Genomic DNA, 57,671 nt, shown 5'->3' with positions numbered 1-57,671 from the left:
GAAGCCAGGGCGCCAGATCGCGCCCCTGCATGGCCTCGGGCGCGGGGAGCCCCGCGAGCGAGAGCAGCGTCGGCGCGATGTCGATGTTCAGCGCGACCGCGTCGAGCTTCCGGTTCCGCCGTTCGTCGGGCAGCCGCGGATCGTGGATGAGGAGCGGCACGCGGATCGACTCCTCGTGCATGAACCACTTCCCGGCGAAGCCCATCTCCCCCAGGAACATGCCGTTGTCGCCGGTGAGCACGATCACGGTGTTGCCGGCCACGCCCCTGGCCTCCAGCGCCTCGCGAATCCGCCCCACAACGCGGTCGATGCCGGTCACGAGCCGGTAATAGTTCTTCACGGACTCCTGGTACATCGCTTCAGTCGCAAAGCGCTTTTCCCAGCGTTCGCGCAGGATGGTGGTGTGCATGAATTCCGGGAGCGCCTCGAAGTAGGCCTGATCGCCCTTGCGCGGCGCCGGGATCGTGTCGGATGCGTACAAGTGGGCCAGGTTGTGATCGGGGATGAACTGGCGCGGGTCCTGATCCTGCACGTGTGGCGCCTTGAAGCTTACCGACAGCAGGAAGGGCTTGTCCGCGGGCGCGGCCTCGAGAAAGGCCAGCGCGTGATCGCCCATGCGCGCGGTGAGGTGCGGCCCCTTTTCGTCCTTGTCCTCGGGGTCGTAATAGTGCCCCTGGCCCGGGAAGCCCTCGAAGAAGTCGAAATCCTTCTCCGGCAGTTCGCCGCCTATGCCCCACTTGCCGATGAAGCCCGTGTGGTACCCCGCCGCGCGCAGCAACATCGGATACGTCCGCGCGAAGGCCTCGGGCGCGAACGGCGTCGCGAAATCGTGGATCTTGTGCGCCGACTCGTACTGTCCGGTGAAGAACGTCGCCCGGCTCACCATGCAGATGGAGGTCGTCACGTAGCTGTTCGTGAACGACACCCCGTCCGCCGCGAGGCGGTCCAGGGCCGGGGTCTCGATGATCGGGTTGCCCGCGTGCCGCATCGCGTCCCAGCGCAGGTCATCGCCCAGCAGAAAGATGATATTCGGGCGTTCTTCGGCCGCGGCGGAGGAAACATGCGCGGCAGCCAGAAATGCGAGCGCAAATAACACACGCGACACAATACGAAACAAATACATGGCGGAAATTCTCCTTGCGAAACGTCGATACACGGCCTGCCCGCAGTATGCCGAAGCCTTCACGGAGCGCGCAAGGCAACAGGGCCAGGGGCGCTGACATTTCCGCCACCGCGCACCTCCCGCCTGTATGCGCTTCTTCGTGACTCGAAGGATCATTTGCTGGTATTCCTGCGCCTTGCTTCCTGAAACGGCTGAATTGCCGCATCGTAGCAATTCACGTTCATTCGCGCTTCAAACTCGGGTTCGGCCAGCGGCGGAGTTGGCTCCATGGGTGGTTCCATCCCATTCGGCTTCGGCCGCGGGCGCCCGGATACGGGAATAGCGGCATATAGCACTATCGGCGACAATATGCGAAAAAGACGGAAATATAGTAAGCCCTTGACAGAATCCAGAAATTAGAGTATACCAATAATTACTCGGCTCAATTCGGGCGTTGATCGTCGAAATGACCGGGGACGTTGCGCAATGGCGGCGGATGCCTTCGCGGTTGCCGAATTGGGCCAAAGAGCCTGTGGTGCTCTCGGGCCGGGGACGGCGTCGCGCGGGCGAAGTATAACGGGCAGCGCACGGGCAGAGTTTTCTTCATTGGTGTCGTTCTCGGGTTGTGCTTTTCCATCTTTTTGCGATGGGGACGCCATCCCAATGCGGGCTTTCGTGGGCCCGGTATCCACGGGAGCGGGAGAGGAGGTGAACGCGGCGCGGGCGGTACAGGTGTTCAGGAGTTCGTGGAGTCTATCATCACCATCATTAGTAGGGGATTTGAACCATGCAACGAAGTGATAAGAAAAGCGGATTTACGTTGATTGAATTGCTGGTCGTCATTGCGATTATCGGCATACTTGCGGCCATCCTGCTGCCGGCTCTCGCGCGGGCGCGCGAAGCGGCGCGGCGGGCCTCCTGCCAGAACAATCTGAAACAGTTTGGCGTGATCTTCAAGATGTACACCAACGAGAGCAAGGGCGAGCGTTTTCCCCCGCGCCAGGCGAATGCGAACCGCAATCTCGTGCCGCCGGGTGTGGCGTTCACCGATGCCAGCAGCCCGGCCGACCTCGCGCGGTGGGTCAGCGCGGGTCACTTGTATCCCGAGTACTGGACGGACTGGAAGCTGGCGTTTTGCCCTTCCGACTCCCAGGGCTACGATTCGTGGGTGCCGGATGACTACACGGGCGGGGCCGAGGATCGCGGTTTCTGGCGCGTGATCGGGAGCGGCCACAGCTATGCCGACAACGCGAGCGTCCAGATTATTCCCGACGAGTATCTGCGGATATACGGTAACCTGGTGCACGTGCCGGGCGTTCCGCAGAACAAGTGCAAGGGCCCGGGTGTCGTGCCCGAACTCAATTGCTTTGCGCTGGCCTCGAATTACAGCTACAGCTATTGGGGCCATGTTATCCAGGGGGACTGGTTCCAGACCGAGGCCGACGTAACGCTGATCTCGAATACGTTTACGAATAACGGCCAGCCGCTGCGGCGCATATCGGGCTGGAATTCGGACTTCTCGTGGACCATTTCCACGGGCCGGACGGTCACGACACGGCCGATCCGCGAAGGGATCGAGCGCTTCTTCATTACGGACATCAACAACCCCGGCGCGTCCGCGCAGGCGCAGTCGGAGATCGCGGTGATGTGGGACACGATCCTGACGACGAACGACGCGGGCGGCCTGATTACCGCGTCGAACTACAACCATGTGCCGGGCGGGGTCAATTGCCTCTTCATGGATGGCCACGTGGAATACGCCAAGTATCCGCAGGCCACCGGCAGCAAGTTCTGGATGGTGACGCAGGTTGTGCAGAACGCGCCGACCGGCCAACCCTTCCCGTGATATAGAATCCGTCCGGGCGGGGGGGCGCGAATGCCCTTCCGCCCGGACAAGCCCGTATGGCATGTAACGCAGGTCCGACGTATCCTGGAGGCTGAACATGAGGGATTGGTTGCGCGGCGGAACTCGGCGGGCGGCCTGGAGCGCCGCCATCCTGTTGCTGGCGGCATGGGGCCCGGGCTGTTCGGGCGCGGGGCCCGCCGCCGCAGTGAGTTATTCGAACGATCCAGTCGAGGACTTTGTCCGCGCCGTCGAATTCGGGGACGCGGCGAAGGTTGCCGCCCTGCTGTCACAGCAGCCGGCCCTGATTGAGCTACAGGATGCGGCGGGGCAGACGGCGATTCACTACGCGGTCCTGCATAATAACCCGCGCGTCATCGAGGTGCTCGTTGAGCACGGCATGGATCCGAATATCCGCGATTTCAACGGCCATACGCCCCTTTCCGTCCTGGAAGACTCGGGAATTCGCGCCGAGGACGCGCGAAAGACCCTGATGCGGCTCGGCGGAACGAACTGAGCGCCCCGGGGACGGAGCCCGCAGCGCAATCTCGCCATTCAGGAGTTCCAGCTTCCCGAAGGGGTCTCGAGACGCTCCAGCAGCGGACCGCCAGCGACTCGGAACTCCACGGGAAGGCGCAGGACTTCGTGAAGCGCGCGTGCCAGTGGTTGGGCCGCTTCCACCGCCTCCGCGCGGTTCAGATCGGTTGCGTGCTCTTGGAAGTATCGAGTCATGCACGGAATCAGCGGGCGCCATCGTTGCCGAAGTATCGGGATGCGGGGATTCATGGCGTTTCCGACGAGGTACAACTCGATCATGATTTCGTCGCGGAACTTCTCCTCGCGGGGCGCCGACTGGTCTTCCGACACTTTACGCCACGAGCGGGTGGCGTCCAGATCCTGCCGGAATAATACGATGATGCGCGCGGGCTCGGTCAGGCAGTAGACCTGCGGCGCGCCATTGCGCCACCGATACCACAACTCGAGCGCGCCATCCGCCCGTCGGGATATCTCGCTCTCCAGGAGGTAATCACGCAGGCGTAGGTCGCGGACCACGGTGCCCGAGATCAGGACCGCAAACGTGGCTACGAGCGCGTGAAACCACCAGCCAGGCCCGCGGCCCTGCAGGGCGAGCGAAATGGCAATCGCCAGGTAGAACACCAGCAGACCGGCCGCGATGAGAATCAGGATGCCGTATCGCAGCCGCGACTCCGCCGGGGGCGGCTCACCGATGGCCTCGAACCGCACCGAATCCACGTCACGCACCGCGCGAAATGGATACGGCTCAAATGGCGATGCGGGCAGCGGAATTTCGTCGTGCTCGGCCATCGCAACACCCTCCGGCTTTCCCAGGCAACCCATCCGTGCGCAGTATAGGCCGGGCGTCCGGTGCGGTCAACGCGACCTGGCGCCCGAGGAGGCGTGGGCCGTGCCGCGCTACTCCGCCGGCGGGGCGATCACGCCGTGGTAGCGGCCGAGCCAGTACGCGAGCATGTAGTGCACGCCGGCGCCGTCGAGCCGCCCGTCGCCGCCGTCAAACGCGCGGTAGGGGTCCTGGTTCCACCGCTCGAAGAGGCGCTCGTCCGCCGGCAGCAGTTGCAGCAGGATATCGTGGCCGCGGACGCTCGGGCGCGGGTCAAACGTGACGTCGGCGCGGTGGCTGTTGTCGTGGGCCCAATTGCGGCGATCGAGGGGCATCTCGCGGAGCGTCTGGATCGCGCCTTCCACCTCGGCATCCTCCGGGTCGACGCTTGCGTAGACCATGGCCATGAGGCTGTTGCGCTCGTCGCGCTCAATCAGGGCGTGGCGGCGGAGGGAACGGTGGACGGCGTCGCGGATGAAGGGATCGTGTTCTATCTGGAGGTAGGGGTAGAAGCAGATGGCGGAAAGCTGGTCGTCGGAGTGGTTCATCTCGTCGGGCCAGAGCTTCTTCTGAAGCAGGAGGTTACTGAGGTAGCCGTGGTTCTGGATGAGATCCACGTAGTGCGCCTCGTACTTCTCGTCGCCGGTGATGTGGTGGGCCGTTTTCAGGAACGACAGCATCATCAGCGAGTAGATCCCGCTTTCGAGGTAGTGGATGTGCTTGTCGTTCAGGGAAACCGGGTCGAACCAGCCCCACATGGTTACTTCCCCGTCCCAGTCTGGAATCTGATAGCCGTTGTCGAGCATATAGTCCGTGACCTGCCGGATCTGTTTGACGAGGCGCTCCTTTTCCGCCGGGTCATGCTTCGCGATGTGCTCGTAGTACGTGTAAAACGCGAAATAATGCCCGTCGATCTGATCGCTGGAGACATCATCGCGCCACCAGTGGTTTCCATCCGGCGATTCGTGCCAGTTGTCCTGCGTGCGCGCCTTTTCCACGTAGGGATCATCGGCGGCCACGACGGTCCGCGCGACAAGGCCTTTGATGCCGGTGACGTTCTGCAGGAGGTACATGGCCTCCATGCTCTCCTTCGCGGCCTGCTTGTAGCGTTCCTCGCCGGTGAGCGCATACGCCAGGCTCATCGACGTGATGTGGTAGGAGTTCCAGAGGCCATCGCTCGGCTGCGGCTCCCACACCGGGTTCTGGCGGTTCCACGGATCATCGTAGCGCGGGGGCGAGGGCATGCCCAGGCGCATCTTCCGCGCGAGTAGTTCCTGGAGCAGGTGTTCGGCTTTGCCGTGGAGCGTGCGGGGCTCTTCGGCGATGGTCGTCATGCCGGTCTTACCCTGCAGGTACGCCACAACGGTCCCGTCTTCGGCGATTTTGAGGCCCGTCACATGGTCGTGCGGCAGGTAGCGCTCGCCGGCGCGGTAATACCATTGGCGGCCTTCTTCGTAGGGGCGGTACTGGATCAGGCCCCGCGTGCTGCCCAGCCAGATTCGGTCGCTGGCGTCGATGGCGATACAGGTGAGTTCCTCCCAGGGCAGTCCTTCGCGGCCGCGAAAACTGGACCAGTTCCCCTCCGCGTCGCGCGAACTCAGCCCGGCGGGCGTGGCGACCCAGAGCGCGCCACGGGAGTCCGCGGCGAGGCCCGCGATGCGGTTGGAGAGCGGCCCGTCCACGCCGTAGCTCGCGTGGCGCGTGTAGGATTCGCCGTCCTGGCTATGAAAGAGGCCATCTTCCGCGCCAACCCACGTCAGGGCGCCCTGCTTAATCGCCGGCGTGGTGATCGGCGGGGTGATGGCCTCTATCTGCGCGGGCGGATGGGGGGCGGGAAAGGCCCGGCTGGTGTCGGGCGCGATATCCTTCCGCACGTGCTCCATGAACGGCGTATCGGCGATGGGCAATTCCACGTCGCTATCCGGCGTGCTCTTGTGCACGTCCGACCAAAGCGGCGGCACGAGGCTCATCAGTTTCGGGACGGGGTTGAGGAAGCTCGCCTTGCGGATGAGTAGCGCGCGGTCCTCTTCGCGGCCAAAGCCCGTGATCTTGAGTTCCTCCGGGGTGACCGTCACCGTCGCGTAGGAATTCTCGGCGGTGTCCACCATGCCCTTAAAGGTCACGTAGTGGACCCCATTGCGCTCGGCATAGGCGCCCTTGTGGTTGTGGCCGTTAATGTACGCCTTGACGCATGGGTACTCGTCAACAAGCGCCAGGATCTCTTCGGCATTCCACAGGTTGTGCGGATCTTCGGGATACACCGGGAAATGCGCCATGAGCACGGCCGACTCGCCGCGCGCCGTGACGTCATCAAGCACGCCGCGCAGCCACGTCAGCTGGTCGGGGCCGATCGCGCCGTTCCAGGTGGGCGACTCGATCTGGTTGTCCGCGTAGTACTTTTCCGCCGCGGCGTATTCCGCGCTGCCCCTGGGGTAGGCGTGGAGGCTGATGTCGTTGCCGTCCAGCGCGATGAAGCGCCAGCCGTGGATTATGAAGTCGTAGTAACGGGCGGGCATGCCCAGGCGCTGGTGCACGCCCGCTTTCTTGTCATCCGCCACGGAGTAATCGTGGTTGCCAAGCACGTGGTAGGCCGGCATCTTCAGGGACTTATAGATCGGGCCGACCACGTCGAAGCTCTCCCAGTCCTTGTCGATGAAGTCGCCCAGGTGGACCGTAAACTCCAGGTCGAGCGTGTTGAGGTGATCCACCGCGGCGCGGAGCTTCGCCGGCGAGTCGCGGTATTGCCGGACACCGGCGGTGTCGGCGTCGCAATACTGGCAGTCGGCGATCGCGCCGAAGGTGAAGGTTTCGGCGGCGTACGCCGGGGCAAGCAGGAGGGACAGGATCAGCGCGGTGGCGCGACGAAACGTCATGGCGGGCGTTCCTCGTGGTAATTCGGGGGTTAATACACGAATGAAAAAGGCAGTGTAGCACAGGAAAACCCGGGAATCGCACAGCGGCGCCGGTTTTCCGTTGTGCCTGAAGGCGGTGCGCGAGCTTATTGCATCAATTCCTCGAGTTTCAGATTCTCCCGCTCCCAGTAGGACGTGACCCAGAGGAGATCGGAGAAAAAGAGGTGCTCGTGGGCCTTTCGGAAGGCGACGAGTTCCTCCACCGCGTCGCGCGCGGCGTCGCGGTTGGCTTCGGGTGGCAGTTCCTGTCCGTCGAAGAGCGTGGTGACCTTCGTCGCGAGGCGCGCGTGGTCGAGGCCGGTCTGGATGAACTGCACGCGATCGGCGAAATCGGCACGCGCCCCGCCGGCCGCCGCCTCCTGGCGCGCCTGCGCCAGCAGCGCGTGCGCGGGCGCAAACGCGGCTTCCGGGAAAGCGTGGTGCGCCGCGAGCGGGTAGACCCGGTAGCGGTGGCCGATGTCCCAGAAGAGCTTCAGGAAACGCATCTGGTTGTCGAAGGCATAGTCTTCCCAGTACTCGAAATAGCGTTGCATCGTCTTCGCCGCCGGCCCGAAGGCCGCATAGTACTCCGCGCGGATGGCGTCCAGGTCCCGTTCGGGATCCTGCATGAGCCGCAGGTGCATGTAGAGTCGGGGGCCGTGCACCGCCCACTGGCCCGTAAGGGAATCGAAGCTGGCCCCCTCCATGCCGTTCTTCCAGGCGAATTGAAAAAACTCGCCGGACTGGCGCGTTTCGAAGTGCGGCATGACATACCCGTCGTGGAGGTAGTTCGGGCGGTAGCCCATCCGCATGCCGGTCTTCCGCCACCCCAGCCACTGATCCTGGATCCACGCGTAGGGCTCCTCGTGCATCGGGAACCAGCGGAGGTGCGGATCCTGCCACTGGACGAACTCGCCGTAGATCTGGCGGCCGAGGTGGATATCAAATTGGGGCGCGGGAAACTCGTTTTCGTAGATGAATGACATCGACACCAGCGCGTTCGGGTTGCGCGCTTTCGCCTTTTCGAGGATGGCCTGCCAGAAGCGCGCATAGCGATCCGACGTGACGCCCGAGAACACCTCCTGCGCGCGCCGGTCGGTCTTGTACACGCGCTCGGCGAACCACGGCGGGGTTTCCGGCTGGGGCGCGTCCCACGCCTGGCACTGTTCGCAGGCGCAGCGACCGGGCCGGTCCACCGGGCCCAGCAACAACACGCTCTCGCCGTCCCACTGGCTCACGATGAAGTCATGCAGGCTCGGATTGCTCACGCACATGTCCACGTGGACGGCATCCGGATCGAGGCTGCCGCGCACGCCGTCCTTCCGCATGGCGAACCACTCGGGGTGCTCCTTGCCATACTTCTGCCACCACCCGCTGAACGCGTGGCCCGTCGGCGGTTTGGCGTCGAGCCCGCCCTGGCGGTGGCGGCGCAGCAGCACCTGGAGCGCTTCGCCATAGGCCCGCGCGCCTTCGGGAGAGAAACCGAATCGCTCGTCCAGGGGATCGAGCTTTCCGGAGCCGATCGAAACGTTCCGGATCATGTACCAGTAGAAGCGGCGGAACTGCAGGGAGGGCGTTCCCACGACGTTGATGGCCGGGATTTCCACGGTGTCCGCGGGGGGGATATAGGTTCCCAGTTCGCCCGGCCACAGCCACCGCACGCCCAGGGCGCGTTCCACAAACTCATACACGGCGAAGAGCGGGCCCACATTGGGGTTGTCCTCCGCGAAAGGGTCGCCACCGTCTTCGCGGCCGGCGAGAAAGAGATCGTTGCCGACGGACCGGACGATATACGTCTCGCGCGCGAGTTGGACGGGATCGAGGCCCAGGTGGCGTCCGGCGGCGGTGTCGCCGATGTAAATGCGCGTGTGCAGCCCATCTGGCGCGCCGCTTTCCGCATGCACCGGCAGGGCGACGCCGGTCGCCTTCTTGACGTGCCAGACCAGTTCTTCGGCGGCGTACTGCGCGGTGGGCGTGGGGGTGTCCGCCGTGATGATGGCGGCGGTTGCCTGCCCGTCACGCACGAGGGTGACCTGCGCGGACGCGGCTAGCGGCAGGAAGCCCGCGCTGATGAGGAGCAGCGCCACGATGGCGAGGCGGTAGTATGGAACGGGCAAGAGAATTGAGGTATTGGTCACGGGGAGTCTCCGGGCGGTGACGCGAGGTTTTATTGAATTGCTTCTGATAATACGCGGCCCGTATCCGGGGTTCAAACAGGCGATCCAGCCCGGTTTTCAGCCGTAACCCATCCTGTGCGACAATACCGCGAAAATGGCCTGGCCGCATCGTGGAGCTATATGGTGAGCGAATCTGCCGAGAATACGAATTACCTGATCGACATGGACGGGGTGCTGGTGCGCGGACACGCGCCGATACCGGGCGCGGCGGCGTTCATTGCGCGGCTGCGCGAACGCGGCTGCAAGTTCATGGTGCTGACGAATAACCCGCTCTACACCACCCGCGACCTTTCCTACCGGCTGCGCGCGACGGGGCTGGAGATCGAGCCGGAGCGCATCTACACCTCCGCGATGGCGACCGCGCAATTTCTGCAGAACCAGAAACCGGAAGGCACCGCCTATGTGGTGGGCGAGAGCGGCCTGACCCACGCCATCCACGAAGTGGGCTACGTCATCACGGAGCGAAGCCCGGACTATGTGGTGCTGGGGGAGACGCACGCCTACAGCATCGACCAGATCACCGTGGCGATCCGGCTGGTGGCGGGCGGCGCGCACTTTATCGCGACGAATCCGGACAAGTCCGGCCCCTCGGAGCATGGCATTGTGCCGGCCTGCGGGGCGATGGCGGCGCTGGTCGAGCAGGCCTCCGGGCGCAAGCCCCTTTTCATCGGCAAACCGAATCCGCTGATGATGCGCCTGGCGATGAACCACCTGGGCGTGCACTCGGAAAACACCGTGATGATCGGCGACAACATGGAAACCGATATCATCGCGGGGGTGCAGTCGGGCCTCGGGACGATTCTCGTGCTCAGCGGCATCACGGATCGGGAGCACCTGAAGCAGTATCCCTTCCAGCCCACGCAGATTGTGGATTCGGTCGCCGAAATCGGGCTGTAAGCCGGGGGTAAACCGGGCAATCGCATTTAGACTTCGTGTACGAGCCAATCGCCATACGAACCACTGGAAACTCAGAAAAGAGCCCGTGTTGGAGCGCTGGCATTTCGCCTGCGGCGAATCCCTGATCTTGCCAGAGATGCCGGCGCTCCAGCTAGCTCACTTTCGTTGATTCAAGGTTCCAAATCGACTCAAGATTGCGCCCATTTGCCATGATCGGGATTAAATGTGATCGCCCTGGGGGGACAACCGGGAGAGCCCAATGAAACAATGTTCGCGCCTTATCGTGTTCGTCTTGGCGCTCGCGGGGGCCATTCCCGCGTTCGCGATCGGAGATTACGGCTTTCTCTGGTGGCCCCACGGCTGGCGGGGCGCGTCCGCCGATGGAACGCGGATGCTTTGCGTGCAAACAAGCCGCTACGGCCTCGCGATCGATGTCAATTCGCTGGCCATACCGCACTTTGGTCCGATTCCGGATCCCGCGCCCTACGCCGAGGCCGTGGCCGGCAGCAACGACGTGGTGTTCTCGCTTCCACCGGCGGCCTTGTCGCTCTTGGTCGAGGCGGATGGCGCGCGGTACCGGTTTATCCGGGCCGCGGAGGACACCAGCGACCACGCCGCCTACCCGGTCCGCCTCATCGAGAGCGGACAGGTCGCACAGCGCTTCGACATTCAACAACTCGTGTTCGAGCGCGAGGACGGCGGCGCGCTGCCCGCGACGGCGCGCCTGGAGGTCATCGCGTGGCCCGATGAACTGCGCGTCTTCCTGGAAATCACGCCGGAGGCCGACCTGGCCGATTCCCGCATCGGGATCGGCTTCACTCAGGGGGCGCATCGCGTCGAGGAAACGGCGCCGCGGGCGCACTGGAAGGCGGGAGAGCCCATCCGCGTCAGTCTGGCCCTGGGCGCCGATGGCGCCGCACTTGCCGCGCCACAGCCCGAGCCGCGAATCACAGTAGCCGACCGGCGGACGGGCGAGGCCGTGCCGGTCACGTTTGATGCCTTGCGCGGCTGGCGCTATGTCGATCTACCCGAGGCCGGCTGGAGCCTGTCGGAGGAGCCGGATCGCCTCGATCGCTTCACGGTCCGCATCGAAAACCCCGGCGACCAGCCGCTGCGCGCGCCGCTGAACTTCGCCTTCGATGGCGCCTTCACCGGCGTCGTGGGCATGATCCCCATGCTGCGCGACGCGGCGGACCATCCGACCGGCATCCCCGTGCAGGTCTCGAAGAACTGGCACTCGCTCCCCGACCGGCGGTTGCTGTATGAGGGACCTTGGTTTCATGGCCTCACGATGATTGAGGTCGCCCCGGGCGAAACGTGGAAAGGGGAAATGGCCATCGCCTATGCGCGGTGGGGCGGCGCGCCCGCCGTGTCGCACGCGCAGCTTTCGCTCGTGGGCTGGGGGACCAACCAGCGCTGGGACCAGGTCGCCATCGGCAGTTGGGGCGAGACAATCTGTTACGACCCAGACGTCAATCTGAACCGATCCATCATCGACGATGTGCGCCCCCTGATGGTGACGGGCATGCGGGGCGGGCCGTGGCAGTGGACCGTGAATGTGGGCGGGGGCGACTTCCTGGTGTATTTTGACGCCGCGGGGAAGAAGCAGTACCTCAGCCGGATGCGCGCGGCCTACCTGGAGCCGGGCCCGAACCTGACGCGCACGGTCTACGCGGGCCAGACGCCGGGCGGCGAAATCGAGGCGCGCTTCGAAGTCTCCTCGCCGCGCTGCGACGATGTAGGCCGCGCCTGGCACACCTTCCGCTACGACGTGAAGAAGCCGGTGGCCTGGTCGCGGCTCGCCTTCTATCAGCTGGGCGCGGACCACTACAACGACCACCAGTTCACCATGATCGCGCGCGGGAACGCGTCGGAGCTCGCCGAGGAATGGGAAACGCCCCGGGGCGGCGAAGAGTACCACCGCGCCGCCATCCCCTGCGAAGGCGCCGCGCCTTGGTTCTCGCTTCACGGCGGCGAGCGCAACGCCAACCACCCGCAGGGCGCGTGGGCGAACCGCGGACTCATCATTCGCGCCTGGAAGGCCCGCCTGGGGGGCCAGGACGTCCCGCAACCCTTCGCGGCCGTCTATGGCACGGAGAACGGTCTGCCGAGCGCGAATGTCGAACTCGTGCCGCCGCCCGGCAGCACGGAATTGCTCCCGGGGGACTTCGTTGAGGCCGAGGTTGAGCTGGTGGTGATTCCGGCGGAGCCCGGGAGCTATTACGGGCCGAACGAAGCCTTCAAGGAGCACCTGGAGGCGAATATCGACACCTGGAAGCCCGTGCACCGGCTCGCGGCCATGAACAACCTGCGCATCGATGCCGCGAAGGGCGCCGTGGCGCGGAACTATCCCGCGGAAATCGCGACGGATAGCAACGGCGAGGCGGAAATCACGATCCACGGCGGCGCGGGTTATGTCCCGGTCACGTTCACCGGTCTGCCCGAGCGCGCGGGGTACGTGATCGAAGGCGCTGGCGAGGACGCGGACCTGTTTGTGCAGGTGGCGTACGAAGGCGCGAGCAAGACCTGGTCGCGGACCTACAATGTGAACATGGACGGCGTGGAGAAGCGTGGGTTGACGCTGCGGCGCGTTGGGGGCGAGTGAATGGACAGGATTGACAGGATGAGGTTCGGCTGTGGCCGCCCGGGGATCGACATCCTGCTTAACGTCCCGTGTTAGTGCGTCAGCGTCAGGTGGGGCAGGCGGAATCTCGCGACCCGCAGCAGGTGCACCGGGTCGCTTTCCAGGCTGTAGTAACGGATCTTCCTGCCTTGAATGGTCAGCTTGAGGTACGGGACGGCGAGGAGCCGATCCCATTGGAGGGCCGCCGCTTCAACATCCTCGAAGCGGCAGGGCGCGTCCTGTTCGAGCGGTCCGGAGCATCCCGGCCCCAGCAGGCGCACGCCGTGGCGCATACGCCGACTTACGAGCGACACCAGCGAGAGTGGCCCACCCACCCAGATTGCGGCGGCGCCGATCATCGGCAGGTCGTCGCGGCCGATGGGGTGCAAGAGAAACAGCATGAAGCAGAAGGCAAGAATCGCCATGCCGGCCAATAGATAGTACAGCGGCGCCGCGCCCGCAAAACCCGGAATAGCGCCGCCAACTCGGCTCTTGCGCGCGGTATCCGGATGGGGCGGATTCAAGCGCGACATCAAGGAATCCGACGTCGCGATTTCCCGCAGGAGGGTGAACCACTTTTGGGGGGGATCGTTGCCCGTCATATGCTCGCCCGCGTCGCCAAGTAGCCGAAAACGGCAAAAGAAGCCTCCTGCCGCGGGAGAGACCAAAAGCACCAGCGCAAGAAGGAGATAGTCCAGCAGGACGGAATGGGCGGTGTAATTCGCCAAACGGGAACCGAGGTAATACACGTACGCTACCGTCACGGGGATCGATACGACCAGGCCGATCGCCATCCAAAGCCCACTCACCACCGGTTCAAGCCGGAGTCCGGGACGCCACGGTGTCCCGGAGTCAAAGGTGCGGTGAATCTCCCGGAAGGTATCGGGTTTGCAGGCCATGGGTGTCTCCCGCATTGTATTGATGTATTCGTGCCTCAGAATCAGGATATATGTACTTGGGACTCCAATGCAATGAAGATTTATCGTGCGGTTGCGCTTAGAGTCTGAATCCCGGCCTCCACTTCCGAGATCCCATTACACCTTTGTATGCCCCGCCGAATCCAGCATCGTGCGCCAACGTGGGCCGAAAGTCCGCCGCAGGCGGAATAAGTGTCCGCGCTTGTCACAGCGCGCGCCCGCGATCCTACGAGGGCGTTTCACCCATTAACCCAAATCCGCGCGAGTTATCCAGGAGGTTGGGCATTCTCCCCGACGGATTGCGAGCGCCAGACCTGGGGCGCCCCACGGGTTTCTCCAAATAACGTTACGCCCGCGTGCCGGCCAATGTCGCGGTCGTGGCGTCGGGCGCCCCTGCTGAGTCGGGCAGGATGCCCAATCCGCCTGCGGCGGACTTGTAGCCTCTTTTGCGCCGCTCGTGTGGGGTAGCGTTGGTGGGATTGGGGATGCGTTGCTCCAGGCACACGAAGGCGCCTGGGGCGCCATCGCGTGGCACAGGTGGGGTGGGATGGCGGCGGGGGGCGGCGTAGTCGTGTCGGGGCGGTTGTTGGGTCAGGCAAGGATGCCCAACCTCCCGGGGAGCCGCTTCTTTCGCCGGGTGGACTGACAGGCGCGCGTGGAGCACTTGGCGGGGCGTGATGCGCATGCTACTTCCCGTTGCATCGATATGCTACGATGCCGTGGCCGGTTGGCTGTGCTTGGATTCAAACGAGGTCTGTTCCGATGCGATATGCGATTCTGTGTGTTTCGATTTCTCTCGCGATGGGCGCGGGCGCGGGCGCCCCGGCGGATATTACGCACCACATCGCCGCCATAGAGCAGGACAAGTTCCACGGCTGGCCGGCGAACAACGGGGCGTGGCATTGGGGGGAGGAGATCCTGGTGGGACTGACGCGGGGGGACTACGTTTCGCGTGAGGGGCACAACCTGACGGGGATCCAGCACAGCGTGTTCGCGCGGAGCCTGGATGGCGGCGCGTCGTGGTCGGTGTTCGATCCGGAGAATTTTCTGGATGATGAGAATGAGAAATGGCTGCCAGCGGGAAAGAAACGCCTGGAGACGCCGCTGGTCTTTTCGGACCCGGGCTTTGCGATGCGGGTGTTCGCGACGGGCTACCATGGGAACGAGGATCCCGAGGCGGGCTTCTACTACTCATACGATCGCGGCGCGACGTGGGAGGGGCCTTGGTTTCTCGGGGATATCCACCGCCATCCGGAGCTGAAGGGCATGGAATTGAATCCCCGCACGGACTACATCGTCCTGGGGCCACGCGAGTGCCTGCTGTTCATCACGGCGAACGCGTGGGGGGACCTACGGGGATGCCGGATCGCGTGTATCCGAACCACGGACGGCGGCCTGAACTTCGAGTTTGTGTCGTGGATGACGCCGGAGACCGAAGAGTACCGCGCCGTGATGCCGAGCACGGTGCGCCTCGCCGGGGATCGGCTGTTGTCCACGTTCCGGAAGATCTACGTGGACAAGTCGATCCTGGAGAGCACGATTGACGCGTACTTGTCGGAGGACGGGGGGAAAACGTGGCAATACCGTAGCACGGTGAAAAAGATCGCGGAGAACTCGAATCCACCCGCGACGGTGCGCCTGGCGGACGGGCGGCTTTGCTGCATCTACGGCGATCGGGACGCGGAGGTGATGGCGGGGAAATACAGCGGCGACGATGGCAAGACGTGGGGCGAAGAGTTCGAGATCCGGTCGGGCTACCAGAGCACGGATGGGTGGGCGGACATGGGCTATCCACGCCTGGTGCAGCGTCCGGACGGGAAGCTGGTGGCCATGTACTACTGGGCGGATGCGGAAAACCCGCAGCAGTATATCGCCGCGTCAATCTGGACGCCGTAGGGTTCGCGGAAATATCGGGGTGAATTATTCCGGGTACAGCCGTTCATGACACGTTGCGCCACCCACCAGGAAAGGAATCCCCCGCACCGGCCCTTCGTTGCCCGAGGATCGCGCCGAAATTCGTGTGGGCACGCATCCCGCCGGCCTGGTCAGCCGGGAAGGCTACCCTGCCTCACACCAGCATATTGTCCTGCACGATCCCGTGCACGTCGGTCAGGCGAAAGTCGCGGCCCTGGAAGCGGTAGGTGAGCTTCTCGTGGTCGATGCCCAGCAAATGCAGGATGGTCGCGTGGAGGTCGTGCACGTGCACGCGATCGGCCACGGGGGAGAAGCCGAGTTCGTCGGTTTCGCCGAGGGTGTAGCCCGCCTTCACGCCGCCGCCGGCGAGCCACATCGTGCTGCATTCGATGTGGTGATTCCGGCCGACCGTGTCGCGCACTTCGCCCATGGGCGTGCGCCCGAACTCCCCGCCCCAGATCACCAGGGTATCCTCCAGCAGCCCGCGCTGTTTCAGGTCCATCACCAGCGCGGCGGAGGCCTGGTCCACATCCATGCAGACCTCATCCAGATGGGTGCTGAGATTCTCGGTGTTCCCGCCGTGGTGGTCCCAGTTGGTGTGGTACAGCTGGACAAAACGCACGCCGCGCTCAATCAGTCGCCGCGCCAGAATGCAGTTCATCGCATACGAAGGCTCGCCCGGCTTCGCGCCGTACAGGTCCAGCGTGGCCTGGCTTTCTCCGGAGAGATCCATAAGTTCCGGCGCGCTGCTTTGCATGCGGTAGGCCATCTCGTAGGCGCTGATGCGCGCCGCAATCTCGCCATCGCCGGTAACGTCCAGCCGCGCGCGGTTCAGGGCGTTGACGGCATCGATCACCTGCCGCTGTTCCGCCGCGCTGATGTCCGCCGGATTGCTCAGGTTCAGGATAGGATCGCCCGCAGACCGGAACGGGACACCCTGGTGCGCCGCCGGCAGGAAACCGCTGCCCCAGAGCGGCTGGCCGCCACGGGGCCCGCGCGGGCCGGACTGCAGCACGACAAAACCCGGCAGGTTGCTGGATTCGCTGCCGATGCCGTAATTGATCCACGCGCCCATGCTGGGCCGCCCGAATTGCCCCGATCCGGTGTTCATGAACACCTTTGCGGGCGCGTGATTCGGCACATCCGTGGCCACCGTCTTGATGAAGCTGATTTCGTCGACGATTCTGGCGGTGTGCGGCAGGCACTCCGACACCCACGCGCCCGATTGCCCGTGTTGTTTGAAATCGCGGACGGTCCCGAGGAGTTTGGGCGGGCCATCGTTGCCGAAGGAGTCCATAAAGGCGAAGCGCTTGCCTTCGATGTAGGATTGCGGGATGGGCTGGTCGTTGTACTTCTGCAATGCCGGTTTGTAATCGAACAATTCCAGCTGGCTGGGTCCGCCCGCCATGAACATGAAGATCACGCGCTTGGCGCGGGCCGGGTAATGCGCCTTGCCGCCCATCACGCCCATCGCGTGCGCCGGCGCGGCCGCGGCCGGTGCGCCGCCCAGCAGCGAGCCTAACGCGATCGCGCCCAGCCCCACGCCGCACTGCTGGAAAAAGTGCCGCCGGGTGATCTGGTGAAGCAGGCGTTCGGCGGGGTCGTTGTACATCATACGGCTCACATTCCTTACTCGCGGGTAATGAATTCGTCGAGGTTCAACAGCGCGCGGGCGACCAGCAGCCAGTCCCTGTCCGGGGCGCGCGGGCTTTGCTGGCGCGCAGCGGCCAGCAGGTCTTGCAACACAGCCTTCTCGCGGGGTTCGGGCCAGCGGCCAAGACATACGCGGAAGGCGTGCTCCAGGCGTTCGCTGTCGGATGCGGCGCGTGCCGACACAATGCGCGCGGCCAGCGCTTCCGCCTGTTCGTAGAAGGCTTGGTCGTTCAGCAGGGTCAGCGCCTGCAACGGGGTGTTCGACCGCGATCGCCGCGTGCACGACACCGTCGCGTCCGGGGCGTCAAACACCACCAATGACGGATGCGGCGTTGCGCGCCAGAAATAGGTATACATGCCGCGCCGGAACCGGTCGGGGCCGATGCTGGTGGCCCATTCGCGGCTTACCTGGCCCAACTTCATGACGCCGTCGGGCAGTGGCGGGTAAACACCCGGGCCGCCGATCGCGGGATTGAGCATGCCGGAGGCCGCCAGGGTCGCGTCGCGAATGATCTCCGCGTCGAGGCGAATGCGGTTCTGCCGCGCCAAGAGGTAATTCTTCGGGTCGATGGTTTCGAGGTCCAGGCGCGCGTGCGATGCCTGGCGGTAGGCCGAAGAAAGCACGATCTCCCGGATGATCGCCTTCATCGACCATCCCCGCGCGATGAAGCGGTTCGCGAGGTAATCCAACAGCGCCGGGTGCGTCGGCAGGGCGCCCTGGTAGCCGAAATCATTCTCCGTCTCCACCAGCCCGCGCCCGAAGAGCTCCTGCCAGTAACGGTTCACGGTCACGCGCGCGGTCAGGGGATTGCCCCGGCCCACGATCCAGCGCGCCAGATCCAAACGCGTCGGATTCTCCGGCAGATCGGCGTCGTGCAACACACCGGGAACACCGGGTTGAACCTGCTCGCCGAGCCGCGTGAAGTCCCCCTGCACAAACACATGGGATTTGCGGGGTTCGGCGCGACGCCGGAGCACCATGGTGCGCGCCACGCCGGGCATCGTGCTCTCAATCTCGCGAATCCGCTTCTCGAAGGCCTGATACTCCGCGTCCATGCCCAGGAAGCGCTTTTCCATCATGGCGCGGTGCTCGTCGGTCCACTCCGCAATCGGGCGCGCCACCGCTTCCTGCTCCTTCAGATGCCAGGTCTTCACGTCCTCCGGATCCAGCCCCGCAATCCACTGTGGCAACTTTTCCGCGATCGCGTGTTCCCGGTACGCGTCCCGCTCCGGGGTTATCTCCGATATTTTCGCGCGGGCTTCGCGGAGCGTGGCTTCCTCGCCGGGCGTCGGCAGTTCGAGGTCAATTTCGTCATCGTCGTTGAAAAACGCGAACAGTTGGAAGTATTCGTCCTGGTAGATCGGGTCGTACTTGTGGTCGTGGCACTTCGCGCAGCTCAACGTAAGCCCGAGGAAGACCGCGCCCGCCGTGTTCACCCGATCCGTTACGGCCTCGATCCGGAATTCTTCCTTGTCGATGCCTCCCTCCTGGTTGATCATGGTGTTCCGGTTGAAGCCCGTCGCCACCCGCTGATCCCGCGTGGCGTCCGGCAACAGATCCCCCGCCAGCTGCTCCACCACAAACGCGTCATAGGGTTTGTCCGCGTTTATCGCGTTGATCACCCAGTCGCGGTAGGGCCAGATCGAGCGCGGCCCATCGATGCTGTAACCGTGCGAATCCGCGTAGCGCGCCCGGTCCAGCCAGCGCCGGCCCCAGCGCTCGCCGAAGTGGGGCGAAGCGAGCAGGCGATCGGCGGCGGCTTCGTACGCGGCGTCGCTCGGGTTCTCGACAAAGGCGTCCACCTCTTCGATAGAAGGCGGCAGGCCGGTCAAGTCAAGGTGCAGGCGCCTGATCTGCGTCACCGGATCCGCCAGTGGCGACGGGGCGATGCCGTCCCGCTCCAGCCGCGCGAGAACAAACCGATCAATGCTCCCCCGCTCCCAGCCGCTGTCCTGTACCGCCGGGATTTCCGGCCACTCGGGGGGCGAAAAGGCCCAATGTTTCTCGTACTCGGCGCCCGAATCGAGCCACGCGCCAATAACCTCGATCTCCTCCGGGGTCAGCGTGGATTTCTTGACCGGCGGCATGCGATCCGCGGGATCCGGCGCTGTAATGCGCTCGTAAATCAGGCTCCCGTCGCGCCCTTCGGAGAAAAGTTCCGCGAGGCGCCCCGCCGATAGGCCGGACTCGGCCTGGGGGACATCCAGCCGCAGCCCCGCTTTCCGCGCGGCCGCATCCGGGCCGTGGCAGGCGAAACAATGCTGCGAGAGAATGGGTTTGACCCGGTCGTTGTAGAATCCGGCGTGGGCCGAGGACGCGCAAAGCGCGGCGGCTGCGGCCCAGACGGCTGCCCGGGGTACTGCTGATGCAATCGACATGTTAATTCCTGCTTGCCCGAAATAGCTTCGGCCCGGAGGTCATTGTACCCGAGTTACGCCGAACTTTCATCCACGACATGCTCCAATATGGCGCAGATTGGGAACGGCCAGCGCCCCCTTCCGCCCAAAAATCGCCGCGCGGTCTTTTGATCCCGCACCCCCCGCTGTGATAATTTACGATCCCGTCAGGGACACGGGACCCCCCTCCTCCCTTTCCACATTCACTTGAGCAATTCCGGCTATTGGCGGCGCCTCGCTCGGGAACACGCGCGGCGCCCCATTCCAGCGATCCTGGCCTCCGCGCCGCCCCTCTCGGCGCGCGGCTCGTTCAGGTTTTTGCGCCTCCGGCGCCCTTTGGTCCGGCGGGGGCGCCCGGCCCGGGATTGCGGCGGTGGAGCAGTATTCAGCGGCGCCCTTGCGGTGGCGTCCGGGAGCGTGGCGCGCGGGCGCCCGGTGCGGCGAACAGCCGCGAAGGAATTCGAATGACCCGATACGTTTTTGTGACTGGCGGCGTGGTTTCATCGATCGGCAAGGGCATCCTCGCGGCGGGGCTCGGCCTGCTCCTGGAGGCCCGCGGCCTGAAGATCGCGATGATGAAGCTGGACCCCTACATCAACGTGGATCCGGGCACAATGAATCCCTTCGAGCATGGCGAAGTCTTTGTCACCGACGATGGGGCCGAGACCGACCTCGACCTGGGCCACTACGAGCGATTCACCTCCTGCAAACTCTCCCAGCGCAGCAACGTGACCACGGGCGGCATCTACAACGCCGTCATCCAGAAAGAGCGGCGCGGCGAATACCTGGGCAAGACCGTGCAGGTCATCCCCCACATCACCGACGAGATCAAATCCCGCATCCGCCAGATGGCCTCCAACCCCGAAGAGCCGGTGGACGTGGTGATCGTGGAAATCGGCGGCACCGTCGGCGACATCGAGAGCCTGCCGTTCCTGGAGGCCCTGCGCCAGTACCGCCTGGAAGTCGGCCCGCCCAACTGCTGTTTCGTCCACGTTACGCTCGTGCCCTACATTGAGGCGGCGGGCGAGCTGAAGACCAAGCCGACCCAGCACAGCGTGCGCTCCCTGCGCGACATCGGCATCCAGCCCAACGTGATCGTGTGCCGCACGGGCCCCTACGCCCTCAGCGACGGCGAGCGCCACAAGATCGCCATGTTCTGCGACGTGACGGACAACGCCATTATTTCGGCGCAGGACGTCTCCCCGCTCTACGCCATCCCCCTGAACTTCAAGGCGCAGGGCCTGGACGACACCGTGCTCGGGCTCCTGAACATGGAGGCCGGCGAAAGCGACCTCAGCGAATGGACGAGCATGGTCGAGCGCCTGAAGCGCTCCTCTCGCGATGTGCGGATCGCCGCCGTCGGGAAGTACGTGGGCCACGACGACGCGTACAAGAGCATCAACGAGGCCTTTGTGCACGCAGGCACCGAGAACGATTGCCGCGTGAAGCTCGAATGGGTGGACTCCGAACAGTTTGAGCGGGGCGCCCGTCCGGAGGAGGTGCTGGCGGGCTACGACGGCATTCTCGTGGGGCCGGGATTCGGCAGCCGCGGCGTGGAGGGCAAGATCAAGGCGGTGCACTACGCCCGCACCCACCGGGTGCCCTTTCTGGGCATCTGCCTGGGCATGCAGGTGGCCGTAATCGAGATCGCCCGCAATTGCGCCGGCCTCGCCGAAGCCAACTCCACGGAATTCGACCCGGAAACGAAGCACCCCATCATCTCGCTGCTGACCGAACAGCGCGGACTGAAGGACATGGGCGGCACCATGCGCCTGGGCGCGTACCGCTGCGAATTGAAGGAGGGCACCCTGGCGCGCGACGCCTATGGCAAGCCCTCCGTCGAGGAACGGCACCGGCACCGCTACGAATTCAACAACGACTACCTGGAGCAGCTTCGCGAGAAAGGCGGGCTGGTCGTCAGCGGCGTCCACCACAAGGGCGACCACGAGCTCGTCGAGATTATTGAAGTGAAGGATCACCCCTGGTTCTGCGCCTCGCAATTCCACCCGGAATTCAGCAGCACGCCACTGAAACCCCAACCCCTCTTCCGCGACTTTGTCAAAGCAACACTCAAATAACAGCGCGCCCACGGCGCGCGAATTCGCCGCGCGCCTGCGGCTGCTCTACTCCTGGCGGGATTGCCTCGAATCGCATCCGGCCGCCGGGAGGGCCGCGCGACGCCGGGCGGACCGCGAGATTGAAGCGGCCCGCGCCCAGATCAAGCAACAAATCGCGCGGTTGGGCGAGGATCTACAGCGGGTCTACGCGGCGGATCGTGACCGCCCCGGCAACCTGGTCATTGAAGAGAAGCTCCGCAACCTCCGGCACGGGATCCAGCAGTGGAACGCCCTGCTGAAAGCCACCACGGCCGCGGAACTCGGCGGATCGGTCACCCTGCCGCTGTCTCACTACCCCATCGAACTCGGCCTGGCCCGCCGCCTCGCCGGCGTACAGCTCGGCCGCGACGACTTTATCACCCTGGGCGTGGCCGCCGCCGCCATCGCCATCAGCAGCCTCGGAATCGCCTGGTACAACCTCTGGCGCGAGAACGTCGCCTTTGACCTCACCGTGCCCGCGCGCGGCCTGGTCGCGGTGAACTTCCACAACCGATCGAATTTTGTGGCGTCCCTGTATGGCCCCTGGCCCGAAGGCTCCAGCGGCCTGGTGCGGAGGAGCTACGGCGTCCGCCTCTTCGCCCGCGCGGAAGGCGCCGATGAATTGCGGGAGTGCACCAGCCTGCGGGACGCCTGGGGCTACCGGGGCGAAACCATTTCCCCGCTCAAACCCATCCAGGTGGAACCCGGGGTTACCGTCACGATCGAATTGCTCGTACCGGCCCTGGAAAAGCTCCTGGGCGAAGATGTGGCCGAGTTGCGCATCGACTGCGGGAACCACCGCAACCGGGACGATTTCTCGTTCACCGTCGAACTGGAGCCCTGAGCCCGCCCCTCAGCCCGAACTGCCGCTGCGCCCCTCCCGCGCCCAGCGCTCCTCCACCAGTTCGCGCCGCTGCGCCTGCGCCTCGCGCACCCGCGGCATCCACACCCGAATATCCTGATCGGGAGGAAGCATCTTCGCGATGAACGGCACGAGCACGCTGTCGCTGAGAAAATCGCAGAACGAATCGTAGAGCTGCACGTGGTTCTTCATGCGGAGCCCGGAATCGTAGGGCTCGCCTATCGCGACGTCGTCCAGATCGATGAACGAGAAGTGGCGCCCATCGACCGTGAACACATTCTTGCCGGAAAGGTCCCCGTGGCAGGCGCCGCATGCCGTCAACTGGTTGATGGCCTCCGCGAGCGCCGCCAGAAAATAGTGAATGGTGTCCGGCCCCGCCTTCCGGTGAATGAGCAACTGAAGAAACTTCTCCACGTTCTGCTGGCCGCCCAGGTAGCTCGTTACGAGCGCGTTCCCGGTGATCATTCCCGCGGCGCCCCGCTCCACGTAGGCCAGCGGGGCAGGCGCCGAGATACCGTGGCGGCGCAGGTGGTGCGCCGCGATCCAGCCCTGCCGGTAGCGCGCGCGCCGGAACGTGTGCTTGAAAAGCCCCGCCCCCCGCGCCGCGCGGCTTTCCTTGATTACGTAATCCCCCACCCGGCGCACCACGCACTTCCGCGAATCCTTCAGCAACTCGCCCGGGGCCGCCAGCGCCGCGAGGATTCCATTCAGCGACGCCCCCTGCGCGTAGTAAATCGTCGACCAGCCGTTGCGGACCTTCGATATGGACTCATCTAGTCGAGGTGAAGTCATCGATGCGGATCACCCGTGCAGGGTGTCTGAAAAAAGACCCCGCAGCCGGTAAAGGAAGTCGAGCCAGCGCGGCAGCCCAAGATTGCCGTACCCGGCCCGAATGACATCGAAATTATCCAGAGATTGCCCGTGCTTTTCAAGCGATCGCCGCAGCCGCAGCAAATTCCGCGCGCGGGCGACGTGGGAAACCCGCGCCATCCGGCGCGCATTGTCGAAATCGATCAGCCAGGCGCTCCCGCCGGCGGCCAAAATGTTCAGGGCCTGTAAGTCCGCATGCCACACCCCGAGATCGTGCATAACCCGGATAACCCGCCCGCACTCCCCAAGAAGCCGCGAATCGGCCTCTCCCCGCTGAAGCCGCGCCAGCAATGTATCCCCCGCAATGGCCCGCGTTGCGATTGCGCCCCGGTAAAGGAGGCCCCGCCGCGACCAGACCACGCCCAGTGGCTGCGGAACGGCGCCGCCCGCCGCATAAAGCCACGCAGTCAGCTCAAACTCGCGGCGCATGCGGTTGCCGAGATACCCATCGGCCAGCACCCGCGCCGCCAGCCCGCCGCGCCGGTAGCGCCGGAAGATGCCGCCGCCCGAAGCCAGTTCGAAGCGGAGCACCCGCCCGCGGCCGCCGGCCTCCTCGCTTCCGCCCGGGCCCGCGTCTGCGAAGAGCAGCGGGATCAGCGCGCCCGCCTCCGACTCCAGTACAAAGCCCGCTTTTCCGCCTTGCTCCACGTAGCGGTAGCTTCTCAGGTGCTCGGGCAGGGCTGGGGGCATATAGATTTCCGGGGAGGTGTCAAATCGGGATCTGTCAGGGGGAGTGTAGCACGCGCGCCGCACGCCGCGCCCATGGATTCAAAAGCGCCGCATACGGTATACTGTGGCCCCTCGCACCCCCTTTTCACTTCGGAAAGAACATCATGAGCACGATTACACAAGCCGACGTTGCGTATGTCGCCGGATTGGCGCAACTCGACCTCGACGCCGCCGCGAAAGCGCGGCTTGTCCACGAGATGAACGACATCCTCGCCTATATGGAAAAGCTGAACGAGCTCGATACCGGCGGCGTCGAACCCATGATGCACGCGATGGCCCTGACCAACGTCTTCCGCGAAGATGAAGTCAAGCCGTCCCTGGAGCGCGAGATCGCCCTGCGCGGCGCGCCGGTCCACGACAACGAATTTTTCATCGTGCCCAAAATCCTCGATACGGAAGGCGGTGACGCATGACGGCGTGGCACGAAAAGACCGCCGCGCAGATTCGCGACGCCGTGGCCGCTGGCGCGGTATCCGCCGCCGAGGTCACCCGGAGCTACCTTGATCGCATTGAGGCCGTCGACGGGCGGATCGGCGCATATACGCAGGTGTGGCGCGACGAGGCCCTGGCGCAGGCCGAGGGCCTCGACCAACGTATCCAGGCCGGTGAGGCGGTGGGGCCGCTTGCGGGCGTGCCCATATCCCTCAAGGAGCTCATTTGCACGACGCGGGGCTTCACGACCTGCTCCTCGCGGATTCTGCAGGGCTTCCAAAGCCCCTACAACGCCACCGTGACCGAGAAACTGATCGCCGCCGACGCCATCCTCCTCGGCAAGGTGAACATGGACGAATTCGCGATGGGGTCCTCCACGGAGAACAGCGCCGTCCAGAAGACCGCGAACCCCTGGAATCTGAAGTGCGTGCCCGGGGGCTCCAGCGGCGGATCCGCGGCCTCGATCGCCTCCGCCACCAGCGCCATTTCCTTCGGCAGCGATACCGGCGGCTCTATCCGCCAGCCCGCCGCCTTCTGCGGTTGCGTGGGCCTCAAGCCGACCTACGGCCGGGTCTCCCGCTACGGCCTCGTCGCCTTCGCGTCCTCACTCGATCAGATCGGCCCGCTCTCCCGCGACGTGACCGACGCCGCGCTGGCCATGAACGTGATCTGCGGCAAGGACCCGATGGACGCCACGAGCGCCGATCTCCCGGTGGAGGACTTCACCCGCGCGCTCACGGGCGACGTGAAGGGGCTCCGCATCGGACTTCCGAAGGAGTATTTCATCGACGCGCTCGGGAGCGAGGTGCGCGCACTGGTGGAGGCCAGCGCGGAGGTTCTTCGCGAACAGGGCGCCGAGATCGTCGAGGTTTCGCTGCCCCACACCGACTACGCCGTGGCCGTGTACTACATCGTCGCCCCCGCCGAGGCGAGCGCGAACCTGGCCCGCTTCGACGGCGTGCGCTACGGCTTCCGCCATTCGGACGCGGGCAACGTCACCGAGATGTACGTCAAGACCAAGTCCGAGGGATTCGGGCCGGAGGTGCAGCGCCGCATCATGCTCGGCACCTACGTGCTTTCCAGCGGCTACTACGACGCCTACTACCTGAAGGCCCAGAAAGTACGCACCCTCATCAAGCAGGACTTCGACCGGGCCTTCGCGGAGTGCGACCTCATCCTCACCCCCACGGCCCCGACCCCGGCCTTTGAGATGGGCGCCAAGTCGGATCCGCTGGAAATGTACCTCAACGACATCTTTACGATCTCGACCAACCTGGCGGGCATACCGGCCATCTCGATCCCCTGCGGGCTGAGCGCCACGGGCCTCCCCGTCGGGCTGCAACTGATCGGCAAGGCCTTCGACGAGGCAACAGTCCTGCGCGCCGCGCACTGCTACGAACAGCACGCGGGCCTCCAAATGGGCGCGCCCGCCCTGGGATGAAGCCGCGAGTGGCGCGACGCGCTCCCGATCGCCGGAACCGCGCAATCCGCCTTGCTACCTGGACAAACGACTTTCTCGCTGGAGAATTGACATGGAATACGAAGCCGTAATCGGCATGGAAGTACACGTGCAGTTGAACTGCAAGTCGAAACTCTTCTGCGGCTGCAGTACCGACTTCCACGCGCCCGCCAACACGAATGTGTGCCCCGTTTGCCTGGGCATGCCGGGGGCCATGCCCGTGCTCAACCGCGAAATGGTCAACAAGTCGGTCGCGGTCGGGCTGGCGCTGAACTGCGCGATATCCCGCTGGTCGAAGATGGACCGGAAGAACTACTTCTACCCCGACCAGTCCAAGAACTACCAGATCAGCCAGTATGACCTGCCGCTGAATCACGGCGGCCACCTCGATATTCACGTGAACGGGGAGACGAAGCGCATCGGCATCACCCGCGCGCACATGGAAGAGGACACCGCGCGCAACACCCACACGATCGGCGGCGGCCAGAGCGGCGTGGATTTCAACCGCTGCGGCGTGCCCCTGCTGGAAATCGTCACGGAGCCCGATATCCACAGCGCGGATGAGGCGTACGCGTACCTCACGGAGTTGAAGCAGATCCTGCAATACCTGGACGTAAGCGATTGCAGCATGGAAGAAGGCAAGCTCCGCGCCGAGGCCAACATCAGCGTGCGCCCGAAGGGCAGCACGGCCTTCGGCACGAAGACCGAAGTGAAGAATGTGGCGTCCTTCAGCGGGACGTACAAGGCGATCCAGTACGAAATCGCCCGCCAGATCCAGATTCTGAACGATGGCGGAACGATTGTGCAGGAAACCCGCGGCTGGGACGATGATCGCGGCGTGACTTTCTCGCAGCGCGCCAAGGAATCCGCGCACGACTACCGCTACTTCCCCGAACCCGACCTCGTCCCCATTGTCGTGGACGAAGCCTGGGAAGAATCGATTCGCGCCGCCCTGCCCGAGCTCCCCGCCGCGCGCCGCGCCCGCCTCACCGGGGCTTTCGGGCTGTCGGACTACGACGCGGGCGTGCTGACCGCCACGCGGGCGATGGCCGATTTCTACGAGGCGGCCGCCGCGAAAACCGACCCAAAAAAGGCCGCCAACTGGATTATGGGCGACCTCCAGGCCCTGGTCACGGAGGACAGGGCGGAAATCGGAAGTATCCCGGTCACCCCGGAGTATCTCGCCGCGATGATTAACCTGATTGAAGATGGTACAATCAGTGGCAAGATTGCGAAGGAAGTGCTGGCCGAGATGTACCGGACCGGGAAATCCCCCGCCGCCGTGGTGGAGGAAAAGGGTCTGGTGCAGATCAGCGACCACGGCGCGATCGACGCCGCGGTGGCCGAGGTCATTGCCGCCAACCCCGCCCAGGTGGCGGAGTTCAAGGCCGGCAAGGAAAAAGTGATCGGCTTCCTCGTAGGGCAGATAATGAAAGCGACGCAGGGTAAGGCGAACCCGAAGATGGTGAACGATATCCTGCGCGCAAAGCTTTCCGAATAGGAGATGCGCCATTGGCAACCTTGACGCCCAAGAAACAGCAGCTGCCGGAGCAGGACCCCCTCCAGGCCAATGTCTACCGCCTGGTGGAACTGGCGCTGGACAAAAAGGTCAAAGACCTCAAGGCCTACAACGTGACCGGGCTCACGCTCACCGCCGACGCGCTCGTGGTGTGCACCGCCACCAGCGAGCCGCAGGCCAAGGCCGTGATGAACGCCGCGAAGGAAGGCATGCGCGAGATTGGCATCCGCGCGCGCCACACCGAGGGCAGCTTCCACGACGCGTGGATGCTCATCGACTTTGGCGATATCCTGTTCCACGTGTTCCGGGAACAGGCGCGCGATTTCTACGACCTCGACGGGCTCTGGGCCGACGCGCCCGAGTTCCCGGTGGATTCGGAAACCTCCTGATCAGTTGAAAGGCAGCGGGCAGAACGATGGCCGAAGAACAATACGCACCGGATCGAAGCAAGCTCTACCACTACAAACTGGACCGGATCCTGGGCGAAGGCGGCACGGGCCGGGTGTATCGGGGAATCGACACGAAGAAGGGCGAGGTCGTCGCGATCAAGCTCTTTCGGGAAAATTTCTTCCGGAACCGCCTCCACCTCCGCGACCTCGTCAAGAGCGTCAAGCGCTTCAAGAAGTACGCCAACGACCATGTCGTGAAAATTTACGATTTCATCGACGGCGAAGAAGGCAAGTGCATGGTCATGGAGTACATTGACGGGCCCGACCTGAAATGGTACCTCGTCAATCGCCCCTGGAACCTCCAGGAGCGAATTGGAATCGTGAGCCAGATCTGCTTCGGTCTACAGTATCTTCACGACCAGAAGATCGTCCACCACGACATCAAGCCGGCGAACATCCTCTTTACGCGAACCGGCGTCGCCAAGCTCGCCGACTTCTCCCTTTATGGCAGCAGCCTCCTCCTCGAAATGTTCGACAAGGGGGCCGGCGAACAGATCACCCCCTTGTACGTCCCGCCGGAGATCATCCGCGGCGAAGGGGCCACCGCCAAGAGCGACCAGTACTCCCTCGGCATCACCCTTTACCTCCTGTTCGCCGAGCGCCTCCCCTTCCAGGTCGACAGCCTCCAGCGCATGTACCAATGCCACCTCAGCGCCGAGCCCGATCATCCCTCGCTCGTGAACCCCAAATGCCCCCACGGCCTGGGCGATATCATCCTGCGCCTACTCGCCAAGCGACCGGACGAACGATTCAAGGATTGCGACGAACTGCGAATCGCCATATCCCAGATGGGCCGCAGCCGAATCTGAAAGATCGGCCAGAATCCACAAACGCCGGTAAGCAGACAATGCTACCAGCGACCGCCCCTCCCCGCGTCCACATGCAATGTTGGACACGCGTCCCGCCTGTCCAAGGCGCCGCAAAAAAGTAGGATAGGCGTCCCGCCTGTCCACAGCGCCGCAAGGCGCTTCAATCTCGCACACATGCCTGTCTGCGATTCGAAAAAGCGCGCCCCGGTCACGAACAAGAACAGCCCGCCCGCGCCCAGTTGGACACGAGCGGGCCTATAGATCCATTACCTGCGTGAGGAAGCGCGGATCGGCTACTGGTCGCCGCCGCCGCCGATTCCACCAATACCGCCGGTTCCACCAGTGCCGCCGGTGTTGCCGGACTCGCCCTCGGCGCCGCCTTCGGGGAAGAAGGCCTTCCACTGGGCCTGGCGCTGCGCGAGCAACAGCGTGTCGATGATGTCCAGCGTGCCTTGCAGCTTAATGGCAAAGTTGGTCTGGGCCGAGGTGGGCGCTTTCGTAATTAAGCGAAGATGTGGGTTGAATTTCATTGCGGAATCCCCGGAGTCTAGGTCGTCTTGTTAAATACGATCTGAACAAGTTGCGCCGTGAAATCGACCTTGAAGTCAACTTTGGCCTGAAAGTTACTGCTCGTCTGGGACGTTTGCGGCGTTTTGCTCACCAACCGGTGGTGCTTCATGCGTGACGTTCTCCTGTTCTACTTCATTCGGACCTATCGAGGCGCAGCCGAGATGCGGCATACACCCTCCGGACACGATCCCCGTTCCACTCTAACGTTTTGACCGGTTGCACTCAACTTCGCGCCGGCTGGGTGGCCCACTCCAGACCATGGCCACACCGGCATGGTGAAACCCGACATGCCATGCATTATTTTACAGACATTGTGATAGCATGTAAACCTTTTATTGTCAACTATTTTTTCGGGCTTACCCGCTTTCCGAACACCTTACCGGCGAGCGCCCCCGTCATTACCCGGTAATCCTTCTCGTTCCGGCGCAACGATTTATCGGCCAACCCCCGCGCCCGACCCCGCACACCGCGCGCCCGAGCAGTGACCGCATCCGAAAGACACAGTTTTCACACTTGCTGCTCCTCACCCGCCGCCAGCGACTCCCAGGACCGGTACAGTTCATCCAAATCCAGTTTCAGCGCCTCGTACTCCTGCTTCATGGACTCCGCCCTGGCGTAGTCGGACGGATCGATTTCGCTGAACCGGTCCTCCAGTTCCTGCACCATCGCCTCGACCGCCTCGATATCCCCCTCCAGCTTCTCCAGCTTCACCTTCTGCTTGCGGCGATCGCGATCGTTCCCGCGCTTCTTCTTGTCCTGTCCGTCCCGCCGGATCTTGAGCACGTCTTCCGTGGTTTTCACGGGCGCCGGCGCGGCCGCCTCGGCCTGCTGCCTGCCGCGATACTCCGCGTAGTTGCCGAGGTGCACGCTCGCGTGGCCGCGCTCCAGCACCACCAGCTTGTCCACCAGTTTGTCGATGAGCGTCCGGTCGTGGCTGACCACGATCATGGCGCCTTCGAAGCCCGCCAGCGAGTGCTCCAGCGCCTCGCGCGACACGATGTCCAGATGGTTGGTGGGTTCGTCCAGCAGCAGCAGGTTGCAGCCGCTCAACAGCAGCTTCGCCATGGCCACCCGGCTGAGCTCGCCGCCGCTCAGCGTGCTGATCGGCTTGAAGACGTCGTCGCCGGTGAACAAAAAGCGGCCCAGATAACTGCGGATCTGTTCGGGGACCCATTCCGGCTTCGCGCTGTGCACTTCCGTGAGGATATCCGCCGAGGGATTGAGCGATTCGTGGTTCTGCTCATAGAATCCGCGCTGCACCTTGTGCCCGAGCGTGACCGTGCCGGCCAGGCCGCCGTGCTCTTCCGCGAGCTGGCGCAGCAGGGTCGTTTTGCCGCTGCCGTTCGGCCCCACGATGCCCACGCGCTCGCCCCGGTGCACGCGAAAGCTCACATGCTTGTAGAGCGTCAGCGGGCCGTAGCCCATCGCGAGATCCCGCGCCTCCAGCACCAGTTCGCCCGTCCGCGACACGTCGGCCATCTTGAAACGGACGGCGGCGGCATCCGCCAGCGGCGCGTCCACCATCTCCATCTTCTCCAGGCGCTTGATGCGGCTCTGGACCTGCTTGGCCTTGGTGTTCTTGTAGCGGAAGCGGTCGATCCACGCCTGCTCCTTGCGTATGAACTCCTGCTGCCGCTCAAACTCCGCCTGCTGCTGCTCGCGATGGAGCGTCTTGCGGGCGACATAGGCGTCGTAGTTGCCCGGGTAGTTCCGCAGGCCGCCCCGCTCCAGCTCCACTATCCGCTCCACGACGTTGTTCAGCATTTGCCGGTCGTGCGAAATAATCACGACAGCGCGGGGGCATTCCTTCAGATAGGTTTCCAGCCACTCGCGGGCTTCCAGGTCAAGGTGGTTCTCCGGTTCGTCGAGCAACAGCAGGTCCGCCTCCTGCAAGAGGACGAGCGCCAGCATGAGCCGGGTCCGCTGGCCGCCGCTGAGCGCGGTGAACCCCAGGTCGAACTCGCTTTCCGCGAAGCCCAGCCCCTGCAAGACCTGCTTGATCCGGACGCGAAAGTCGTAGCCCCCGTGGATCGTGAAGTATTCCTGCTTCTCGCTGTAGATTTCGAGGGACTTCTCGCAGCCCGCCGCGATCTGGTGCTCCAGTTCCGCGAGCTCGCCTTCCAGGCGAACGATATCCGCGAAGGAATCGAGGATAATGTCGTAGATGGTCTTGCCTTCGTCCACCCGGTGCAGCTGGGACAAACACGAGACTTTCACCCGCTTCATCCGGTCGATTATGCCCCGATCCGGGTCGATCTCCCCCGTGATCAGGCGGAATATCGTGGACTTGCCGGTGCCATTGCGGCCAATCAGGCCAATATGCTCGCCTTCTTCCACGCGAAAATCGACGCCGTCGAGGACGTCCCGCCCGGCATAGGTCTTCCGCACATTATCCAGTCGTACTAAGCTCATTGGTACCTGATACTTCCGCCGCGTCAGCCCCCGGCGCCGCCGTCCTTCTCTTGCCGCTCCAAATCCCACAGTTTGGCATATTTCGTGAATACCGAGCAAGCCGAGAGCCCGCAGAGGACCGCGCCGTGGTACCCGTCGCGAAAACCCTGGCGGATAATGTACATCTTGAAGAAGCGCAGGAGCGGCCGCGCCATGAGGTCGCGAAGGCGCGCGCGCTTGCCCCGTTCCCAGGCATCCTCCGCCCCCCACGTGGTGAACCGCTGGAACGTGCGGAAGTACTCGTCGAAGGTGCGGTAGGTATCGTGATACATCACCGCGTCGATACGCCCCACGTCCCCGTGCACCACCACCCGGGAGTGCACCCGTTTCTCCAGGTAGCGCCCGGAAGCCGTCCGGAACAGCCGCAGGTTGTAGTCGCGGTGCCAGCCGCAGTGCCGGATCAGCTTCCCGAAGAAATACGAATCTCGCTTAATATCGTAGCCGTCGAGCGCGTCGCCGGAACTCAGTATCTCCCGAATCCGCGCCGCCAGCGGGGGTGAAACCCACTCATCCGCGTCGAGCACCAGGGTCCATTCGGTCTCAACCTGCGGAAGCGCCCAATTGCGTTGCGCGGCGGCGTTCTCGTAGGTGTGGCGAACCACCCGCGCGCCCGACTGACGCGCGATCTCGTCCGAACCGTCATCGGTCTTCGTATCCACCACGCAAAACACCGTATCCGCCCAGGCGACGCTCTCCAGGCACCGCGCGATCCGATCCCGCGCGTTCGGCACCAGTATCAACACCGTCAGGGCGCCCCGCTTCAATTCATGCTGGGAGGATTCGTTCATTCCGAGATACCCTTCACGCGATTCATGGTCTCAACATAGGCCGCAAGCGTCCCTTCGACCATCGCGGTAACGGTGAAATCCTGCTCGACCCGTTTCCGTCCCGCTTCCGCGTACTTCTTCGCGTCACGGGGGTGTCCAATCGCCTCGATAATGGCGTCCGCCAGCGCCTCGGAATCCCGATTCGCCACCAGATAGCCCGTCTTCCCGGGCTCAATCATCTCTGGAATCCCGCCCGCGACTGTCGCCACGACAGGGACCCCGCACGCGAGGGCCTCCAGCACCGATGTGCCCAGCCCCTCGGACCAACTCGACGACACATACAGATCGGCCGCGCGCAGGATCGAGGGAACGTCCTCGCGATGCCCCAGCAGAGTAACCATGTCCTGGAGACCGAGCGCCGTAATCTGCGCCTCCAGCGGCTCGCGCAGGTCGCCCTCGCCCGCAATCAGCAGACGCGACTCCGGATAGGCCTCCCGCACCTTCGGCATGGCGTCCAGCAGTGTCGCGTGATCCTTGTGCCCCACCAGCGCGCCGGCCGAAAACAGGAAACGCGCCTTCGCCTCCAGGCCCAGCGAGGTCCGGTCCGCCTTCTCGACGTTGAGGCGTTCCGGATCCACCGCGCTGTGCACACAGCGGACCTTCTCCGGGGCAATACCGGCCTCGCGAAGCACCTCCGCCACCTTCTCCGATACCGCCAGGTACACATCCGGCGCGCCATACTTCCAGCGGTTCACCGCATCCCGCCGGGGCGGGAAGCTCACGCGCCGCGACACCACCACCGCGCCGCGCCGGGCAAAAAGGCGCGCCAGGCATGCGATCGTGTGGGTGTGGCTCGTGTGCGCGTGAATGATGTCGATATCGTGTTCGTATACCGTTTGCGCGAGGCGCCAGGCCGTGTACAGATCAAACTCGGCCCAGAACGGAAGCGTAATGCGCGTCAAGGCCGCGCCGCCGTGATCGGATGCGAGAAATCGGCTGTCCGGCCGCCCGGCGATCCACAACTCGTGCCCCTTCGCGGCGGAAGCCTGAATCAGCCAGCTCGCCTGCTGCTCGCCACCGCGCCAGCCCCGCTGCTCGTCGAGATGCAGTATTTTCATCGCGTTATCGCTCCAGACCCGTTGTATGCTTCCCGGCAAGCACACTACAGTACACACTCGCGGTGCGCGCCGCAAACGCCTCCAGGGAGAACTCCCGAAGCACGCGCTCCCGGCCTCGCCGACCCATGGCCTCGCGCAGCGCCGGATCGCGCGCCAGGCGCCCGATCGCCTCCGCCAGGGGCTCAACCGTCCCGTGGGGCGCAACGAATCCCTCCACGCCATCGGTTACGATCTCGGGGAGCCCGCCGTAGTCCGACGCAACCACCGGCAGCCCCGCCGCCATCTGCTCCTTGAGGCTGAAGGAGGAGGTATCACAGTCGATGGACGGGAGCACCCCAACGTCAAAGGCGTGCACGCAAAGCGGCATGTCGTCCCGGTACCCCGCGAACTGGACCCGGCCCTCCAGGCCAAGCGCCCGGACCTGCGCCCGCAACGCCGGTTCGAGCGCCCCCTGGCCAAGCGCCAGGATGCGCAGCTCCGGTATCGCGTCCCGGAGGCGCGCCGCCGCATCGAAAAGGAATGTGTGCCCTTTGGCCTCCACCAGCCGGGCGGCAATACCGCAAACAAAGTCGGCGTCCGTATAGCCGAACATGGACCGCGCCGCCGCCCTCGCCTCGGGATCGGGCCGATAGGTTACCGTATCAACACCGTTGTGGATCGCGGTCAGGCGATCCGGATCAAAAGCCGGATGCGACGCGAGCGATTGCCGGACCATCTCGCATACCGTGATCTGGTGCGCCGTCCAGCGCCGGTTCAGCACCCGGTTGGCCAGGCCGCGTTTCACCTTGTAGGTGTTGTGCCGGGTGCGGATGAGGCAGCACCCCGGCCAGGCATTGGCGCCGGCGAGCGCGGCCACCCAATGATCCTGCGAACCGCTCACGTGCACAACGTCCGGCCGGATCTGGCGCAGCAGGGCGCGCATGGCGCGAACATCCTCCACCCAACGCCGGATCCGCAGCCCCCTGGCGAAATGGAAGGAGTCCAGCGGCGTGGCCCCGATCTCAGACGCGATCCGCGCGAGCGCGCTGCCGGAACGGCAACCGATAAACACCGCGTGCCCCGATCGTATCAGCGCGCCGGCAAGCGTCTGGATATACCGCACCTGCCCCCCGCCATCGGAATGGGGATCGGTGAACAGAATGCGAAGCGGGCGCTCGGTCATGGTGTAGTTTCACCCTGGGCCGTCCTGCGGAAATGGACGATCATGCGGCCGGCGCCCAATCGGCTCGCCGCGCCGCCTATACCTGGTCCCCGCCCTCGCCGCCTTCGGCGTCCTCATTCGGCGGCTCGCCTGGTTTTTCAGCGGCATCGGTGGTGGCGGCGGTTTCGGTTTCGGGCGGCGCTTCGCCCGCCTCAGGAGGGGCGTCGGGCCCATCGGGCTGAAACAGGGCGCTCACGCGATCTATCGTCGAATCCAATTCGGCCATGGCCCGGGTCAGGGCGTCGTCCATTTCCTGGAACTGCTCCGAACGCCGAATATCCACTTTTTCCTTCGATGCCATACGAACTGCTACCTCAATTTCCAGGCCGCGCGCGGCCGCTCAAAGCGACATGGCCGGCAGCGCGTTTACTTCATCCTGCACACTCGCCAGGAGGCCAGGCCGCTCTTCCCGCGTCACGGGATTGCGGGCGCCATCCAGCGCCGCCCAAGCCTCCTCCTCTTCGAGCGCCGCTTCAATCCCCCCTTCCTGGCGGGAATTCAGCGCGCGCGCGATGCGCAACACGGCGGCAAGCTTCGGATCGCGGGCGTTCGCCAACGACTGGCCCTCACGGGGATACTGCATCCCGAGCGCATCGGTCAGCGTCTGCGGTAGATTCCACTGGGCCGCCATCGCCTCCGCCACCTGGGCATGGGTAAACTTGAACTGCGCCTGCTCCGCCTGCCGGAGCAACTCAAGGTTGTCCCCAAGCGATTCGTACGTTGACCGGTAGTTCCCCGGATCCTTGCGCAGCAGGCCCATAATGCCGATATCCGAGAGCAAACCGGCAATGAACTCTTCGCCCTGAAAGGCCAGGCCCAGCGCCTCGCAGAGTTTCTTGCAGATTCCCGCGGTGTGGAGCGAACGGTTCCAGATGTCCTGCGCGATCCGGACATCATCGGAGTGCCCGTTGAGCGTCTCAAAGACGGATATGCCCAGCACGATGTTACGCACCTGGCGGACACCCAGAATGACCAGCGCCAGTTTCAGCGTGCCAACGTATTGCTTCATTCCGTAGTACGACGAATTGCTCACCCGGAGCACCTTGGCCGTCATCGCCGGATCGCTCTGAACAATTCTGCTGACATCCGACGTCGACGACATCGGATCCTCGGTCACACGCAAAACTTCGGCCACCACCGCCGGCAGGGCGGGCAAATCTCCCGCCACGCCAATAAGGGCCTCGTGCACGTCTGGGCGTTCAGCCATAACCATCTAGTCCTCGCACCTCCGCGGGCGTGTCAGCGTGCCAGCAGCACGGGGCACGACGCGTGGTTGATCACATACGTTGTAGTACTACCAACGACAAGCTCTCTAACCTTGGAGTGCCCGTAGGCCCCCATCACCACCAGATCCGCGCCAAGCGCACCCGCATGCTCGATGATCTGCTCTCCCGGGTCTCCCTTCGCCTGGAGGATGGACCCATCGACCTTGTGGGCATCCAGGTAGGCTTGTACCTCCGCCGCAACCGGGCTGTCGGCATCCTCCCCGACGACCAGTATTTTCAGGGCCGTATTCCACATTTCCGCAAACGCAACCGCCGTCCGCAGCGCGTTCTGCGCGTGCGAACTGCCATCGTACGCCACCAGTATCCGCTCCCGGCCCAGGCTTTCCGCGCCCGTGATCAGCACGGGAAGCGGGGATCGCCGGATAACGGCCTCCGCCGTGGAACCCACGAGGCCCTCAAGCCATTCGTTGTGCTCGCCCCCCCGGCCCATCACGATCAGATCCGCCAGGCCGCTGTGCTCCACGATTACGCGCGAAACCACGCCCGAACCCTGAACCGTGTCGCAGCGCACGCCCGCGCGCTCGCAGGCGTCGCTCAAGGCGCGGAGCGCGCTCTTGCCGCGCTCCTCCAGGAGCATCGAGATGTTGCCCTGGTAATTCACGTAGGGGGCCGTGCCCAGCGACGCCGAAAGGTCCTGGAGGAAAGGGCCCTCCAGGAGCTTGATATCGATTACGTATATCCCCTGCACGTGCGCGTCGAAGGACTTCGCGAGCGCCACGGCGTAATTCACACCCACCTGGGATGAGTCGCTGCCGTCGGTAGGCACCAGTATGCGTCGTATCATAACCTCTCCCCAACCTTCAGGAAACCTGGCTTACACTGGACACCATCGCGCCGAAAGCGCGCAGAATGGCGATACCCGCGGCCTGGCTTTTCTCCGGGTGAAACTGTGTCGCTACGATATTATCTCGCCCCACGATCGCCGGAAAGGTCACGCCATACGAGCATGTCGCCTTGGTGATCGCCGGGTCTTGCGGAATGGCGTAATAGCTGTGGACAAAATAGCAGTACGGGGCGCCATCGGTATACTCGAGGAGGTCCACGCCCTCCGGCGCGCTCGCCCGCCCGAGCTGGTTCCAACCCATGTGAGGCACTTTCAGGCCCGTCTCCGAAAAAGCCGGAAAACGGACCACCCGGCCCGGGAAAATCCCGAGGCCAGCCGCCCCCTCGCCCTCTTCGCTGTATTCGAAGAGCAGCTGGAGGCCCACGCAGATGCCCATAAAGGGCTTCCCGCCATGCGCCGCCGCCAGAATAGGCTCCACCAGCCCTTTCTCGCGAAGCCCGTCCATGCAATCCTTAAACGCGCCCACGCCGGGCACCACAACGCCGTCCGCGGCGTCAATCTCCGCCGGATCGTGGGTCAGGACAGCCTCATAGCCGGCTTTCTCGAAACCCTTTTGCGCGCTGCGCAGGTTTCCCATGCCGTAGTCTACAATGGCAATCACGTTTCCAGCATTCCTTTGGTCGACGGCACGCCCGTCTGGCGCGCATCCAGTTCAAGCGCGTTGCGAAGGGCCCGCGCCAGGGCCTTGAAAATTCCTTCGATACAATGATGCGTGTTCGCGCCGTAACGCAAGTTCACGTGCAGCGTCATGCGGGCGTTGACCGCCAGCGCCTGGCAGAATTCCCGCGCGAGTTCCGCGTCAAACCCGCCGACGGTAGCCGTGGGAAATTCCGCGTTAAACACCAGAAACGGGCGTCCGCTCATATCAACAGCGACCTCCGCCAGGGCTTCGTCCATGACGATGGAGGCCTGGCCATAGCGGCGGATTCCCCGGAAGTCCCCCGCGGCGTCCAGCAGCGCTTTTCCCAGACAGATGCCAACGTCTTCCACCGTGTGGTGCGCGTCGATATGTAGATCGCCCACCGCCTTCACCTCCAGATCGAAGAGCCCGTGCTTCGCCAGGTGCGTGAGCATGTGATCGAAGAAACCCACCCCCGTGGCGATATCCGATTCCCCGGCGCCATCAATGGCGATCCGGAGAGAAACCTCCGTTTCATTCGTCTTGCGGTGCACTTCTCCGTGCCGCATCTGGCGGACTCCCTATTTTCCGAGCGCCAGGCGCTCAGCCAGAAACTGAGGCAAACCGGCCTCAATCACGCGCCGGGCGGCCTTCTCTATTGGATACTTGATGCGCACCTGCTCGAAAACGTTTTCGACTGTATCCAGAATACCAAACGCCGCTTGCGGATTGCTATCCCGAGGCTGTCCAACCGACCCCGGATTGATGAAAAAGCTCTTGCCGTTGCCCAGGGCGAACCGGGAGTCATCGTCCACGGAATACACCCCGTCGGTTGAAAAAATGCCCGGGCTGTGCGTGTGTCCCATGAAACAGATGTTGCAGTTCTGTTCCTCCAGAAAGGCGAGATGCGGCAGGATGTCCTCCCATGTAAACAAGTACGTGTTTCGGTTCTTCGGGGCCCCATGCACCGCCGCAAAGTGCTCAAAATTCAGCACATCCGGCAGGCTCCTGAGCCACTCCAGATTCTCCGGGCTCAGGTTCTCCCGGGTCCACATCGCCGCCTGCAAGGCCACTGGATTAAAGCCCCACGGCTCTTCCAGGCCACATGCGACCGCGTCGTGGTTCCCGAGCACCGTCATGATATTCCGCTCCCGCAGAATATCGGCGCACTCGTTCGGGCTTGCGTTGTAACCGACAACGTCCCCCAGGCAAACCACTTGATCCACGCCGAGATCCTCGATCTTTTCCAAGACCGCGCAAAACGCCTCAAGATTGGCGTGAATGTCGGAAATGATGGCATACCTCAATGTACGGTATCTCCTGATCCTGGCTCATCTTACAGCAGCGGAAACTCAATCGGGACGGCATCCTCCAAACCACCCCGGTTCCGCTCCTCGCCGGTCGAATACGGCGTCAATCGGGTGTATGCCTGCTGCCGCCGGAAAGCGCACGCTCCCAGAAGTATTGTGCATGGAAGCGGGCGGATTTTCAAGGCATGCGCGTCCGAATGCCGCCGCGAACCGATGCGGCCAAACCCGGCTGCCCCCGCCCGCGCTCCAAATTCCTCCTCCGGCGCGCTCGGCGCGGCGGTACTGTAGCAGCTTACCCGCCTGAATTACCAATACCGCGCCGGCGCCGCGGCCAATGTACGGACCAACATACGCGGGCGCAGCGATTCGACCGCCCGACCCGTCGTCGGGAGCGGTCATATCTTCTGGCCAAGGCATCGCCGAGATTCCGCCTTCGCGCGAATACCACTTCCTCTCCATGATCCTCTCTTCACACGCCTCATCTTGAGGAGCCACCCGAATAGAGCCCAACCCAACCCGCCGGCCAAGTACCCAATCTTTATCCGTGTGAATTGCTCTGCATTCGTGCTCCAGGCCACCCATGCTGAAACCCCCGCTCCCGGAGTTGTCCCAGTGCGAGCCGGTCAAGTAGGATAGCCAAACTGTTGTCCGTTGCAGTGATACGGGAGGAGACCGGCTGGATGCACGGGGAATCGCGATGCGCCTGTTGAATTGGTACTGGAATGGCCTGCTGGAAGTTCCGGCCGGCTGGATTGTGACCTATCTCGGGATCGACATGAGCGCCGGATGGCGTCTGCTGGGACTAAAGATCGCCTGCACCGTGGCGATCCTGCTGTTCCTTTACGAAATCTACCTGCGCGTCAAGGATCGAAGGCGGCGCAGGCAGTACGACAAGGACCTGCGCGAATACAACAAGTCCGGTCAGGGCGCGTTGTCCGCCGAAGAAAAGCAGGCCGTCGCCGAGAACCCCGAGGGCATTATCGCCCGCCTCAAAAAAGCCCGCAACCACGAGAAGCTGGGCGAAATCTACCGGTCGCTGGATCGCCCGAAAGAGTCGGCGCGGTCGTACCAGCGCGCCCGGCGCTACCAGGACGCCTCCGAGCAGTGGGCCAAAGCCGGCTATCCGCTGAAAGCGGCGCGCCTGCTTCAGAAACTGGGAAGCCACCAGACCGCCGGGCGCTTTTACCTGGAAAAGAAGCGCTACCGGAAAGCCGCCAAACAGTTTCTCCTCGCGAAGTCGTATCCCGAAGCGGGCGACGCATACTTCCTTGCCAAACGCTACGCGGACAGCGCCTCCGCCTACGAAAAGTTCTTCTCGGGCCCGCAGCCCGATCCGGCGCACCTGGCCGCCGCGGCACAGGCCTGCGCCCAGCTCCTGCAGGATCCCGCCGCGCGCGCAAAGATCCCCGGCGACCAGCTCCGGCGGGTAACCCTGTATTGCGGCAAGACCCTCCGCCACGTTAAGCGCCCGGAACTGGCCGCCCAGCTCTTTCAGCAGGCGGGCGAACTCATCGAGGCCGGTGAGTCCTTCCTCCAGGCGGGCCAGCTGGAAGCCGCCGCGCGCTGCATGCAGCAGGCGGGCGAAACCAAGCGCGCCTCGGAAATCGGCGGGCGCTACTACGAGTCCATCGGCAAATGGCGCGAAGCGGGCCTGGCCTACGAGGGCGGCGGCGCCTTCCGCCGGGCGGGCGACTGCTTCATGAAGGCCAACGAGGCCGAGCTCGCGGCGGAAAACTACGAGCGCGCCGGCGAGTTTTACGGAGCGGGCTTCGCGCTGGTGCACGCAAAACACTGGGAAGAAGCCGTGCGGATTTTTCAGAAGCTCCCGGAAAGCAGCCCCCACTTCGGCGAATCCCGCCAGTTGCTGGGCCGCGCCTTCTACGAGTTGAAGGACTACGCCCACTGCGCCGCCACGCTCGAAAACCACCTGCTAGGCGAGCGTGTCCGCAAGGACAACATCGATTACTTCTGGATGCTCGCGCTGGCCTACGAGCAGCTGGGCAAACTGGAGGCCTCGCGGGAGGTGCTGCTGAAAATCCGGAGTGTTGACGTGGAATACCGCGATGTCGCGCACCGCCTGTCCAGCGTGCAATCGCGCATTTCCATGGCGGGCGCCGGACAGGGGCCCGCCGCCATCGGCTCCATGCCCACCATGGCCACGCCCGCCCCCGAGCAGGGCAAGTCCCCCGTGATGAGCATGGTGGAAAACAGCCTCAAGAACCGCTACGAACTGGAGCGGGAACTTGGGCGCGGCGGGATGGGCGTCGTCTACAAGGCGCGGGACACGCAGCTCGACCGCCCGGTGGCCCTCAAATTCCTGGGCTCCCTGGTGGATGAGTCGGAGGAGTATCGTCTGCGCTTCCAGCGCGAGGCGCGCGCCGCCGCCCAGGTGACCCATCCCAATATTCTCAGCATCTACGATATCGGCGTGGAGCAGGGCAGTTCGTATATCGCGATGGAATACATCGAGGGGCCGAACCTGAACCAGTTCATGAAGAAGAAGGGCAAGCTCTCCGCCCGCGAAGCGGTCAACATCGTCGGGCAGGCCTGCGCCGCGCTCGACGCCGTCCACCAGGCCGGCATCGTGCACCGGGACATCAAGCCCGACAACATCCTCATCGCCAAGGGTGGACTCGTGAAGCTGATGGACTTCGGCCTGGCCAAGGGCTACGGCCAGCGCCTTACGGCAAGCAATGTGGTGATGGGTACGCCCTGCTACATGTCCCCGGAGCAGGCCAAAGGCCAGGATGTCGACGGCCGTTCGGACATCTACGCGATGGGCATGGTGCTCTACGAATTGCTGATCGGCGAGCCCGTTTTCTGCACCGGAAACGTGCTTATGCGGCAGATCGAGGAAACGCCGCCCCCGCCGAGCAGCCGGGTCGAAGACGTCCCCCCCGCGCTCGACGCCCTCATCATGAAGTGCATCGCGAAGGACCCCGAGGAACGCTACGCAAGCGCGCGCGAACTCTGCGACGCGCTCCGCCAGCTTGGAAAATAACCCCGCCGCGCGACCGTCGACTCAGCCCCCTGCCGCCGCCAGGGCCGACTGAATCCGGTCGGCCAGATCCGCCGGCAGCGCGAGACCAACCGCTTCAATTTCCACCGTGCGCCGGTCCCCGCCCGCGTGCGCCAGGTAGATGTTGAGCCGATCGGCGGGCAGGAGGTCCCCGGCGCGCTCGGCCCATTCCACCGCGCATAGCCCGCCACCGTCGAAGACTTCTTCATACCCCAGGTCGGCCAGCATCTCCGGGCCCCCCAGCCGGTAAAGATCCAGGTGATAGAGCGGACACTCCACACCGTATTGATTCACCAGCGTGAAGGTCGGGCTGTGCACCGCGCCCTCCCCGGCCCGGCGCCGCGCCATGCCCCGCACCAGGCAGGTCTTGCCGGTCGCCAAGTCGCCGAAGAGCGCGATCAGCGTCCCGGGCGCCAGACAATCCGCCAACACATAGCCGATCGCCTCGGTTTGCTCGGGCGAGCAGGTCTCCACCCTCAAACGCATGGTCACGCGGCCTTCATGCACTTGCGGTACAGTTCCACGTAGGCCCCGCACGAACGGTCCCAGGAGTAATCGGCCGCCATACCCCGCGCCTGAATCGCGCGGTAGGATTCGCGGTCGTGGTACAGGTCAATGGCTTCCAGCATGCGCCGGTGCAGCGAATGCGGGGTCACCGGCACAAACGCCAGGCCATCCGCCACGCCCCGGCGAAGGTTGACGCGGTTCATATCGCGCACGGTATCCGCCAGCCCGCCGATGCGCCGCACGATCGGGATTGAGCCATATTTCAGGCTGTAATACTGGCTCAAACCGCAAGGCTCGTAACGCGAGGGCATCAGAAAGAAATCACACGCGGCCTGGAGCTGGTGCGCCACCGGAACGTTGAAATCGAGCATCACCCGGATCTCGTCGGGGCGCTGCTGCTCCAGCGCCTTGAGTTGCTGCTCGTAGTAGGGGTCGCCCGTGCCCAGCACCGCCACCTGCGCGATATCCTCGGGGAGCAGGTGAACGCTGTCCATGATGAGATCGATGCCCTTCTGCCAGACGAGGCGGCTCACGATCCCGAAGAGGGGCGCGTCGGTCTCGGGCAGCCCGACGAGATGCTGGAACTTCCGCTTGCAAACCGCCTTCCCGGAAGGATCCGCCGCGCTGTAGTTCGCGGGCAGATGTGGATCCGTCGCCGGATCCCAACGGGCATAGTCCGCGCCGTTCAGAATCCCGGAAAGGTCGCGCACCCGGGCGCGCAATATGCCGTCGAGCCCCGCGCCGTACTCCGGCGTCTGAATTTCGCGGGCGTAGCGCGGGCTGACAGTCGAAATGCGATCCGCAAAGGTGATCGCCCCCTTCATCAGGTTAAGGTCGCCGTGGTATTCCAGGCACTCGGGGTTGAACAGCTCCGCGCCGAACCCGGTGTATCGCATCCGGTCGGCGCCGTAGCGGCCCTGATAGGCCAGATTGTGAATCGTGAAGAGGACCCGCGCACCCTGCCAGAAGGGGTGATTCGCCAGGCTGGTCTTGAGGTAAATCGGAACCGGCGCCGTGGGCCAGTCGTGACAATGCACCACGTCGGGCTTCCAGCCCGTGCCCGCTATGCCATCGAGCGCGGCCTGGCTGAAAAAACAGAAGCGCTCGGCATTGTCGTAGTATTCGTGCGACCCGTCGTCGTAAATCCCGCCGCGCCGGAAGTAATGATCGTGCTCCACCAGGTAAAGGGGAATCTCGCTGTCCGGAAGGCGCGTCTCCCAGAAACCGCCGTGCGCCGTGTGGCCGCCGAGATGGGCGGTGCAAACGCCCCGGCGCGCCGATTCCGGCAGACCGGGCAGGCGGCCGTAGAAGGGCAGCACGATGCGCACATCGTGCCCCGAATCCTTCAGCGCCCGCGGCAGCGCCGCCGACACGTCCGCAAGCCCGCCGGTAACCACCAGGGGCGCGACTTCCGACGTCATAAACAGGATCTTCAAGGGCTGGGTCATGCCGTCTTCCTCGTTTCCAGTGCCGCGTTCCGGCCTCACTTTCACTGTATCACACCCCGCGCATGCGGCCCGAAACGATGATGGGCGCACTCAGCGTTCAGTAATCAGCACCGGGGTCTCCAGCGGGATACGCTCGAACGCCAGCAGGACATCGTCGTTCAGCAGGCGGATACACCCATGAGAGGACGGCGTCCCGATCTTGTCCTCGCCGTTGGTTCCGTGGATATAGATGCAGCGCTCCTTCGAATCCACCAGCACCCCGTCTCCCGTCTTGCCCTGGTTCTTCCCCGGCTCCAGGCCATCCAGCCAGAGCACCCGCGTAAGCACCAGGTCCTCCTTCGTGTCCTGGCCCGGCTTCCAGACTTCCTTGGTCGCCACACGCGAGCGAAAGACCTGCCCCCACGGCGCGCCATCGCCAAACTTGGAATCGACCCGGTGCCACCCGAGCGGCGTCTGAAGGCTTCCGGACACCGATCCCGTGCCCGCCGACGCCGTAGCGCAGGGCACATCCCAGACTACCTTCCCGCCCTGAATCAGCCGCAGGCGCTGCTCATCCACCGAAACCCACACGCCAAGTCCCGCGCCAACGCGCTTTTCCCAGCCGAAGGTATCGAGGTATTCCTGAAATGCATCGATCATGGCGGGTCCTCCCTGGCTGGCGGGTGTGTTGGCGGCCTGCCGCACGGTATCAGCGGGCGCGACGCGCTCCACGGAAACACCCTCGGGCGCGCGGATCGCATACCCCGATTCCGGCGCGTATTCCACCGTCAACGGGCCTTTGGGATGGGGCACAGTTAAGGTCATCGCGGGCAGGTTCGAAATCGCGGGCGGCGCGAACCGGATTGTTTCGAAACCGGGACTCCCCGGGCTGAGCCCGAAAACATGCTCGGCTAGGATGTAAATCGGGCTGCTGCTCCACGGGTGCAGCCAGCTCGCGTTGCGCTTCTGCTCGGGACGCCAAACCTCCATGCAGGTCGTGGCGCCTGCGCGGATCATGGCCTTCCAGCCGAAATCGGTATCGTTCGTCAGCAGCGCAAAACCCAGGTCCGGCGCGCCGGCCCGGAAACAGGCCTCAATCACGTAGGAGGCGATGTAGACCCCGCAATTGAGGCCCTTTTCCTCGATAAGCGCCAGCATCCGGGCCGGATCCGCGCCCGCCGTCAGCCCGAAGGCCAGCGGGATCGCGTTGGCGTGCAGTGAACTGTGTTCGGAGCCCGGCGCATCGCGGTACAGCCCGGTTTCCGGATTCGCGACGTGTGCGGCAAAAGCCTCCTCCAGGCGGTCCGCCCGCGCATCGTGCGCCTGCCCGTCACGGCCCAGCGCGCGTTCGATGCGCGCCGCCGCGCGAAGCCCGCCATAGTAAAAGGCGTTCAGCACGGTGTTCCCGTTGGTGATGGAGAGGTCGTAGTCGTAGCCATCCCGCAGGTTCGGTGGCCAGTCGACCACCAGCCACTTCTCGGAGCGCTCCAAGCCCACAATGAGCCCGGCTTCGTTCTCAAACCCCGAATAATACCCGTACAACCCGGGAAACACGTTGTCGGCCATCAGCTGAACGAACTCGCGGTCCCCGGTGCGCTGGTAGTACTGCTCCAACAGCAGCGCGTATTGCAACGGAAACTCGGCTATCTCCTGCATGAAATGCCCCGGCGCAACGCCCAGCATGCCCGGGTGCACCTGGCAGGAAAGATAGAACTCGTAGAGCGCCTTGCGCGTCAGGCTCGCGTCGCCCGTCAGCCACATCTGCGCCCGCGCCGCGATCACGGCGTCGCCGAGGTACTGCCCCTTTTCACGCGTAGGACAATCCAGGAAGCCGCCCTGGCAGCCCATGTGGATACCGTTCTTGCAGATGCGGAAGATCTGCTCCAGCTCGGCATCGCTCGAAGTGAATGCGCTCGCGGCGGGATCGAAGGGATGGTGCCGCGCCATGACCCACACCTCCGGCTCCTCCGGCGCGTCCAGCACCTCGATGTAGCGAAATCCGCGGTAATCGTAGAAGGGGATGACGTCCTTCCCCCCGGAAAGCACGGGCTTCTCCTCGTAGGTGATGTTCGCGCGCATCTTGTAGCGCGCCCGCCCGTTTTCGTCCAGTTCCTCGGCATGCCGGACCGTGATCGTGTGGCCTTCCGGCCCCTGGATCTCCACCCGGGTTTGCCCCACGATTCCGACGCCGAAGTCGTAGAACCAGGCCCCGTTCCCAAGGTCTTTTCTAACCGGCGGATCGATGCGGTAGCGCTGGAGCGGCGGCGTGGCCTGCCGCGCGAAAACATGATCCTGCCGCCCCGTCAGCGGCGCCGCCCAGGCGTTGTCGTCAAATCCCACAAGCGCCCAGCCGGACGGCATCTGGCGCATGTCGATATGCTCCAGAAACTGGGTCTGGTAGCCCACGGTCTCCTCCCCCGGAAACGCCTGCAAGGAGTGCGCTTTCCAGGAGGAATCCGTCACGAACTCCTCCGTCGCGCCGTCCGGGTACGTCACTTCGAGGCGCAGCATGAAGCCCGACCGGTTGTCGGCGCTGCCCCACACCCGGTTGCGCAGCCCCTGGTAGTAGCTGTGGCTCGCCAGGCAATTTGCGCCCGCATCGAGGAATTCCGTCACGTCCAGCCAGTAGTAGGGGTGAGAAAAGTGATACCCCCCCTCCGGACCCTGCACCACCGGGCTGCCATTGATGAAAAAGTGGTAGTAGTCGTCGCCCGTGATGTAAAGCATGGCGCTCGATGGCCGCGCCTTGAGCGCGATTTCCTTGCGCAGCAGGGTGTGCACGTTTTTCGGGCCTACGGCCTCGGGCGCCGGGACGCTGGCCCGGGCGAGTTGATTGACGATGGGCTGATCCGCCATGCGCGGGTCCCGAAGCCACTCCGCCCCCTCGAAAACATCGGCCGGCAGAGAGGCTGCGGCCAATACAATGACAGCGGTGTTCAATATGCGTAGAATCATGCGGCTCCTGTCTTTCTAATCGTCGGAAAGGACGCGAAACGCCCTATGTCGGCTGACGGCCTATCTCAGGCGTCGCGCGTTATCGTCGCCTGGCGCTTCAATTCCGCCGTGTACGCGTCGATGCGCGCGTTCTCCCCCTGCTCGTACAGGTGGCGCCGCACCTCCTCCTTCACGTCCTCGAAGGGGCGGGGCGCCGCGGGGATACGATCGGTCACCTTGGCGATGTGCAGGCCGAAGCGCGTCTTGAACACGTCGCTCACCTCGCCGGGCTGCATGTTGAACACGACGTCCTCGAACTCCGGCACCATCATGCCGCGCCCGAAATAGCCCAGGTCGCCCTCGTCGTCCGGGCAGTCGTTGCAATGCCGCGTGAAGGACTCAAACGGTTTGCCCTCAAGTATTTCCTCGTGCACCGCCTTCAGGCGCGCGTGCGCCGCGTGCTCTTCCAGCGCGTTGCCCGAGCAGTGCAGCACGATGTGCGACGCGCGGATATGCTCCTCGGTCATGAAGAGGTCCGGATGCGCGTCATAGAACGCGCGGCAGGCCGCGTCATCCGGCGGCGCGAGCCCCGCGCAAACACGGTCGAGAAGCCCGTCGATCTTCAGCCGCATCTCGATATCCGCCTCCACCGCCGCCAGGGTCAAGCCGGCCTGCTCAAGATACTTGTCGAACGCATCCTGGCTGCCCGCATTCGCTATCGCGCGTTTCACCTCGCGCTTGATGTCCACCGCGCGAACCGGCGGACCCTCCGACTGCGCCGCCTGGCGCACCAGCGTCCGCTCGATCAGGGCTTCCTCCGCGCGCCGCCGCCGCTCGGCCTCGTCCAACTCCCGGATCGCCGCATCCTGCGCGGCCAGCTCCTGCAATACGCCCGCGACGGCGTCGTCATCCAGCACTTCGTCATTTACCGTAATCGCCACCCGGCGTTGTCCTCCATAACGGTGCGACCCTGCAACCGCCGCCCGAAAGTGTAGCAAAGCCGGGGGGCGCGAATACATCGGCGGGCCTCAGATTGACATCGGCGCCATGATCAGAGGAAAATAATGGCCTGCAGGGGAGAGAATTCGGCCATGGATTTCAAGGGAAAACGTGTGCCGGTTGGGAAGGGGGACATCACCTGATTTATCCTGGAAAGGCAGACCCACATGCGTGACAAGGCAACCAAGGAAACCGCCCGGTTCATGGAAGAAATCCGGCGCAACAACCCGGGCGAATCCGAATTCCACCAGGCCGTGGAAGAATTCGCCGAGAGCGTGATGCCTTTCCTCCTCGAACACCCCGAGTACCGCGACGCGCACATCCTCGAACGCATGGCCGAGCCCGAGCGCAGCATAATCTTCCGTGTGACCTGGGAAGACGACCGCGGCAAATTTAACGTGAACCGCGGCTGGCGCGTCCAGTTCAACAGCGCCATCGGCCCCTACAAGGGCGGCCTCCGCTTCCACCCCTCCGTGAACCACAGTGTCCTCAAGTTCCTCGGTTTCGAGCAGACCTTCAAGAACAGCCTCACGGGCCTCCCCATGGGCGGCGGCAAGGGCGGCGCCAACTTCGACCCCAAGGGCAAGAGCGACCGCGAGGTCCTGCGCTTCTGCCAGGCCTTCATGACAGAGCTCTTCCGCCATATCGGGGCCGACCGCGACGTGCCCGCCGGCGACATCGGCGTCGGCGGACGCGAAATCGGCTACCTCTTCGGCCAGTACAAGCGCCTCGCCAACGAGCACACCGGCGTCCTCACCGGCAAGGGCCTCGCCTACGGCGGCAGCCTCATCCGCCCCGAAGCCACCGGCTACGGCTGCGTCTACTTCTGCGAGAACATGTTCAACCACGAGGGCGACAGCCTCGCCGGCAAGACCTGCACCGTCTCCGGCTCCGGCAACGTCGCCATCTACACCGTCGAAAAAGCCCTCGAACTCGGCGCCAAAGTCCTCACCCTCTCCGACTCCAGCGGCTTCATCCACGACCCCGACGGCCTCAACCCCGAAAAACTCGCCTTCGTCAAGAACCTCAAGGAAGTCCGCCGCGGGCGCATCGCCGAATACGCCGAAAAATATCCCCAGGCCAGCTTCCACCCCGACAAGCGCCCGTGGTGCGTCCCCTGCGACGTCGCCTTTCCCTCCGCCACCCAGAACGAAATCAGCGGAGAAGACGCCGCCATCCTCCTCAAGAACGGCGTCAAGGCCGTCAGCGAAGGCGCCAACATGCCCACCGACCTCGACGGCGTCCACCAGTTCCTCCACGCCAAAATCTTCTACGGCCCTGCCAAAGCCGCCAACGCCGGCGGCGTCGCCGTCTCCGGCCTCGAACAGAGCCAGAATGCCATGCGCCTCTCCTGGTCCCGCAACGAAGTCGACGCCAAACTCCAGAAGATAATGCTCGACATCCACAACAAATGCGTCATGCACGGCGCCGGAACCAACGGCCACGTCAACTACGTCCAGGGCGCCAACGTCGCCGGCTTCATCAAAGTAGCCAACGCCATGCTCGCCTACGGCTGCGTCTGAAAAAAAAGCAAACGCGCCCAGCCCCCAATCCCCCGCCGCATCACCCCAGGTGTGCCACGGTCAAGCCCACAAGGGCTTGCCCGTGCACTCCCACCCAAACCACCCCATCCCCGGTGCAACCAACCCACGCGTGCCACGGACAAGCCCGCAAGGGACGTACCGCCGCGCATACGCCACAACCAGCCCACCACACACCACGTCCAGCCACACGCCCAACCCCACCCACGAACGCCACCACGCGGGGGTACGTCCCGGCCCAAGTCCGCCGCAGCCACGGTGGGCGGGCCAACCGCCATAATTTTACGGCGGAGACACGTAGTGGGGCGCGGCGGGAATCTATGGTGGAATTTGATCCAGCTTTGCGGCGCGCCTGTGGGCGCCGCGCCGGTTCGTGGCGATTACAACCGGCGGGCGCCGGGGAGTTTTCAATGATTTCTGGCGCCGTTTTCGCCGCGAGCTTGCATTTTCATGGTGTATTCCCCTACCCTTGAAGCTGCCTGAAACGCCCATGCGGCGGCTCGTTGAAGCGGCATCCGGGTTCTAGAATTGAATCGGAATTCAGTACGGCGATCGCGGTCGCGCCCCACTGTCCAGCGCGGGCAGTGTCGGTTCGCGGCTACCTGAAAGTGCGATGTTCTCGCACGTTTTCCTGTGGGTTTCGCATCCTGCGGCGCGGCGGCGCGCAGCGGCCCCTATCAGGCGCGGCGTTACGTTGACAGGAGGTTCTCCGCCATGGGTCGGAGCATGTTTCGAAAAGCACAACGATGAGCGGCAAACCCGGATCACAAAAGGACTCGGCCGCGGATGGCCCCCGGGCTCCCGCCCGCGCCAAACGCGCTCCCGCGAAAAAAGCGGCCGCTGCGCCAGCCAAACCGTCATCCACGAAACAGGCCGGCGCCGGGCGGCGCCGCTTCACTGCGGCGTATAAGAAGCGCATTCTCAAGGAAGCCGGCGCGGCCCCATCACCGGATGCGAAAAAGCGGCTGCTGAAGCGCGAGAATCTCACTTCCTCCCAACTCGCCTCCTGGCGCAAACAGCTCGAGCCCGAGCCCCCGGAAACGACCGAGGCCCCGGCCAGCACGCCGGCCCGGGAAGAGAAAGAGCCCGGCGGCGCGCCGATAGAGGCGGACTACACTGTGGCGAAAGACGACCCGCAACCGCTTGATGTCGAGTGGCTGCCCGCGACAAGCCGGCACTACGAGTCCCGCATTCTGATCCTGTGCATCGCCTTTCTCACCATGATCGGCCTGGCGGTCACCTTGTACCTCCTTCGCGCCGTCCTCATCCCCTTTACCCTGGCCGCGTTCCTGTCCCTCGTGCTCATACCCATCATCGATTTTCAGGTGAAGACCCTTCGGATCGGGCGGGCGGTGGCGCTCGTCCTCACGCTCTCGATGGGCTTCGGCGCCGTCCTCGCCACCGGCCTCCTCGTTTCCATTACCGTCCGCCAATTCGCCAACAACGCGGCCGAATACGAAGCGCAACTCTCGAGGTTGATTATCCAGGCCGAACGCTCAAAGCCCCTGCAAAAAGTCGTGGATCTGATAGCGGAAGAAAACTCGTCACGCCGGCCCGCCGCCAAAAGCAACCCATCGAACACGGACGCCGACCTGAACTTCCCCCCCAACGAGCCAAGCCCGCTCGACCTCTCGCTGCTCATGCCCACCGGCGCCATAAAAGGAGTGGCGCGCACCCTCTCCTCCGGCGTCTTCTCCGTCCTGTCCAACGGAATGCTTGTGATGCTGTTCACCGCGTTTCTGCTTACGGGCCGCGAGAAAAGCATGACCCTTCGAACCGGGGTCCTCCTGGAAATTGAAACCCGCGTCCAGAAATACATCATCATCAAGATAATCATGTCATTTCTCACCGGCATGCTGGTCTTCGCCGTCCTCAAAACCCTCGACGTCCGCTACTCCATGTCCTTCGGGGCTTTCGCCTTTATTCTGAACTTCATCCCCACGCTCGGATCCATCATCGCCACCCTGCTGCCCGTGCCCTTCGTCATGCTCCGCCCCGACACCTCCAGCACGACAATCGCACTCGCCATACTCCTCCCCACCATCATCCAGATCATGATTGGAAGCGTCCTGGAACCCAAGATCATGGGCAATACCCTCGGGCTGCACCCCGTCGTTATTCTGATGGCCCTCATCTTCTGGGGCGTCCTTTGGGGATTCAGCGGCATGCTGCTCGCCGTCCCCATGACCGCCGTCGCCAAGATAATACTCGAGCGAATCGAGGTCACGCGCCCCTTCGCAAAACTCATGGAAGGCCGCCTGGACGCCCTGAACGAGCTCTGAAACGGCCGGAAACAAGCCCCGTACAAACCAGGGGACGCTCCCGGCGGACCTGACCCCGTCACCCAGGCCACTCCAACGCCCCCGGCAACAAGCGCGCCACGGACAAGCCCACAAGGGACGTACCGCCGCACACACGCCACACGCAACGCACAACACCCAACGTCCAAACCACACACCCAACCCCACCCACAAAAGCCAGCAAGCGGGGGTACGTCCCGGCCAGAGTCACCCCGTCCGCCCGCCATCACCCAGGTGTGCCACGGTCAAGCCCCCAAGAGATTGCCCGTGCAATCCCACCGCTAACCACTCCATCCCCGCCACAACCAACTCCCCCGTGCCACGCGATTCCGCCCCAGGCGGATTCGTGTGCCTGGAGCAACACCAACCCACCACCGCCATCAACACCCCACACGAGCGGCGCAACTCCCAGAAAGCCCGGCATCCTGCATGACCCACCCTTTCACCACCCCTGTGCCAACTGTCAACTGTCAACTGTCAACTGTCAACTGTCAACTGTCAACTGTCAACTGTCAACTGTCAACTGCCAACTGCCAACTGCCAACTGCCAATTGTCACCCGTCTTTACCCTCCGCGGGCGGCCGACGGGCAGGGCGCGGAGGCGGCGGCCGAGTTGGGCTTCCAACCTGCTCAGGAAGCTGTCCGTGCCCAGGGGGCGGCCGGTATGCGCGCTGACGGTCACGTCCGACCCCGCATAATAGTACTTCCGCGCCGGGTTCGCCGAGCAATAGCCCGCGCACGGCGCCGCCTCGCCGTCCTCCAGCACCGCCGACAGCACCAGCTGGCCCAGCGGCTTGAATTCCCCCGCCACCACAATGCCCTCCTGCTCGATCGGGCGCATCCCCTCCACCACCGACGCGTTGAAGTGCCCGATGTCCGGGATCGGCAGGCAATCCAGGCTCTCCGCGAAGCCCTGCGGGTGGCGCGGGCGCGTCGTGACCGAGCCCAGAAACATCGGCTCCAGGTCGCTGTGGTAGATCGTCGCATGCCCCATCGCCACGCGCCCGCCCCCGCTGCTCGAATCGACATGCACCAGGCTGCCCAAGGGGAACGAGACCGGGGCCGTCGTCCGCCCCAGCGGCCCGGCGTGGTTTACCCAGACCGACGCGCCCGACGCCGCCCGAGGCGCCACAATCCGAGTGCCAGCACTCCGCCGATGAATGACGTAGCAATCCATACCCCAACTGTACGGACTGCCGTGCCACCTTCTTCAAACGCCACCGGACGCGGCGATGAATTGGCTGAGGTCGCACTGATCGTGTCTAAATCCTCCGCCTGCAAACGAGACCCGAACCCGCCGGTCGAACTAGACGGTCTCGGTTCGTCCAACGGTGCGGTATTTGGTGTATTTATGTCGGTCGTCGACGGGTGCAATTCACCGTTTTCGGAAACCTCCGAGTTTGTTGAATACTCCGCTCTCGCTAACTCATCTCCGCCACCGGTCTCCACCCGCGAAAGCCGCTCGTCAATCATTGCCTTGACTTCGTTCTGGCGGGACTTCAGCAACTCATGCACGTCATACGGCGCGAGATATTCCTCGTAGTACTCCGCAATCCGTTTGATCGAAACATTGTCGTGCCTCAGCAATGACTCCAACGCGGTCAATTGCACCGTGGCATCGTAATCGTATTCCTTAATCGCGAAAAACAACTTTTCAATAACGGCAGCACTTGGCTCCTTAACTTGAGTCATCACATCCACGATCTTTTTCGCGTTCCAATTCATCACGCCCTCATAGAGCCAGGAGCACATGACGTCTATCGCTTCCGGCGTATTGATTTCCAACAGCGCGGCGCCCCACTCCTCATAATGCCAGTTCGTTGTGACGCCGCCCAACGGATACGAGCGGTCGATTGAATCCGTCACCCGATCCACATCGAGCACGAACTCGCTGGCAAGACTACGTGAATGCGCATCGCCAGACCGCAACAGCGCGGCGGCCGCGATGAGTCTGTACTCGACGTATACTTCATCGTCTTTCACATAATCCTGAAATAGCGGCTCCAGCAGTGGATGCTCGAACTTTGGGAGTTCTCTGATAATTAAGGGATTACTCGAAAGCGAGTCCAGCAATACGGGCACGGCCGACGATTCGCCCAACTCCGCCAAGGCAATTATGAGTGCATGCGGTGGCGTATCCCGATTCGCTGCGAGATGCTGAACTAATGCATTGGCGTCCGCCTCTCCAACTTGCACCAGTCGCTCGACTAGCTCCTCCTGAGGGGTCCGACCTGACTCACTAAGGATTGCCGCAATCTCATCATAAACCGACTGCGCAGCAAGGAAAAATACAGCCATCAGAATAGCCACTGTGACCCTAGTAAATGACTCGTGGCTCCGTTTCGCGCGATTCCCAAGGCTGCAAACACACACCAGATTTCGTCTTAAACACGCTTTCACTGTGAATACCCCTCATCCATGCCCGTCGCACTGGTCCTCCAGCACGACGTTCAATCGATTGATACATCTCGGCAACATACGTATCATCCTACCGGCTCAATTACCTCCCCAAAGTATCCAGGGTTTGGGGGCATCACCTTGAAAACTGGACGTTTACCGTCCTTGGCCAGTTCTTCGTGGATCAAGTCCATGTAGACCTCAATGTTGTCTGCGGTTAGCACTTTTGTATCGTGAAACAGTATAACAAGCTTGTCCATGTTCGCCTGCATTGCTATACCCAATTGACGTACTAGTTCTTGCTTAACGGAAGCTACCGTCGGGCTCGCATGGGAGTCCGTGCTATCTATATGCCAATTGTTTCCGTTCGCATACCCGGCTTCCGGCTCTGGACCAAGGTGTAACCCCAACTTTTTGTAGATCTCCTTGACCACGTTTGGGTCTGGTTCCGGAGACGACCCATGATATGTGAATCCGTACGGCGGGCGCACCCACGTTGGGTTTGCACTATTCCCTTCAATCTCCACGCCCTGTAAGAAGTGCCTAGCGCGTACCAAGGTAGCTTCGAGGTGAGTATCAATGCCATCGACAGTACTCTGCGAAACCCCCTCACTTAGTAGTTTTGACCTTAGGGAACTTGGCATAGGAACAATGTTGACATTATCGGTTGTAGCAAGCTCGGCATGTGGCTGATGATCCTGCTCGCTCCCGGTGTGAATCTGGATTCCATGGCCTTCCCCAAGCATCCTGTCAAGGAGTGGGCGCCCGTTGGCGCTGTTTCCTCGCCCGGCGTCCGAATGCGTTTGAACGAAGAACGTCGCCTTTACCGGCAGTGTCTCCTCCGTGCCGGGGACCGTATGGTTCTTGAGTGCGTCAAGGACCTTCTTCGTCTTGTTTGAGGGAGATGTCGGCGCCTTACTACCATCCGGTCCATCGTCAAACGTCAAGAAAATCTCGACATCCGCGCATCCGACATCCGGCGCGGCCTTGGTACCGCAGACCACCGGCACTGTTATCGTTCGACGCGCTATCCTCATATTATACGCGGAATCGGCCGGCGTGTGAATTTCGACATCTACCTGCAACCGTTGCACATTTGGCTGCGGGCTCGGGACAGGAGTCACCCCAACATATCCAACGCTTACGTTTTGCGGCAGTTCCGGCTCGAAATACCAGGTGGCCGGAAATGCCTGCAAGTTCTCCCCGGGGAGGAGATAGTCCCTCCCTCCCGGTAGCGCCACGCTTGCTGTTAGTGTGTGGTTTCGGAAGATGGCTTTGACGGTATGAAAACGCCTGTCAAGCGTAATCGTTCCGAATCCGTGGTAAGCGCCGTCAAGATCGTCGATGAGTGGCGTGGCTTCCCAGCGGTTGAATAGCGTCACAGCCGCCGAAGGCGGAGGGTACGAGGTCATTCCCGCCTCTACATAAAAGTCATACCGGTACTGTTCGTCAAGTTCTCCGCCAAGAACCCAGCCACGCCCATTGATATCCTCTTGTTCGAAATACACCGTGGCCACACCGGAGGGACATCCGACCACATTGATGCCGTCGTAGTCCGCGAAGTCGCAGTCCGCGATCTCGATTCTCGGGTTACCTTCCGAATCGAGAGTTTCAACCATGGATCGAAACGATACTCCCCAAGTCCCTTCACCACCTATTTCGTAGATTGGCGCTACTGTGTGATTGGCTGCGGGCATATCAAACACTAGCGGGTTCCCACTCTGGTGCCATGCACCCTCATTTTGATTCCAGCGCTGCCAGTACTGGAAAGTGCGGCCGTCCGGTAGTGCCGAGTCGGCTAAGACCGAGACAGGCCCACCGACCGTGACAGAATAAGTACCAGATGGCGGATCCGTTACATCCAGGCCAGCCCAGTCCCAAACGGTTAAAGAGTATGTAGCAGGTCCACCCTCGCCCTCTCCTTCTCCTTCTCCTTCTCCTTCTCCTTCTCCTTCTCCTTCTCCTTCTCCCTCGCCTTCACCTTCTCCCTCACCTTCTCCCTCACCTTCTCCCTCGCCCTCTCCTTCACCCTCTCCTTCACCCTCTCCTTCACCCTCACCCTCACCCTCACCCTCACCCTCACCCTCACCCTCACCCTCACCCTCACCCTCACCCTCACCCTCGCCTTCACCTTCACCCTCGCCTTCACCTTCACCCTCTCCCTCTCCCTCTCCCTCTCCCTCTCCCTCTCCCTCTCCCTCTCCCTCCTTCTCCCTCGCCTTCTCCCTCGCCTTCTCCCTCGCCTTCTCCCTCGCCTTCTCCCTCGCCTTCTCCCTCTCCCTCGCCCTCGCCCTCTCCCTCTCCCTCTCCCTCTCCCTCGCCCTCGCCCTCGCCCTCGCCCTCGCCTTCGCCCTCGGCCGCGCCGATCTTCCGGAGCACGGCGGTGATCACCTTGATTTCCGGCTCGGGGGACTGGAACCGCACGTGCAGGTCCAACTCCGTAATGTCGCCGATCGCCTTTTCCTCGCCCGCGTCCCCGATGTCGTCCTCGTCGTCCCAGCCCGCCTCGTCCTCGCCCTCCCAGCGCACGAATTCATAGCCCTCGTGCACGTGCGCGCTGACCGTCACGTCCGCCCCGCCTGGCATGGTGCTTCCGCGCCGGGCTCGCCGAGCAATAGCCGCGCGGGTGCCTTCGCCTCCCCGTCCTCCAGCACCATGACAGCGCCGGCTGGCCCGGCGGCTTGGTTCCCGCCGCCACAGTAGCATCATATCGTCGGGCGCATCCCCTCCACCACCGACGCGTTGAAGTGCCCGATGTCCGGGATCGGCAGGCAATCGGAAGCTCGCGAAGCCCTGCGGGTGCCGCGGGCGCGTCGTGACCGAGCCCAGAAACATCGGCTCCAGGTCGCTGTGGTAGATCGTCGCGTGCCCCATCGCCACGCGCCCGCCCCCGCCCGACGCGTCCACGTGCCGCAGGCTCCCCTGCGGGAAATAGGCCGCGCCCGAGCCCCGGAGCAGCGGCCCCGAATGGTTCGGCCACACCCGCACCGGCGACGCCAGCGTCTCGTGCGAACCGCCGCCCAGCCCCGGCCCCCAGTTCCCCTGCCAGCTCGAACCTTCCATCGACGCGCCTTTTCGACTAAATCCTCGTGGTTCGATCCCGCCGCCGCTCGACGCGTCCCACGCCCCCTCACGGGGCTACAGACATGACTCGGAGGACAGTGTGATAACCTGCTCTTCACTGTAGGTGATTCTCACACCCAACATATTGCCGGATTATCCCGGCGCTTCTCCCTATTTTTCCACTTCACCTGACTTCTTCGCTCGATTTCACTTCTGCCATACATCGGTCACGTGCATTCAGCCAGACTTGGTAATCATTCCAATCTATTTCCATCGCACCACGAGATAGCGCCCACGACCGAAAACCAGGTGGAGCGTC

General features: G+C 63.7%; 45 protein-coding genes (2 of these 45 cut by a window edge). 15 read left to right on the top strand and 30 right to left on the bottom strand.

Annotation, left to right across the window (positions count from 1 at the left end):
• Window positions 1-1,123 carry the 5' portion of a sulfatase gene (locus tag KF886_12975; protein MBX3178268.1) on the bottom strand. 299 nt of this gene lie to the left of the window's left edge, so 1,123 of the gene's 1,422 nt are visible here — the first part of the coding sequence; its start codon is at window positions 1,121-1,123; the stop codon falls past the left edge of the window.
• A 1,015-nt stretch (window positions 1,124-2,138) separates the two neighbouring features.
• Between KF886_12975 and KF886_12970 the strand changes: the two genes are divergently transcribed.
• Together KF886_12970 and KF886_12965 are read left to right on the top strand one after the other, a co-directional pair.
• Window positions 2,139-2,948 (top strand): hypothetical protein, encoded by an 810-nt coding sequence (locus KF886_12970; protein MBX3178267.1) that lies wholly within the window; start codon window positions 2,139-2,141, stop codon window positions 2,946-2,948.
• 97 nt (window positions 2,949-3,045) lie between these two features.
• Window positions 3,046-3,462 carry an ankyrin repeat domain-containing protein gene (locus KF886_12965; protein MBX3178266.1) on the top strand — a complete coding sequence of 139 codons (417 nt, stop codon included), beginning with the start codon at window positions 3,046-3,048 and terminating at the stop codon, window positions 3,460-3,462.
• Window positions 3,463-3,500: 38 nt separating this feature from the next.
• Here the strand turns inward: KF886_12965 and KF886_12960 are convergent, their stop codons facing one another.
• From KF886_12960 to KF886_12950, 3 genes are all read right to left on the bottom strand, one after another.
• A complete protein-coding gene (locus KF886_12960) occupies window positions 3,501-4,271 on the bottom strand; it encodes a hypothetical protein (GenBank protein ID MBX3178265.1) in 771 nt (256 codons plus the stop codon).
• Window positions 4,272-4,379: 108 nt separating this feature from the next.
• Window positions 4,380-7,178: a hypothetical protein gene (locus KF886_12955; protein MBX3178264.1), complete on the bottom strand. Its 2,799-nt coding sequence runs from the start codon at window positions 7,176-7,178 to the stop codon at window positions 4,380-4,382.
• A 125-nt stretch (window positions 7,179-7,303) separates the two neighbouring features.
• Window positions 7,304-9,334, bottom strand: coding sequence for a DUF4838 domain-containing protein (locus tag KF886_12950; protein MBX3178263.1), 2,031 nt, complete (start codon window positions 9,332-9,334; stop codon window positions 7,304-7,306).
• Between the two features lie 201 nt (window positions 9,335-9,535).
• Here KF886_12950 and KF886_12945 point away from each other — a divergent pair, with 201 nt between their 5' ends.
• Window positions 9,536-10,270, top strand: a complete 735-nt coding sequence (locus KF886_12945; GenBank protein ID MBX3178262.1) for an HAD family hydrolase — start codon at window positions 9,536-9,538, stop codon at window positions 10,268-10,270.
• A 259-nt stretch (window positions 10,271-10,529) separates the two neighbouring features.
• Window positions 10,530-12,875 (top strand): hypothetical protein, encoded by a 2,346-nt coding sequence (locus KF886_12940; GenBank protein MBX3178261.1) that lies wholly within the window; start codon window positions 10,530-10,532, stop codon window positions 12,873-12,875.
• Between the two features lie 71 nt (window positions 12,876-12,946).
• On the opposite strand, the gene KF886_12935 is transcribed toward KF886_12940, so the two are convergent.
• Window positions 12,947-13,792, bottom strand: a complete 846-nt coding sequence (locus tag KF886_12935) for a hypothetical protein (GenBank protein MBX3178260.1) — start codon at window positions 13,790-13,792, stop codon at window positions 12,947-12,949.
• A 780-nt stretch (window positions 13,793-14,572) separates the two neighbouring features.
• Between KF886_12935 and KF886_12930 the strand changes: the two genes are divergently transcribed.
• The gene (locus KF886_12930; protein MBX3178259.1) at window positions 14,573-15,706 is read left to right on the top strand and encodes an exo-alpha-sialidase; all 1,134 of its coding nucleotides are present in this window, start codon (window positions 14,573-14,575) and stop codon (window positions 15,704-15,706) included.
• A gap of 172 nt (window positions 15,707-15,878) precedes the next feature.
• Here the strand turns inward: KF886_12930 and KF886_12925 are convergent, their stop codons facing one another.
• Both KF886_12925 and KF886_12920 read right to left on the bottom strand, forming a co-directional pair.
• Window positions 15,879-17,336, bottom strand: coding sequence for a DUF1501 domain-containing protein (locus KF886_12925; GenBank protein ID MBX3178258.1), 1,458 nt, complete (start codon window positions 17,334-17,336; stop codon window positions 15,879-15,881).
• A 17-nt stretch (window positions 17,337-17,353) separates the two neighbouring features.
• Entirely contained in the window at window positions 17,354-19,756 is a 2,403-nt protein-coding gene (locus KF886_12920; protein MBX3178257.1) for a PSD1 domain-containing protein, read from the bottom strand.
• A gap of 482 nt (window positions 19,757-20,238) precedes the next feature.
• Between KF886_12920 and KF886_12915 the strand changes: the two genes are divergently transcribed.
• Both KF886_12915 and KF886_12910 read left to right on the top strand, forming a co-directional pair.
• Window positions 20,239-21,852 carry a CTP synthase gene (locus KF886_12915; GenBank protein MBX3178256.1) on the top strand — a complete coding sequence of 538 codons (1,614 nt, stop codon included), beginning with the start codon at window positions 20,239-20,241 and terminating at the stop codon, window positions 21,850-21,852.
• Window positions 21,830-22,714 carry a hypothetical protein gene (locus KF886_12910; protein ID MBX3178255.1) on the top strand — a complete coding sequence of 295 codons (885 nt, stop codon included), beginning with the start codon at window positions 21,830-21,832 and terminating at the stop codon, window positions 22,712-22,714. Before KF886_12915 ends, KF886_12910 begins: the two co-directional genes overlap by 23 nt.
• Before the next feature lie 9 nt (window positions 22,715-22,723).
• Here the strand turns inward: KF886_12910 and KF886_12905 are convergent, their stop codons facing one another.
• Entirely contained in the window at window positions 22,724-23,524 is an 801-nt protein-coding gene (locus KF886_12905) for a hypothetical protein (protein MBX3178254.1), read from the bottom strand.
• Between the two features lie 9 nt (window positions 23,525-23,533).
• Window positions 23,534-24,292: a 3-deoxy-D-manno-octulosonic acid kinase gene (locus tag KF886_12900; protein MBX3178253.1), complete on the bottom strand. Its 759-nt coding sequence runs from the start codon at window positions 24,290-24,292 to the stop codon at window positions 23,534-23,536.
• A 143-nt stretch (window positions 24,293-24,435) separates the two neighbouring features.
• Between KF886_12900 and gatC the strand changes: the two genes are divergently transcribed.
• The 5 genes from gatC to KF886_12875 all read left to right on the top strand — a co-directional run bounded on the left by gatC (window position 24,436) and on the right by KF886_12875 (window position 28,999).
• Window positions 24,436-24,744: an Asp-tRNA(Asn)/Glu-tRNA(Gln) amidotransferase subunit GatC gene (gene gatC, locus KF886_12895; GenBank protein ID MBX3178252.1), complete on the top strand. Its 309-nt coding sequence runs from the start codon at window positions 24,436-24,438 to the stop codon at window positions 24,742-24,744.
• Window positions 24,741-26,204: an Asp-tRNA(Asn)/Glu-tRNA(Gln) amidotransferase subunit GatA gene (gene gatA, locus KF886_12890; protein MBX3178251.1), complete on the top strand. Its 1,464-nt coding sequence runs from the start codon at window positions 24,741-24,743 to the stop codon at window positions 26,202-26,204. Before gatC ends, gatA begins: the two co-directional genes overlap by 4 nt.
• Window positions 26,205-26,295: 91 nt before the next feature.
• Window positions 26,296-27,723, top strand: coding sequence for an Asp-tRNA(Asn)/Glu-tRNA(Gln) amidotransferase subunit GatB (gene gatB / locus KF886_12885; protein MBX3178250.1), 1,428 nt, complete (start codon window positions 26,296-26,298; stop codon window positions 27,721-27,723).
• 11 nt (window positions 27,724-27,734) lie between these two features.
• Window positions 27,735-28,130, top strand: coding sequence for a ribosome silencing factor (gene rsfS, locus KF886_12880; protein ID MBX3178249.1), 396 nt, complete (start codon window positions 27,735-27,737; stop codon window positions 28,128-28,130).
• 26 nt (window positions 28,131-28,156) lie between these two features.
• Window positions 28,157-28,999 (top strand): serine/threonine protein kinase, encoded by an 843-nt coding sequence (locus KF886_12875; protein ID MBX3178248.1) that lies wholly within the window; start codon window positions 28,157-28,159, stop codon window positions 28,997-28,999.
• A gap of 293 nt (window positions 29,000-29,292) precedes the next feature.
• Here KF886_12875 and KF886_12870 read toward each other — a convergent pair whose 3' ends face one another.
• From KF886_12870 to KF886_12820, 11 genes are all read right to left on the bottom strand, one after another.
• Entirely contained in the window at window positions 29,293-29,529 is a 237-nt protein-coding gene (locus KF886_12870) for a hypothetical protein (GenBank protein ID MBX3178247.1), read from the bottom strand.
• Between the two features lie 547 nt (window positions 29,530-30,076).
• Entirely contained in the window at window positions 30,077-31,981 is a 1,905-nt protein-coding gene (locus tag KF886_12865; GenBank protein ID MBX3178246.1) for an ABC-F family ATP-binding cassette domain-containing protein, read from the bottom strand.
• A 23-nt stretch (window positions 31,982-32,004) separates the two neighbouring features.
• A complete protein-coding gene (locus KF886_12860) occupies window positions 32,005-32,808 on the bottom strand; it encodes a glycosyltransferase family 2 protein (GenBank protein MBX3178245.1) in 804 nt (267 codons plus the stop codon).
• The gene (locus KF886_12855; GenBank protein MBX3178244.1) at window positions 32,805-33,905 is read right to left on the bottom strand and encodes a glycosyltransferase; all 1,101 of its coding nucleotides are present in this window, start codon (window positions 33,903-33,905) and stop codon (window positions 32,805-32,807) included. Before KF886_12855 ends, KF886_12860 begins: the two co-directional genes overlap by 4 nt.
• Before the next feature lie 4 nt (window positions 33,906-33,909).
• Window positions 33,910-35,067, bottom strand: a complete 1,158-nt coding sequence (locus KF886_12850) for a glycosyltransferase family 4 protein (protein MBX3178243.1) — start codon at window positions 35,065-35,067, stop codon at window positions 33,910-33,912.
• A gap of 76 nt (window positions 35,068-35,143) precedes the next feature.
• A complete protein-coding gene (locus KF886_12845; GenBank protein ID MBX3178242.1) occupies window positions 35,144-35,407 on the bottom strand; it encodes a hypothetical protein in 264 nt (87 codons plus the stop codon).
• Between the two features lie 39 nt (window positions 35,408-35,446).
• Entirely contained in the window at window positions 35,447-36,313 is an 867-nt protein-coding gene (locus KF886_12840; GenBank protein ID MBX3178241.1) for an HDOD domain-containing protein, read from the bottom strand.
• 32 nt (window positions 36,314-36,345) lie between these two features.
• Window positions 36,346-37,176, bottom strand: a complete 831-nt coding sequence (locus KF886_12835) for a universal stress protein (protein MBX3178240.1) — start codon at window positions 37,174-37,176, stop codon at window positions 36,346-36,348.
• A gap of 16 nt (window positions 37,177-37,192) precedes the next feature.
• The gene (gene hisH, locus KF886_12830) at window positions 37,193-37,837 is read right to left on the bottom strand and encodes an imidazole glycerol phosphate synthase subunit HisH (protein MBX3178239.1); all 645 of its coding nucleotides are present in this window, start codon (window positions 37,835-37,837) and stop codon (window positions 37,193-37,195) included.
• A complete protein-coding gene (gene hisB, locus KF886_12825) occupies window positions 37,834-38,424 on the bottom strand; it encodes an imidazoleglycerol-phosphate dehydratase HisB (protein MBX3178238.1) in 591 nt (196 codons plus the stop codon). The genes hisH and hisB overlap by 4 nt, the downstream gene beginning before the upstream one ends.
• Window positions 38,425-38,436: 12 nt before the next feature.
• Window positions 38,437-39,162 carry a metallophosphoesterase family protein gene (locus tag KF886_12820; protein ID MBX3178237.1) on the bottom strand — a complete coding sequence of 242 codons (726 nt, stop codon included), beginning with the start codon at window positions 39,160-39,162 and terminating at the stop codon, window positions 38,437-38,439.
• Between the two features lie 700 nt (window positions 39,163-39,862).
• On the opposite strand from KF886_12820, the gene KF886_12815 reads away from it, so the two are divergent.
• Window positions 39,863-42,166: a protein kinase gene (locus KF886_12815; GenBank protein ID MBX3178236.1), complete on the top strand. Its 2,304-nt coding sequence runs from the start codon at window positions 39,863-39,865 to the stop codon at window positions 42,164-42,166.
• 21 nt (window positions 42,167-42,187) lie between these two features.
• Here KF886_12815 and tsaE read toward each other — a convergent pair whose 3' ends face one another.
• From tsaE to KF886_12795, 4 genes are all read right to left on the bottom strand, one after another.
• The gene (tsaE, locus tag KF886_12810) at window positions 42,188-42,670 is read right to left on the bottom strand and encodes a tRNA (adenosine(37)-N6)-threonylcarbamoyltransferase complex ATPase subunit type 1 TsaE (GenBank protein ID MBX3178235.1); all 483 of its coding nucleotides are present in this window, start codon (window positions 42,668-42,670) and stop codon (window positions 42,188-42,190) included.
• Window positions 42,671-42,672: 2 nt separating this feature from the next.
• Window positions 42,673-44,139: a glycogen synthase GlgA gene (gene glgA, locus KF886_12805; GenBank protein MBX3178234.1), complete on the bottom strand. Its 1,467-nt coding sequence runs from the start codon at window positions 44,137-44,139 to the stop codon at window positions 42,673-42,675.
• Window positions 44,140-44,229: 90 nt separating this feature from the next.
• Window positions 44,230-47,073 (bottom strand): family 78 glycoside hydrolase catalytic domain, encoded by a 2,844-nt coding sequence (locus KF886_12800; protein ID MBX3178233.1) that lies wholly within the window; start codon window positions 47,071-47,073, stop codon window positions 44,230-44,232.
• Between the two features lie 65 nt (window positions 47,074-47,138).
• Window positions 47,139-47,993 carry a peptidylprolyl isomerase gene (locus KF886_12795; GenBank protein MBX3178232.1) on the bottom strand — a complete coding sequence of 285 codons (855 nt, stop codon included), beginning with the start codon at window positions 47,991-47,993 and terminating at the stop codon, window positions 47,139-47,141.
• A gap of 225 nt (window positions 47,994-48,218) precedes the next feature.
• On the opposite strand from KF886_12795, the gene gdhA reads away from it, so the two are divergent.
• Entirely contained in the window at window positions 48,219-49,574 is a 1,356-nt protein-coding gene (gene gdhA, locus KF886_12790; GenBank protein MBX3178231.1) for an NADP-specific glutamate dehydrogenase, read from the top strand.
• Window positions 49,575-50,338: 764 nt separating this feature from the next.
• Complete coding sequence (locus tag KF886_12785; GenBank protein MBX3178230.1) at window positions 50,339-51,874, top strand: AI-2E family transporter; 1,536 nt, start codon at window positions 50,339-50,341, stop codon at window positions 51,872-51,874.
• A 523-nt stretch (window positions 51,875-52,397) separates the two neighbouring features.
• Here KF886_12785 and KF886_12780 read toward each other — a convergent pair.
• The 6 genes from KF886_12780 to KF886_12755 form a co-directional block, all read right to left on the bottom strand.
• Window positions 52,398-53,024 carry a hypothetical protein gene (locus tag KF886_12780; GenBank protein MBX3178229.1) on the bottom strand — a complete coding sequence of 209 codons (627 nt, stop codon included), beginning with the start codon at window positions 53,022-53,024 and terminating at the stop codon, window positions 52,398-52,400.
• Entirely contained in the window at window positions 52,985-54,190 is a 1,206-nt protein-coding gene (locus KF886_12775; protein ID MBX3178228.1) for a hypothetical protein, read from the bottom strand. Before KF886_12775 ends, KF886_12780 begins: the two co-directional genes overlap by 40 nt.
• A 185-nt stretch (window positions 54,191-54,375) precedes the next feature.
• On the bottom strand, window positions 54,376-55,908 hold the full coding sequence (locus tag KF886_12770) for a polysaccharide deacetylase family protein (GenBank protein MBX3178227.1): 1,533 nt from the start codon (window positions 55,906-55,908) through the stop codon (window positions 54,376-54,378).
• 266 nt (window positions 55,909-56,174) lie between these two features.
• Entirely contained in the window at window positions 56,175-56,444 is a 270-nt protein-coding gene (locus KF886_12765) for a hypothetical protein (GenBank protein MBX3178226.1), read from the bottom strand.
• On the bottom strand, window positions 56,441-57,352 hold the full coding sequence (locus tag KF886_12760) for a hypothetical protein (GenBank protein MBX3178225.1): 912 nt from the start codon (window positions 57,350-57,352) through the stop codon (window positions 56,441-56,443). The genes KF886_12765 and KF886_12760 overlap by 4 nt, the downstream gene beginning before the upstream one ends.
• Window positions 57,353-57,536: 184 nt before the next feature.
• On the bottom strand, window positions 57,537-57,671 hold the final stretch of the coding sequence (locus KF886_12755) for a pentapeptide repeat-containing protein (GenBank protein ID MBX3178224.1). The gene runs 399 nt beyond the window's last position; the window shows 135 of its 534 coding nt (coding positions 400-534); the start codon falls outside the window, past its right edge; it ends in the stop codon at window positions 57,537-57,539.

The organism is Candidatus Hydrogenedentota bacterium (genome assembly GCA_019637335.1).
Classification (GTDB): Bacteria; Hydrogenedentota; Hydrogenedentia; order Hydrogenedentales; family JAEUWI01; genus JAEUWI01.
The sequence above is the reverse complement of the archived record's forward strand: the minus strand, read 5'-3'. Positions and strand labels throughout refer to the sequence as shown.

Excerpts from the sequence above, each read along its gene's own strand:
- KF886_12965 (MBX3178266.1), top strand. The coding sequence starts at position 3,046 with ATGAGGGATTGGTTGCGCGGCGGAACTCGGCGGGCGGCCTGGAGCGCC.
- KF886_12960 (MBX3178265.1), bottom strand. The coding sequence starts at position 4,271 with ATGGCCGAGCACGACGAAATTCCGCTGCCCGCATCGCCATTTGAGCCG.
- KF886_12955 (MBX3178264.1), bottom strand. The coding sequence starts at position 7,178 with ATGACGTTTCGTCGCGCCACCGCGCTGATCCTGTCCCTCCTGCTTGCC.
- KF886_12945 (MBX3178262.1), top strand. The coding sequence starts at position 9,536 with ATGGACGGGGTGCTGGTGCGCGGACACGCGCCGATACCGGGCGCGGCG.
- KF886_12940 (MBX3178261.1), top strand. The coding sequence starts at position 10,530 with ATGAAACAATGTTCGCGCCTTATCGTGTTCGTCTTGGCGCTCGCGGGG.
- KF886_12935 (MBX3178260.1), bottom strand. The coding sequence starts at position 13,792 with ATGGCCTGCAAACCCGATACCTTCCGGGAGATTCACCGCACCTTTGAC.
- KF886_12930 (MBX3178259.1), top strand. The coding sequence starts at position 14,573 with ATGCGATATGCGATTCTGTGTGTTTCGATTTCTCTCGCGATGGGCGCG.
- KF886_12925 (MBX3178258.1), bottom strand. The coding sequence starts at position 17,336 with ATGTACAACGACCCCGCCGAACGCCTGCTTCACCAGATCACCCGGCGG.
- KF886_12920 (MBX3178257.1), bottom strand. The coding sequence starts at position 19,756 with ATGTCGATTGCATCAGCAGTACCCCGGGCAGCCGTCTGGGCCGCAGCC.
- KF886_12915 (MBX3178256.1), top strand. The coding sequence starts at position 20,239 with ATGACCCGATACGTTTTTGTGACTGGCGGCGTGGTTTCATCGATCGGC.
- KF886_12905 (MBX3178254.1), bottom strand. The coding sequence starts at position 23,524 with ATGACTTCACCTCGACTAGATGAGTCCATATCGAAGGTCCGCAACGGC.
- KF886_12900 (MBX3178253.1), bottom strand. The coding sequence starts at position 24,292 with ATGCCCCCAGCCCTGCCCGAGCACCTGAGAAGCTACCGCTACGTGGAG.
- gatC (MBX3178252.1), top strand. The coding sequence starts at position 24,436 with ATGAGCACGATTACACAAGCCGACGTTGCGTATGTCGCCGGATTGGCG.
- gatA (MBX3178251.1), top strand. The coding sequence starts at position 24,741 with ATGACGGCGTGGCACGAAAAGACCGCCGCGCAGATTCGCGACGCCGTG.
- gatB (MBX3178250.1), top strand. The coding sequence starts at position 26,296 with ATGGAATACGAAGCCGTAATCGGCATGGAAGTACACGTGCAGTTGAAC.
- KF886_12875 (MBX3178248.1), top strand. The coding sequence starts at position 28,157 with ATGGCCGAAGAACAATACGCACCGGATCGAAGCAAGCTCTACCACTAC.
- KF886_12870 (MBX3178247.1), bottom strand. The coding sequence starts at position 29,529 with ATGAAATTCAACCCACATCTTCGCTTAATTACGAAAGCGCCCACCTCG.
- KF886_12865 (MBX3178246.1), bottom strand. The coding sequence starts at position 31,981 with ATGAGCTTAGTACGACTGGATAATGTGCGGAAGACCTATGCCGGGCGG.
- KF886_12860 (MBX3178245.1), bottom strand. The coding sequence starts at position 32,808 with ATGAACGAATCCTCCCAGCATGAATTGAAGCGGGGCGCCCTGACGGTG.
- KF886_12855 (MBX3178244.1), bottom strand. The coding sequence starts at position 33,905 with ATGAAAATACTGCATCTCGACGAGCAGCGGGGCTGGCGCGGTGGCGAG.
- KF886_12850 (MBX3178243.1), bottom strand. The coding sequence starts at position 35,067 with ATGACCGAGCGCCCGCTTCGCATTCTGTTCACCGATCCCCATTCCGAT.
- KF886_12845 (MBX3178242.1), bottom strand. The coding sequence starts at position 35,407 with ATGGCATCGAAGGAAAAAGTGGATATTCGGCGTTCGGAGCAGTTCCAG.
- KF886_12840 (MBX3178241.1), bottom strand. The coding sequence starts at position 36,313 with ATGGCTGAACGCCCAGACGTGCACGAGGCCCTTATTGGCGTGGCGGGA.
- KF886_12835 (MBX3178240.1), bottom strand. The coding sequence starts at position 37,176 with ATGATACGACGCATACTGGTGCCTACCGACGGCAGCGACTCATCCCAG.
- hisB (MBX3178238.1), bottom strand. The coding sequence starts at position 38,424 with ATGCGGCACGGAGAAGTGCACCGCAAGACGAATGAAACGGAGGTTTCT.
- KF886_12815 (MBX3178236.1), top strand. The coding sequence starts at position 39,863 with ATGCGCCTGTTGAATTGGTACTGGAATGGCCTGCTGGAAGTTCCGGCC.
- tsaE (MBX3178235.1), bottom strand. The coding sequence starts at position 42,670 with ATGCGTTTGAGGGTGGAGACCTGCTCGCCCGAGCAAACCGAGGCGATC.
- glgA (MBX3178234.1), bottom strand. The coding sequence starts at position 44,139 with ATGACCCAGCCCTTGAAGATCCTGTTTATGACGTCGGAAGTCGCGCCC.
- KF886_12800 (MBX3178233.1), bottom strand. The coding sequence starts at position 47,073 with ATGATTCTACGCATATTGAACACCGCTGTCATTGTATTGGCCGCAGCC.
- gdhA (MBX3178231.1), top strand. The coding sequence starts at position 48,219 with ATGCGTGACAAGGCAACCAAGGAAACCGCCCGGTTCATGGAAGAAATC.
- KF886_12785 (MBX3178230.1), top strand. The coding sequence starts at position 50,339 with ATGAGCGGCAAACCCGGATCACAAAAGGACTCGGCCGCGGATGGCCCC.
- KF886_12775 (MBX3178228.1), bottom strand. The coding sequence starts at position 54,190 with ATGGCTGTATTTTTCCTTGCTGCGCAGTCGGTTTATGATGAGATTGCG.
- KF886_12770 (MBX3178227.1), bottom strand. The coding sequence starts at position 55,908 with ATGGTTGAAACTCTCGATTCGGAAGGTAACCCGAGAATCGAGATCGCG.
- KF886_12760 (MBX3178225.1), bottom strand. The coding sequence starts at position 57,352 with ATGGAAGGTTCGAGCTGGCAGGGGAACTGGGGGCCGGGGCTGGGCGGC.